Source organism: Mesorhizobium huakuii, from assembly GCF_030160235.1.
In the GTDB taxonomy this organism is placed as follows: Bacteria; Pseudomonadota; Alphaproteobacteria; order Rhizobiales; family Rhizobiaceae; genus Mesorhizobium; species Mesorhizobium huakuii.
On sequence record NZ_BSNY01000068.1, the window covers coordinates 1 to 51,056 of the forward strand.

Annotated in this window: 42 protein-coding genes and 1 pseudogene; 23 read left to right on the top strand and 20 right to left on the bottom strand. The window is 61.5% G+C overall.

What is annotated here, in order from left to right:
* Positions 1-109 precede the first annotated feature (109 nt).
* From QQK95_RS31740 to QQK95_RS31770, 7 genes are all read left to right on the top strand, one after another.
* Positions 110-592, top strand: a complete 483-nt coding sequence (locus tag QQK95_RS31740) for a Mov34/MPN/PAD-1 family protein (RefSeq protein WP_284278456.1) — start codon at positions 110-112, stop codon at positions 590-592.
* Positions 589-1,965, top strand: coding sequence for a hypothetical protein (locus tag QQK95_RS31745; protein ID WP_284278457.1), 1,377 nt, complete (start codon positions 589-591; stop codon positions 1,963-1,965). The genes QQK95_RS31740 and QQK95_RS31745 overlap by 4 nt, the downstream gene beginning before the upstream one ends.
* A 276-nt stretch (positions 1,966-2,241) precedes the next feature.
* Positions 2,242-3,501 carry a metallophosphoesterase family protein gene (locus QQK95_RS31750; RefSeq protein ID WP_284278458.1) on the top strand — a complete coding sequence of 420 codons (1,260 nt, stop codon included), beginning with the start codon at positions 2,242-2,244 and terminating at the stop codon, positions 3,499-3,501.
* On the top strand, positions 3,498-6,968 hold the full coding sequence (locus QQK95_RS31755) for an ATP-binding protein (RefSeq protein ID WP_284278459.1): 3,471 nt from the start codon (positions 3,498-3,500) through the stop codon (positions 6,966-6,968). The genes QQK95_RS31750 and QQK95_RS31755 overlap by 4 nt, the downstream gene beginning before the upstream one ends.
* Before the next feature lie 561 nt (positions 6,969-7,529).
* Positions 7,530-8,267 carry a universal stress protein gene (locus QQK95_RS31760; RefSeq protein ID WP_284278460.1) on the top strand — a complete coding sequence of 246 codons (738 nt, stop codon included), beginning with the start codon at positions 7,530-7,532 and terminating at the stop codon, positions 8,265-8,267.
* A 60-nt stretch (positions 8,268-8,327) separates the two neighbouring features.
* On the top strand, positions 8,328-10,895 hold the full coding sequence (locus tag QQK95_RS31765) for a cation-translocating P-type ATPase (protein WP_284278462.1): 2,568 nt from the start codon (positions 8,328-8,330) through the stop codon (positions 10,893-10,895).
* A gap of 92 nt (positions 10,896-10,987) precedes the next feature.
* A complete protein-coding gene (locus QQK95_RS31770; RefSeq protein WP_284278463.1) occupies positions 10,988-12,049 on the top strand; it encodes an AI-2E family transporter in 1,062 nt (353 codons plus the stop codon).
* A gap of 62 nt (positions 12,050-12,111) precedes the next feature.
* On the opposite strand, the gene QQK95_RS31775 is transcribed toward QQK95_RS31770, so the two are convergent.
* The 10 genes from QQK95_RS31775 to QQK95_RS31820 all read right to left on the bottom strand — a co-directional run bounded on the left by QQK95_RS31775 (position 12,112) and on the right by QQK95_RS31820 (position 21,436).
* Positions 12,112-12,807 (bottom strand): VIT1/CCC1 transporter family protein, encoded by a 696-nt coding sequence (locus QQK95_RS31775; RefSeq protein ID WP_284278464.1) that lies wholly within the window; start codon positions 12,805-12,807, stop codon positions 12,112-12,114.
* The gene (locus QQK95_RS31780) at positions 12,804-13,208 is read right to left on the bottom strand and encodes an OsmC family protein (protein WP_284278465.1); all 405 of its coding nucleotides are present in this window, start codon (positions 13,206-13,208) and stop codon (positions 12,804-12,806) included. Before QQK95_RS31780 ends, QQK95_RS31775 begins: the two co-directional genes overlap by 4 nt.
* 130 nt (positions 13,209-13,338) lie before the next feature.
* Positions 13,339-13,836 (bottom strand): universal stress protein, encoded by a 498-nt coding sequence (locus QQK95_RS31785; RefSeq protein WP_322791236.1) that lies wholly within the window; start codon positions 13,834-13,836, stop codon positions 13,339-13,341.
* Positions 13,833-14,027 carry an SHOCT domain-containing protein gene (locus QQK95_RS31790; RefSeq protein WP_069090557.1) on the bottom strand — a complete coding sequence of 65 codons (195 nt, stop codon included), beginning with the start codon at positions 14,025-14,027 and terminating at the stop codon, positions 13,833-13,835. The genes QQK95_RS31785 and QQK95_RS31790 overlap by 4 nt, the downstream gene beginning before the upstream one ends.
* Before the next feature lie 182 nt (positions 14,028-14,209).
* The gene (locus QQK95_RS31795; RefSeq protein ID WP_038648521.1) at positions 14,210-14,596 is read right to left on the bottom strand and encodes a DUF302 domain-containing protein; all 387 of its coding nucleotides are present in this window, start codon (positions 14,594-14,596) and stop codon (positions 14,210-14,212) included.
* A gap of 181 nt (positions 14,597-14,777) precedes the next feature.
* Positions 14,778-15,965 carry an efflux RND transporter periplasmic adaptor subunit gene (locus QQK95_RS31800; protein WP_038648523.1) on the bottom strand — a complete coding sequence of 396 codons (1,188 nt, stop codon included), beginning with the start codon at positions 15,963-15,965 and terminating at the stop codon, positions 14,778-14,780.
* Positions 15,966-15,967: 2 nt separating this feature from the next.
* Positions 15,968-18,334: an ABC transporter permease gene (locus tag QQK95_RS31805; RefSeq protein WP_284278467.1), complete on the bottom strand. Its 2,367-nt coding sequence runs from the start codon at positions 18,332-18,334 to the stop codon at positions 15,968-15,970.
* On the bottom strand, positions 18,328-19,056 hold the full coding sequence (locus QQK95_RS31810; protein ID WP_038648526.1) for an ABC transporter ATP-binding protein: 729 nt from the start codon (positions 19,054-19,056) through the stop codon (positions 18,328-18,330). Before QQK95_RS31810 ends, QQK95_RS31805 begins: the two co-directional genes overlap by 7 nt.
* 362 nt (positions 19,057-19,418) lie before the next feature.
* Positions 19,419-20,720, bottom strand: a complete 1,302-nt coding sequence (locus QQK95_RS31815; protein ID WP_240564856.1) for a sensor histidine kinase — start codon at positions 20,718-20,720, stop codon at positions 19,419-19,421.
* A gap of 56 nt (positions 20,721-20,776) precedes the next feature.
* Positions 20,777-21,436, bottom strand: a complete 660-nt coding sequence (locus QQK95_RS31820; protein WP_069090554.1) for a response regulator transcription factor — start codon at positions 21,434-21,436, stop codon at positions 20,777-20,779.
* A 146-nt stretch (positions 21,437-21,582) separates the two neighbouring features.
* On the opposite strand from QQK95_RS31820, the gene QQK95_RS31825 reads away from it, so the two are divergent.
* From QQK95_RS31825 to QQK95_RS31860, 8 genes and pseudogenes are all read left to right on the top strand, one after another.
* Positions 21,583-21,894: a PepSY domain-containing protein gene (locus QQK95_RS31825; RefSeq protein WP_284278470.1), complete on the top strand. Its 312-nt coding sequence runs from the start codon at positions 21,583-21,585 to the stop codon at positions 21,892-21,894.
* Positions 21,884-22,570: a cytochrome b/b6 domain-containing protein gene (locus tag QQK95_RS31830; protein WP_051726849.1), complete on the top strand. Its 687-nt coding sequence runs from the start codon at positions 21,884-21,886 to the stop codon at positions 22,568-22,570. Before QQK95_RS31825 ends, QQK95_RS31830 begins: the two co-directional genes overlap by 11 nt.
* A gap of 156 nt (positions 22,571-22,726) precedes the next feature.
* Complete coding sequence (locus QQK95_RS31835) at positions 22,727-23,089, top strand: hypothetical protein (RefSeq protein WP_038648533.1); 363 nt, start codon at positions 22,727-22,729, stop codon at positions 23,087-23,089.
* 40 nt (positions 23,090-23,129) lie between these two features.
* Positions 23,130-23,600 carry a DUF2271 domain-containing protein gene (locus tag QQK95_RS31840; protein ID WP_038648535.1) on the top strand — a complete coding sequence of 157 codons (471 nt, stop codon included), beginning with the start codon at positions 23,130-23,132 and terminating at the stop codon, positions 23,598-23,600.
* 12 nt (positions 23,601-23,612) lie between these two features.
* Positions 23,613-25,817, top strand: a complete 2,205-nt coding sequence (locus tag QQK95_RS31845; RefSeq protein ID WP_284278472.1) for a PepSY domain-containing protein — start codon at positions 23,613-23,615, stop codon at positions 25,815-25,817.
* Positions 25,798-26,802: an FAD:protein FMN transferase gene (locus QQK95_RS31850; RefSeq protein ID WP_284278473.1), complete on the top strand. Its 1,005-nt coding sequence runs from the start codon at positions 25,798-25,800 to the stop codon at positions 26,800-26,802. Before QQK95_RS31845 ends, QQK95_RS31850 begins: the two co-directional genes overlap by 20 nt.
* Positions 26,803-26,833: 31 nt before the next feature.
* On the top strand, positions 26,834-28,135 hold the full coding sequence (locus QQK95_RS31855) for a glucoamylase family protein (protein WP_240564854.1): 1,302 nt from the start codon (positions 26,834-26,836) through the stop codon (positions 28,133-28,135).
* A gap of 487 nt (positions 28,136-28,622) precedes the next feature.
* Positions 28,623-29,226 (top strand): annotated as a pseudogene (locus tag QQK95_RS31860) (tyrosine-type recombinase/integrase).
* Positions 29,227-29,583: 357 nt separating this feature from the next.
* Here QQK95_RS31860 and QQK95_RS31865 read toward each other — a convergent pair.
* The gene (locus QQK95_RS31865) at positions 29,584-30,858 is read right to left on the bottom strand and encodes an FAD-dependent oxidoreductase (protein WP_284278474.1); all 1,275 of its coding nucleotides are present in this window, start codon (positions 30,856-30,858) and stop codon (positions 29,584-29,586) included.
* A 567-nt stretch (positions 30,859-31,425) separates the two neighbouring features.
* On the opposite strand from QQK95_RS31865, the gene QQK95_RS31870 reads away from it, so the two are divergent.
* The 6 genes from QQK95_RS31870 to QQK95_RS31895 all read left to right on the top strand — a co-directional run bounded on the left by QQK95_RS31870 (position 31,426) and on the right by QQK95_RS31895 (position 39,120).
* A complete protein-coding gene (locus QQK95_RS31870) occupies positions 31,426-33,867 on the top strand; it encodes an ATP-binding response regulator (RefSeq protein WP_284278475.1) in 2,442 nt (813 codons plus the stop codon).
* Positions 33,868-33,872: 5 nt separating this feature from the next.
* Positions 33,873-34,259 (top strand): response regulator, encoded by a 387-nt coding sequence (locus QQK95_RS31875; RefSeq protein ID WP_284278476.1) that lies wholly within the window; start codon positions 33,873-33,875, stop codon positions 34,257-34,259.
* 130 nt (positions 34,260-34,389) lie between these two features.
* A complete protein-coding gene (locus tag QQK95_RS31880; protein WP_284278478.1) occupies positions 34,390-34,908 on the top strand; it encodes a response regulator transcription factor in 519 nt (172 codons plus the stop codon).
* Complete coding sequence (locus QQK95_RS31885; RefSeq protein ID WP_284278479.1) at positions 34,908-36,656, top strand: YaiO family outer membrane beta-barrel protein; 1,749 nt, start codon at positions 34,908-34,910, stop codon at positions 36,654-36,656. Before QQK95_RS31880 ends, QQK95_RS31885 begins: the two co-directional genes overlap by 1 nt.
* Positions 36,657-36,658: 2 nt before the next feature.
* On the top strand, positions 36,659-37,696 hold the full coding sequence (locus tag QQK95_RS31890) for a HEAT repeat domain-containing protein (RefSeq protein ID WP_284278480.1): 1,038 nt from the start codon (positions 36,659-36,661) through the stop codon (positions 37,694-37,696).
* Positions 37,693-39,120, top strand: a complete 1,428-nt coding sequence (locus QQK95_RS31895) for a glycosyltransferase family 2 protein (protein ID WP_284278481.1) — start codon at positions 37,693-37,695, stop codon at positions 39,118-39,120. The genes QQK95_RS31890 and QQK95_RS31895 overlap by 4 nt, the downstream gene beginning before the upstream one ends.
* Before the next feature lie 15 nt (positions 39,121-39,135).
* On the opposite strand, the gene QQK95_RS31900 is transcribed toward QQK95_RS31895, so the two are convergent.
* From QQK95_RS31900 to QQK95_RS31940, 9 genes are all read right to left on the bottom strand, one after another.
* Positions 39,136-39,399: an Hpt domain-containing protein gene (locus QQK95_RS31900; RefSeq protein WP_284278482.1), complete on the bottom strand. Its 264-nt coding sequence runs from the start codon at positions 39,397-39,399 to the stop codon at positions 39,136-39,138.
* Between the two features lie 283 nt (positions 39,400-39,682).
* A complete protein-coding gene (locus QQK95_RS31905; protein WP_457920540.1) occupies positions 39,683-40,291 on the bottom strand; it encodes an ATP-dependent DNA ligase in 609 nt (202 codons plus the stop codon).
* Between the two features lie 377 nt (positions 40,292-40,668).
* On the bottom strand, positions 40,669-41,007 hold the full coding sequence (locus QQK95_RS31910) for a slr1659 superfamily regulator (RefSeq protein ID WP_019860251.1): 339 nt from the start codon (positions 41,005-41,007) through the stop codon (positions 40,669-40,671).
* Between the two features lie 18 nt (positions 41,008-41,025).
* Entirely contained in the window at positions 41,026-41,586 is a 561-nt protein-coding gene (locus tag QQK95_RS31915) for a slr1658 superfamily regulator (protein WP_284278483.1), read from the bottom strand.
* 2 nt (positions 41,587-41,588) lie between these two features.
* Positions 41,589-43,955 (bottom strand): SpoIIE family protein phosphatase, encoded by a 2,367-nt coding sequence (locus QQK95_RS31920; RefSeq protein WP_284278484.1) that lies wholly within the window; start codon positions 43,953-43,955, stop codon positions 41,589-41,591.
* Positions 43,952-45,130 carry a class I SAM-dependent methyltransferase gene (locus QQK95_RS31925; protein ID WP_284278485.1) on the bottom strand — a complete coding sequence of 393 codons (1,179 nt, stop codon included), beginning with the start codon at positions 45,128-45,130 and terminating at the stop codon, positions 43,952-43,954. Before QQK95_RS31925 ends, QQK95_RS31920 begins: the two co-directional genes overlap by 4 nt.
* 2 nt (positions 45,131-45,132) lie before the next feature.
* Positions 45,133-45,648, bottom strand: coding sequence for a ubiquinone biosynthesis methyltransferase UbiE (locus QQK95_RS31930; protein WP_284278492.1), 516 nt, complete (start codon positions 45,646-45,648; stop codon positions 45,133-45,135).
* A gap of 175 nt (positions 45,649-45,823) precedes the next feature.
* Positions 45,824-47,470: a putative bifunctional diguanylate cyclase/phosphodiesterase gene (locus QQK95_RS31935; protein WP_284278486.1), complete on the bottom strand. Its 1,647-nt coding sequence runs from the start codon at positions 47,468-47,470 to the stop codon at positions 45,824-45,826.
* A gap of 376 nt (positions 47,471-47,846) precedes the next feature.
* Positions 47,847-48,989 carry a helix-turn-helix domain-containing protein gene (locus QQK95_RS31940; RefSeq protein ID WP_409371723.1) on the bottom strand — a complete coding sequence of 381 codons (1,143 nt, stop codon included), beginning with the start codon at positions 48,987-48,989 and terminating at the stop codon, positions 47,847-47,849.
* A 648-nt stretch (positions 48,990-49,637) separates the two neighbouring features.
* Between QQK95_RS31940 and QQK95_RS31945 the strand changes: the two genes are divergently transcribed.
* Positions 49,638-49,886, top strand: coding sequence for a hypothetical protein (locus tag QQK95_RS31945; protein WP_284278488.1), 249 nt, complete (start codon positions 49,638-49,640; stop codon positions 49,884-49,886).
* A 439-nt stretch (positions 49,887-50,325) separates the two neighbouring features.
* Positions 50,326-51,056, top strand: a 731-nt coding sequence (locus tag QQK95_RS31950; protein WP_284278489.1) for a hypothetical protein, incomplete at its 3' end; no start/stop codon positions are given.

Sequence of the window (51,056 nt, forward strand, 5' to 3'; positions counted from 1 at the left end):
GAATGGTGGCCGGTGTTTGATCGGAATGGCGGCCGGCTTCACGTCGGAATCCGCAACCTCGTCGCGATCCACGAGCTGCTCACCGCCGACGACTACACGGGGGTGCGCAATGGCTAACAGTAAAGTTATCGTCCCACGCCGGCTGTGGCTCGACGGCCTCGCCGAGCTTTGCCACCGTGGCGGCCTCACGCACGAAGCAGGCGCCTTCCTTCTGGGTACCAAGAGTGGCGAAGGCCGTGTCGGAACCAAGTGGGTTTTCTACGATGAGTTAGACCCCAATGCCTACTCGACCGGCATCTGCATTCTCCATGCAGATGCCTTCGACCGGCTCTGGCGCTACTGCCGCGAAACGGGCCTTATGGTCATCGCCGATATTCACACCCATCCCGGCTCACCACGCCAGAGCCCGTCGGATCGGGCAAACCCCATGATAGCGCTCCAAGGCCATCTCGCGCTCATCGTGCCGAACTATGCCAAGGGTCCACACTGGCGGCACCGCTTGGGCATCTATCGCTATGAGGGTTCGCATAAGTGGACCGACTTGAGCGGCTGGCGCGGTCGCATCATGCTTTCGACAGGAACTTTCCGATGAACCATCAGACCAATCCCGACGTCCTGCACCGGGGCGTGAAAATGGCCATGGACACAGGCGAGGCCGCCACCCTCGAAGAGGCTTATTCGCTGTTCGGCGAGTACCAGATGGCGATCCAGGTCGGCATGGTCGTTGGCTCGTCGCGAGCTCACCAGGCCGCCTTGTTGACCTTGGTGAATGGAGGCCGCCGCTCGCTCCTTGGCGGCGTGCGCGTGCTCGGGCTCGGGTTGGATGACTTCCCCCTGCTCGTTGAGCTGCCCGGCGAATACTTGTCGCTCGGCGAGGCAGTCACGGCTCTTGGAGGCACGCTGGCCGACGAGGTCGAAGCGTCCGTCCCACTGGTCATGCTGGGTGCGACCAATGCTGGGCAGAGGTCCGGCCTAAGCTTGCGGTTGACCTTTGGCGGTTGGCGCGGCGGCGTTGGACCGGGCGATGAGATCGAAGTGCTTTCGGAGGATGCAAACGACGTGATGGCCGCTACACTGGCGGCCGCTCTGGCCGTCGGCGAGATTTTCCAGAACCTGCGTGGCAATGTCCTTGCCGGGCGGCGGACGGTAGGTCTGTCGCTTTGGCGGCCCGATCTCGACTGGCGCCTGCCCGACGAAGGGCCGGAGGAGTTTGTGGTCCCCAGCAAGCTGTGGCTCGTAGGTTTAGGGCATCTCGGTCAGGCTTATCTGTGGGCCCTTGCGATGCTGCCGTTCGCCCAACCGGAGGCGATGGAGCTGACCCTGCAGGACTTCGACAAGCTGACAGCGTCCAATGACAGCACTTCGGTACTTACCCACACCGGGCTGGTCGGCAAGTTCAAGACCCGCGAGATGGCCAGATGGCTCGAAGGTCGCGGGTTTCGAGCGACTATCGTCGAACGCAGGTTCGATGGCATCATGGCCGTCGGAAAGGATGATCCGCGGATCGCCCTGTTCGGGGTCGACAACTCAGAAGCTCGGGCGCACATCGACATTGCCGGGTTCGATCTGGTGGTCGAAGCAGGGCTCGGTGCGGGGCCGCAGGAATACCTCGCGATGCGTATCCATACCTTTCCCGCGAGCGTAAGCAGCCAGCAGAAATGGGGGGGCGAAATCGATGAAAAGGAGGGGCAGACAAGTGCGGCGGCCTACGCTGACCTCCTCCAGCACGGCGAGGTCGATGAGTGCGGCTTGGTTCAGCTCGCCACCCGGACGGTCGGAGCCCCCTTCGTTGGGCTGGTGGCGGCTTGCCTTGTGTTATCTGAGGCAATCCGTCGGCTCAATGGTGGGGTGGGCGTAGAGGTTATGGACCTATCGCTGCGTGCACCGAACCTGCGTGAAGTCGTAGAGGCGGAGACTAGAAAGGCATGGAACCCCGGGTACATCAAGCTGGCCGACAGCCCCTAGAAATGGAACGTCCGCTATCGACGTCGCGGACGCCGAAAGCTTCCAGCCCATTTCGGTTATTCAATCATAAGCGTCTGCGGGGCCTGTCTGGCGCAATGCGACATTCGCAAGGTCTTTTGGCAACTCCCTCTCTAACGTGAAAAGGCCTTACCCGACACATCGCCACACACCTTGCGCAACGGCGACCTATAGCTCGAGAGCGACAACCCCGTATCTTGAAATTCTTCTATCGAGCCGCGGTCGAACGCCCGTATGTTCGTAGCCGGAGATCACTTAATGGCATTTCGATTCGTCCACACGGCCGATATTCATCTCGACTCGCCTCTGCGTTCGCTGGCGATGCGAAACCCCGCCCTTGCCGAACTCGTCGGAGACGCCAGCCGTCAGGCGTTCATCTCGATCGTGGATCTCTGCCTTGCGGAGCGTGTCGATGCGTTGGTCGTTGCCGGCGATCTTTACGATGGTGATCAGACGTCGATGAAAACGGCGCGGTTTCTGGCATCGCAAATGACACGCCTGCACCAGGCTGGTGTCCGGGTCTTCAAGATCCGAGGCAATCACGACGCCCTATCACGGATATCGAAACAACTGATGTTCCCGGAGACGGTCACAATCTTCAGCGGCCGTTCCCAATCGGTGCTGCAAACAGCCGGGGGGCTGGACGTCATGTTCCATGGCTTGAGCTTCGCGAGCCCCAAGGCGCCGGACAGTCTGCTTCCCAAGTATTCAGCTCCGAGTGAAGGCGCGGTCAATGTCGGCATCATGCACACCAGTCTGGCCGGATCGCCCGGCCACGACGTCTACGCTCCCTGCAGCGTCGCTGACCTGCATAGCCATGGCTTCGACTACTGGGCGCTTGGGCACATCCACGTCCGCCAAGTCCATCCTGGGGCGAGCACCGTGGTGATGCCAGGACTTCCGCAAGGCAGGGACATCAACGAGGCCGGAGAGAAGTCCGTGACCCTGGTGACCATACGAGACGACCGCACCATCGAGATCGAGGAAAGGCTAACCAGTATCGCGCAATTCGAGCGTGTGAACGTCGACCTGACCGGAACGGTGGAATGGTCCGAAGTCGTCGGGCGAGTCCGCTCCGCGCTCGAAGATATTCGTGCCTTCGTCAGATCCCGTCATGTTGTGGTCCGTCTCGGCCTGACCGGGGCGTCACCTTTGTCCTGGGCGCTGATCCGTGACCGCGACCTGCTGCTCGCAGAAGCTGAGCAGGTCGCGGAACAGACGGGAGACACCTGGGTGGAGAAGCTCGAGCTTAACGTTTCTCCATCCGCAGCCGAAACATCAGAGGGCGTCGCTGATCCGATTTTCGAACTCGCTCAATCCATGCACGCCGATGCCAGCTCGGACGCCTTCCGTGCTGAGGCGAGAGCGTTTGTCCAGAAGATGGTCGCCGATCTTCCGGCCGACGGGCGCGATTTCGCCGGCAACGACGAGGCTGGGCTGGAGTTGTTCCTCGACAGGGTGCTTGCCAACGGCGCCGACCTGGTCACCGCCCGCCTCAAGGCCGGTGGGTCACAATGAGGCTCAGGCGACTTAATCTCATCCGTTATGGCAAGTTCACCGACAGGACGATCGACTTCGGGCCAAAACCGGAATCCGGTCCCGACCTGCATATCGTCTTCGGCCTGAACGAAGCCGGCAAGTCGACCGCGCTTTCCGGCTATCTCGATCTGCTGTTCGGCATCGAGGAACGCAGCCGCTACAATTTCCTGCACGAGTACAGCGCGATGCGCATCGGCGGTGTGCTCGAACTTGGCGGCGCGGAGCACTCGTTCACACGCACGAAACAGCGCACCAACTCATTGCTGAACGAGACTGGCCAACCGGTCAGCGAAATGGCGATTTCAGCACATCTCGCCGGGCTGTCTCGCGACGCATACGAGACCATGTTCTCGTTGGACGACGAAACGCTGGAAGCAGGTGGAAAATCAATCCTGGAATCGCGCGGCGACCTGGGCAAGCTGCTATTCACGGCCAGCGCCGGCCTTGGGCACGCAAGCGATACATTGAGCGTGCTGGAGGCCGAAGCGGACAGGCTCTATCGCAAGCAGGCACACGGAACCGAGCTTGCGCTGCTCAAGAAGCGGCTTACGGAACTGAAGTCCGGGAGGGAGGCGATCGACACCTTGGCGTCGACGTTCGAAACTCTCGAGACAGAGCGCCTGGACGCGACAGAAAAATACGACCGCAGCATCGCCGAACGGTCGGTGCTGTCGGCTCGGCTCGATACCATCGCGAAGTATCTTCGCACGATCCCGATCCTTGCCGATATCCGACGTAAGGAAGCCCAGCTGGCCGACTTGCCTGAGAGCGCATCACCGTCGCGGACCTGGACGGGCAGTGTCGCCGACATGATCGAGACCGACGCCAGTCTGAGAACGCGGCTATCCGCGAGTGCGGACGAGCTCGAGCGGGTGACGACGAAAATCGCCTCGACAGATGTGGACGCCACGATCCTTGCGATTTCCGAACGGGTTCGCGGCTTGGCGGACCGCAAGGTGCGCCACGTGTCGGCCGGCCTGGACCTGCCAAGTCGCAGGACGGAGTTGCAAATCCTCGACAATGCCGTGGCGACCTGCCTTGCCGCCTTGGGGAAATCCTCCGAGCCAGACCCTGCCAAACTGCTTTTGCCTGCTGCAACCATTGGCGCTGTGCGCACCATGGTCGAGCAGCGATCCGGGATCGTTACCAGCGTGCGCGTTGCGCGCGAGGAGGCCGCGGCAGCTGCTGATGCGCTTCAGGCGGCACGCGAGCGCGTCGGCGAAGAACGGGCCGTGCCCGAGCCCGCCAGGGCAAGGCTTGTTTCGGCTTTGTCGGCGGCAAAGGCCAGCGGGTACATGAGGGAGACCAAGGCGGCACGCGAGACCGCGGATGCGAGTGCAGTTCGATGGGAGGCCGCGATCGCGCGCTTGCATCCCTGGTCGGGCGATGCTCAGGCACTGGCCAGGGTCGCCATTCCCAGTGCTTCGCAGCTTGGCGCATGGAAGGCGCTGGCAGCGGAGCTGGGGAAGGGCAGGGGCGTCCTTTCCGATCGTCTTGCCGAGCACCAAGGCAATCACGACTTGCTTTCGGCGCGGCTGGAAGCCCTTCGTGCCTCCGTCGATGTCACCGACGATGATACGGCCGACGTTATTCGGCGTTCCCGCGACGAGGCCTGGGCAAGGCATCGCAATGACCTGACTGGGGAAACGGCGGATGATTTCGCGGCAACGCTGGCCCGGGACGACAGTGTCGGCGCAGGCCGTTTGGCCAACGCCCGGGAACTGGTCGAGATTCGCACGACAAACCGCAACCTCGCAGAAACCGCGGCCACCATCGCGCATGCGCGCGGCCAACTTGCACGCAACGGCTCAGATCGGGAGGCAGTGCTCTTGGAAATTCGCGCTGCGGCAAGAGACCTGCTCGGACCGTGCCAGGAAACATCCCCCGAACAGCTGATCGAACTGGTCGAGGATCGCATTGCTGCCCGGATCGATGCGCTCGCGGCCTGGGATGAGATCGAGCTTTCCCGCAAGAAGGCCGAGCGGGCGGTTGATGAGGAAGGGCGAATACGCCTGGAGCTGAGCGGCGCACTGGCGAGCGTCGGCGTCGGTTCTGATCCTGGTGAAAGCCTGGAAACGGTCATGACCGTGGCAGAGCTGTTCCTTGAGAGGCAATTCAAGGTGGACGCTGAGCGCACGGAGGCGCTCAAGACCGTTGGCACAAGGCAACAGGATCTGGCCGCTAGGCGCCGAGCCATCGAAGTCGCAGAGCGGCGTGAGGATGAATGGCTGGCAGGCGTTGCCGAAGCGCTCAAGGGCACCTGGCTCGAGAGCAGCATCTCGGTGCCCGGCATCGGCGGGGTCATCGATCAATTGGCTGAACTGTCCAAATGTCTTCAAGACCGGGACGCCATGCAACTCCGTATCGAGAAGATGGAGGCTGACAGGGACAATTTCCTGGTCGAGGTAAGCGCCGTTGCAGCAGAAGCGGGCGAGGCGGCCGACGACGACGAACTGGAACAGCTGGCGATTCGGCTTGCCGAGCGCCTGGAGCGCGCCGAGCGCACGCGCGAGGCCAAGGCAAGCCTCGTCAATGACCTGCAGCGCCTGCAGGATGCGGGTGAGATCCTCAATGCTGAGATTTCGGCACATGAGCGCCGCAAGAACGAGGTCCTGAGCGTCTTTGGTGTGCCCACGCTATCCGAAGTCGTGCGACGCGACGAACTGCTGCGCGACAGGGATCGCCTGCGCACAGCCGTGGCCGAACTTGAGGAGCAGGTGTCGTCCGAGCTCGCGGTGGAAGGGTTCGAGCAGGCGCGTTCGATATTGAATGCTGTCGATCTCGACAGTCTCGCAATCGAGAAGGCTGAGGCCGAGCAACGGCTTCGCGCTTCTGACGAAGCGATACAGCACCAGCTCATTCGACAGACGCGCGCGACCGACAAGCTGGACGCCATTGGCGGCGACAGCGCTGTTGCCCGCATAGATGCCGAACGACGCACCGTCCTCCTGGAAATCGAGGAAAAGGCGATCCGCTACATCGAACTGAAACTGGGCGTCATGGCCGCCGGGAACGCTCTGCGCGTCTACCGCGAGCGCCATCGCTCCGGGATGATGGCGCGGGCATCTGACGCTTTCGCGCTTATGACGCGCGGCCAGTACTCAGGCCTTACAACCCAGCCGGTGAAGGGCGGTGAAGTGCTCATTGCATTGCAGCGCGACGGACAGTCCAAGGTCGCCGACGCGCTGTCAAAGGGCGCACGTTTTCAGCTCTACCTAGCGCTCAGGCTTGCGGGATACTACGAGTTCGCACAGTTTCGCCCCTCGGTGCCATTCATCGCCGACGACATAATGGAAACCTTCGACCATGTCCGGTCAGAGGAGGTTTTCCGATTGTTTGGCGAAATGGCAAGTGCCGGCCAGGTCATTTACCTTACGCATCACCAGCATCTATGCGAGATCGCCAAGACCGTTGTGCCGGGCGTAACGATCCACGAGCTCGGATGAGACTGGGCTTCGCTCGATACGTTACTGACACGCCGTTCAGGTCGGCGCTTACCCTTAGACTAGCCTGCATTCCAAGCGCCGGCTTTGACGTGCTTTGCGCCCAATATCAGACGTTGCTGAGAGGCTTGAGGCTTCCTGGAAGCAGTCATTCGTTAACGTTGCTAAGTTCGGTCGCTCCCACACCGAGCCATTCTCGGGCGTTATCAAGAGAGCCGGTCCCTCCGGCAAAACAAGAGAAAATCTGATCGGAAGCCGGCGCGGTATCTGAGATTCAGTTGCTTTGCGGTTTGCGATCGCCAGCAACGCGGCTTGACGCTTTGGCTAAACTCGTCGAACGCGCGGTCATAAAGGCAATGATCGGACCTCAATCCGACCATTTGCGGTGGATCAAAGCTCGGACCATCCATTGGGCTAAAAACGCTTGCGGCTATCTCGCCGCGGACGGGACGGAGGCGCAATCCTATGAAACTCATGACATGTCTCCCGCTAGTCACATATCCCGAGGCGAATACGGTGAAGGTCGGTTCGAATGCCGTGACACTTGCTAGGCAGGTGGGGGCAGTGCTTCATGCAATCGCTGTCGATGTCGACATTCCGGACGTTTCGAACGCGCTTTCGAGCTATCTACTCGATCTTCCAAGCAAGATTCGAGAAGCCGAGGCGGCCAGCCGCAGGCGAGGCAAAATCTTGCTGGAGGTGGTTGCCAAGGAGGCGGCACAAGACAAGGTGCCGCTCACGACCCATGTGATAGCGGCGCCTCCGGCTCTGATGGGCGATGTCGCCGCAGAACAGTGCCGCTATTTCGATCTGTCACTGGTCGGCCTAGCCGCGGACAATCCGACAGCGCGCATGACTGCCGAGGCTATACTCTTCGGCGCAGGCCGGCCGACGCTGCTTTTTCCCGAAGCTACGGATGTTGGTGTGCTCGACCATGTCGTCATCGCGTGGGACGGAAGCCGCGTGGCGGCACGGGCGGTCGCTGACGCGCGGCCGTTCCTGGAGCGCGCCGCCAGGATCACCGTCATCAGTGTGACCGACGAAAAGCCGCTTCCGGGAAAAGACATTGGCGAACGCCTTGCCGAGGGCCTGCGGGTGCGTGGCCTGACCGTCGAGAGCAGTTCGATCCGAGCTGGCGATCGTTCGATCGGTGCCGCTCTCCAGGAGCATGCCGTCAAGATTGGCGGCAAGCTGCTGGTCATGGGTGGATACGGTCATTCGCGGGTCAGGGACTTTGTACTCGGGGGCGCAACGGAGGGTGTTCTCGCGGATCTGCGGCTCCCCGTCCTCCTGTCGCACTGAAATAGCGTCTCGTGAGAGGCGGCCATGACATTGGCTTATAGTCCGACAGAGACAGTTGAGATGTTCCAACCAACCTCGACGGCCGATATGTTTTCCGGCCTTTCAGAGGCCGAGGCGCAAGCCAGGCTTGTCGCCGAAGGGTACAACGAACTGCCGAGGTCAAACCAGCGCACGCCGCTGCGGATTGCCTTCGAGGTCATTCGTGAGCCGATGCTGGCGCTCCTGCTTGGCGGCGGCGTTGTCTATCTCAGTTTGGGCAATCTGGAGGAAGCGCTGATCCTGCTAGCCTTTGCCACGATGTCGATCGGCATAACCATCATACAGGAGACCCGCACCGAGCGTGTTCTGGAAGCGCTGCGTGATCTCACTAGCCCTCGTGCCCAGGTCATACGCGGTGGTGAACGCAAGCGCATTGCCGGTCGCGAGGTTGTTCGGGGGGATCTCGTCGTGCTGGGCGAGGGTGACCGCGTGCCGGCCGATGCCAGGCTTCTCCAGAGCCAGGACCTTCAGAGCGACGAATCGCTCTTAACCGGCGAATCCGTGCCGGTTCGAAAGGTTGCTGTCGGCGGCATCTCGTCGGTGAGCGAACGCCGGCCAGGCGGCGACGACCTGCCTTTCATATTCTCTGGTTCGCTGATCGTTCGCGGGTCAGGCATGGGCGAAGTCCTGGCGACGGGGCGACGTAGTGAAATCGGCAAGATAGGGCACTCCCTGAGTTCAATGGAGACAGAACCGCCGCGATTGCAGGCGCAAATGCGGCGCGTCGTACGCATTTTCGCTATGGTGGGGGGTGCGGTCAGCGTCGTCGCGGTCCTGCTTTACGGGCTTCTGCGAGGCGGCTGGCTTGACGCTGTGCTCGCAGGCATCGCGCTCGGCATGTCCATGCTGCCGGAAGAGTTTCCCGTCGTGCTCACGATCTTCATGGCCATGGGTGCGTGGCGCATCTCACAAGCGCGCGTTCTGACCCGCAGGGCCGCCGCGATCGAAACGCTTGGCTCGGCGACGATCCTTTGCACCGACAAGACCGGCACGCTCACCGAGAACCGGATGACGATTGCCGAACTTCGGACGGCTGATGGAAAGTCGTTCCGGATGACGGACAGACCGGGCATCAGTCTGCCAGCGGCAGCCGCCGATCTGGTTGAGACGGGTGTGCTTGCCAGCGCCCAGATTCCCTTCGACCCCATGGAGGTCGCATTTCACAAACTCGGCAAGGAATGCCTGTCTGAGCACAGGATTCTGGACAAACCGGATTGGGAACTGGTCCACGCATATCCGCTTCGACCCGGACTGCTGGCGATGTCGAATGTCTGGCAATCGACACGTGGCGATGGCAATTCGCTGGTTGCGGCAAAAGGCGCGCCAGAGGCGATCGGGGCGTTGTGCCATCTGAACGCAAGGGACTTCAAGGCCCTGAAGAACTCGGTCGAGGCCATGGCGGCCGAGGGGCTGCGTGTGCTCGGCGTGGCACACGGGTCTCATCGCGGCACCGACTTGCCGCAGACGCAACACGATTTCAAATTCGAATTTCTCGGGCTGGTCGGCCTGACGGATCCGCTGCGCGTGGGTGTTCCCGAAGCCGTGAGCGACTGCCGTTCCGCCGGCATCAGGGTGATGATGATCACCGGCGACTACCCGGCAACCGCCAAAATGATCGCGCGCCAGGCTGGCCTCGATGTCGAAAGCGTCGTGACCGGCAGTGAGATGCAAGCGCTCGGTGACGACGAGTTGGCGCTGGGTGTGAAAACCGCAACCGTGTTCGCGCGCATCATGCCCGAGCAGAAGCTTCGCATCGTCAACGCGCTGAAGGCGAGTGGTGAAATCGTCGCCATGACCGGCGACGGGGTCAATGACGCGCCGTCGCTCAAGGCCGCCAATATCGGGATCGCCATGGGTGGCCGCGGTACCGACGTTGCGCGCGAGGCATCGTCCATCGTGCTGCTCGACGACGATTTCGGTTCAATCGTCAAAGCAATTCGGCTTGGCCGCCGCATCTTCGACAACCTGCGCAAGGCCATGGGCTTCATCTTCGCGGTCCACGTGCCGATCGCGGGCCTCTCGCTGCTGCCGCTGCTGTTTGGCCTGCCGATCCTGTTCGGGCCGATCCATATCGCCTTTCTGGAGATGGTGATCGATCCCGTGTGCTCGCTTGTCTTCGAGGCTGAAAGCGAAGAAGACGATGTCATGCGCCGTCCGCCTCGCAATCCGGACTCGCCACTCTTCTCCTGGGCGTTGATCGGATGGGGTCTGCTCCAGGGGACGCTCGCCTTCGTGCTTCTGGCGGGCATTTACCTTGTCGCCCTCGGCCAGGGCATGGCCGAGAACGAAATCCGGGCCCTGACGTTTTTCTCGCTGGTGCTGACAATCGTTGGACTGATCTTCGTCAACCGTTCCTTCAGCGCATCGCTTCTGACCGCGCTCATCAGGCCGAACCGGTCGCTGATGATCGTCGTCGTGGCTGTCGCTTCGATGCTAGGCGGGACGCTCCTGTGGCCCTTTGCCACCAGTCTGTTCCGCTTCGGACCCCTGCATCTCGACGATCTGGCGGTGACGATTGCCGCGGGATTTGCCGTGCTGGCATGCCTGGAGTTGCTGAAACTATTCTGGCGGGAGCGACTGAAGGCCTAGCCGTTCAATGAAACGATCAATGACCAGTCTTCTGTTGGGAAAGAGTTGGACGTGAAGAAAACTCCCGGACGAACCGTTTCGGTGTCGGCAAAATGAGCGCAGACAATCCACGAGTTCGTCGAAGCCAGGTTGGCACACTTGTCCTAGCGGCCGCCGCGATCGTCGGGATTGTCGTCTGCGTGCTTCTGACCGAGCCATTTTTGGGCGCGATCACATGGGCGTTGGCACTGGCAATCCTCTTTATCCCTTTCCATTCCTGGATCGAGACGAAGTTGAAACTCCCCAACCTTGCGGCGATGGTTTCGGTCTTGACGATCGTACTGCTCGTCGTTGTCCCCGCAGCTTTCCTGTTAGAGCGCTTGGTCGAGGAAGCTGCTTCTGGGGCAGCCTCGATCCGAACCCGGGTCGCTGATGGAGAGCTCCAACTTCTCCTGGACGCCCACCCCGGCATAGCACCTATTGGAAAGTGGATAGAGCAACAGATCGATCTGCCGTCGATGATGGCGAGCCTCGCAACATGGCTGAGCAACGCCGGTGCAACGTTCGTCAAGGGTTCCGTGCTGCAGGTGGCCGAAGTCCTCCTGACCTTCTACATGCTGTTCTATTTCCTGCGTGATCGGAAAGCAGTCGCGCGCCTGCTCCATGATTGGATGCCGTTGGAGAGCGCCGATACCGAGCGACTGTTCCAGCGGGTTTTCGATACCGTTCACGCCACGGTATATGGGACGCTGGCGGTCGCAGCAGTCCAGGGTTCTTTGGGCGGGTTGATGTTCTGGATCCTCGGGTTGCCGACGCCCCTTCTTTGGGGCGTGGTGATGAGTCTGCTTTCCGTCGTGCCTGTGTTGGGTTCGTTCCTCGTGTGGATACCGGCAGCAATCCTCCTCTTGCTTGACGGTGATTGGGGCAAGGCCCTGATTCTCTCGGGCTGGGGCGGTATTGTTGTAGGCGGAATCGACAACGTCCTTCGCCCGATGTTGGTCGGCAACCAGCTGAGGCTCCACACGATCCCAGCGTTCATATCGATGATAGGTGGGCTCGCCCTGTTCGGGGCTCCAGGATTCATACTGGGCCCCTTGGCAGTCACGGTGACTTTGCTGCTCATCGAGGTATGGGCTGCGCGCGACAAAATCAGCAACCGCCAGCAACAGGAATGATCTCACAACGTGATGCAAACCTGCGTAGGGGTCAAATCCCGAGCCGTCGGGCGGCCGACCTCTTAAACGGCCGTGCCCACCAGCGCGCCGATGCCGGCGGTGAGCGCCATGGCGAAGGCGCCCCAGAAGGTCACGCGCAACGTAGCGCGAAGGATGTTGGCGCCGCCCGCCTTGGCGCCTATGGCGCCCAGCAAGGCAAGGAAGAGCAGGGACGCAAGCGAGACCGCCAGCACGAGCATTGAGGCCGGCGACACCAGCACCATGAGCAACGGCATCGCCGCGCCCACGCTGAAGGTCGCCGCCGAGGTCAGCGCCGCCTGGATCGGCCGCGCCGTGGTCATTTCCGAAATGCCGAGTTCGTCGTGGGCATGCGCGGCCAGCGCATCCTTGGCCATGAGCTGGTCGGCGACCTGGTGGGCCAGGTCCGTCTCCAGCCCACGCTTGACGTAGATCTGCGCCAACTCCTCGCGCTCGAATTCGGGCTGGGTCGCGAGTTCCTGGCGTTCGCGGGCGAGGTCGGCATTCTCGGTGTCCGACTGGGAGCTGACCGAGACATATTCGCCGGCCGCCATCGACATGGCGCCTGCCACCAGGCCGGCTATGCCGGCGACCAGAACCTGCGAAGCCGGCGCTGCGGCCGACGCCACGCCGACGATCAGGCTCGCGGTCGAGACGATGCTGTCATTGGCCCCCAGGACGGCGGCGCGCAGCCAGCCGATGCGCGACACCTGGTGGTTCTCGACATGCAGCCGGCTCATGCTTTTCTCCTGATCTTGCCTTCGAGTTTCGTGGCCGCCGCAACTGTATTGGAAATCGTGCCGTACTTGCGGACATTCTTGTGCAGCAGCTCCAGTCGCTGGTCGGTTTCATCGGTGTCGACAACAAGCTCGTAGTCGATCGAGGCAATCCCCGGCGGGCTGTCGCGCCGAACGGCATGCAACGCAACCTTGACGCCGCGCAGCTTGAAATCGAGCATCGACGTGACGCGCTCGATGCCCTTGATCATGCAGGCTGCAATCGCCGCCAGAAGCAGTTCGGCTGGATTGAAGGCATCGGTCCGGCCCTCGAGGCTGGTGTCGAGAACAAGCGCGGCGTTCTTGGTCGTGGCCACGCTGCCTCGTGCATCGGTCCGTCTGGCTTCAATGCTGTATTCGAACATGGTGCACCTGCTTGGACGCCCGCCTGGGAGGCATGCTATTGGCGCTTCTAGCCGGTGTTGGGGAGTTGGAGGTTGATCCAGGTCAGAAATCGCGGACAACTTGGAATGTCGATTGCTTCTGTCACCGTTCCTATCGGACGATCAACACAGGGACCGTGCTGAAGGAAAGCACCTCTGTCGCCTGACTGCCCAGTAGCAGTCTGGCGAGGCCCCGGCGTCCGTGCGCGGCCATAACTACCAGATCGCAGCCCCGGGTCTTGGACAGCTCAACGATTGCCTCCGCCGGCTTCCTATTTTCAAGATGGACGGCCTCGGCTTGCACACCGAGCCGGTCAGCCGCTGCATTGCATTGATCTAGTATTTGCCCCGCGAAACGGCGCCCCTCTTCCTCGTATGAGACGAATTTTGCGCCGGCTGAATAGCCCGACATTGGACTTCCCCAATCAAACATTGGGAATGGCTCGGTGACATGCAAAAAGATAACCTTGGCCTTGAGGCGATTGGCGAGGGACAGTCCATGCGTAACGCCACTCCAAGCGAAGTCAGAACCATCCGTTGCAATAAGGAAGTGCGTGTAAATCGCATTCGTACCTGAGCGAGCGATTGCGTCTGAACTGCGAAAATTCAGTGCCTTTTCAGGTCACCTTTCATCTGCTCATACTGCTCTCTCGTGATCTCGCCGGAGGCGTAGCGGCGATCCAGAATATCTAGCGAGGCCGCTTCACGTGAACGGTCGCGCGTGGGTTGATGCCAAAAATAGTAGACAACACCAGCCGCGATCAGGATCAGCAGCAACGGGCCAAAGCCGAAGAATGGCATGCCCCAAGCTCCGCCGCAGCAATTGCTCCACCCCCACGACATCGTAGCGAGTACTCCATCCTCGTGACACCAAACAATCGGACGGCGCGCGTCGCATTGCGTTGGATCAAATCGCTTGGAGAATCCTCAGATGCGCGGGCCAAGTCACAAGCGCTTTGGGCTCCAGAATTGTCATACGATGCCTAAAGTTGAGCTACCACGCGCTCAAGCTTCGAACGCACAACTTGTGCAGCTTGTTTGAGCGCCGGATTATCGATCGCTTGCATCGAGGCGACCGGATCGATCGCAGCGACCTCAGTTTGTCCGTTTCCCGAATCCCGCACGACGACGTTGCACGGCAGCATCGTCCCCACCTTGTTTTCCAGCAGGAGAGCTTCGTGGGCCAGCGCGGGGTTACATGCACCGAGGATAATGTATTTCGGGAACTCTACACCGATCTTGGTCTTCAGCGTTTCCTGCACATTGATCTCAGTCAGCACGCCAAAACCTTCGGCCTTTAGAGCTGCTTTCGTTCGCGCGACGGCCTCGTCGAAGGCCGTCGGCAACATCCGACCTATGTAATACGTCATTGATTTACGCCTCCAAACAGACAAAAGCTCGCCAGGAGCACGCCCTGACTGCGTATCGCGCGAGCCGCAAGCGGACCATTCACACATCGTCGACGGCATCGACTATCGCCGAAATACGAACGGAAGTTTCGACTTACATAGAACATAGCATCAACATCGATTGCACCGTCAAATAGCAAGTTTACTGGAGCATGACCTTGCTGCCTTCGGCAAGGCTGGCAGGTGGATAGATGACCACAATCTCGCCAGGTCGAACGCCCTGCGCCACGGCGGCAGTGCGAGCCGATAGGCGCGCCACCTGGATCTCTCGCAGGTGAACGCGGCCCGCCTCGACAACGAAGACGCTCCAGGCATCGCCGCGCCGGAACAGGGCTCCGATCGGCACGACGATTGCCTGGTCGTTCTCGTCAACCACGATCTTGACCTCGACGCGATAGCCATCCCCCAGGCTGGTCCACGTCTCCCGTGGCGAGGTTATGTCGACAACGACCCAGACGCGCTGCTCCTCGACGCCGAGCGCGGAGATCTTGGTGAAGCCGGAGGGCTCGACGCGCCGCACGGCCCCAAGCAAATCGGTGGGGCCGCCCCAACGCTCGATGATCACCTTGTCGCCCTCCCTTATCCGGGCGGCATCGGTCGTCAAAACGTCGACGGCGATTTCGAGATCGCCAGGATCACCCAGTTCGAGCAACGGCGCTGCCTGCGCGACAACGGTCTCGCTCTCCTGCATGACCCTGAGAACGCGGCCGTCTACGGGCGAGGATACCGGGAAACTCTCGCTGGTTTCGGAATTGTTGGCGGAGTTCAGTGCCGCGCGCGCCTGTTCCAGAAGATGCGTGGCGGCGTGCCAGCGCCGCTCGGCGGCATCGGTTTGTCGCTGCGTTGAGCGGAACAGGAATTCCTCACGCTCCAGTTGAGCCGCGGCCGCCACGTTGCGCTTGACGAGCTCCCTGGTGCGTTCGAGATCCGCACTGGCCTGAGCCAGCAGCACCTTGGCCTGCTCGTGAAGCGATGCCGTCTCCTCGACCGCCGCCTCAGCGGCACCGACCTGGGCCTCGAGCTCTAGCCGCACGCGGGGGTCGAGAAGCGGCGAAACTGGCGGCGTAATGGTCGCCAGCTTCTCTCCCGTCCGCACGGTATCGCCGGCCTTGAGTGTCAACCTCTGGATACGCCCGGACAAGGGCGCCGACACCAGATAGCGATCCCGCACGCGCGTGCGGCCGTCCTCTTCAACCGTGTCCTGGAAGCGCGAGGTCACCACCTCGGCGGTTTCGACAAGGGTCGGCTGCGGCATCAGGAGCCAGTAGAAGCCCAGTGCCGCAAGCGCCAGCACCAGTGCACCGGCGATCGAAGTTGTTCGACGCTTCATGTTCAGTCCCTCGTCTTCAGGACAGCCACGAGATCGAGCTTGTCGACCCTGCGGCGGATTGTGATGAAACTGGCAATGGCCGCGCCGATGACCAGGAGCGCGGCGATGGCATAACTGCTGCGATCGATCACGGCGGGGATCTGAAACGACTCGCTCGCGCGCGCCGACGCGATCAATTCGATCAGGTACCGTCCGATCAGGAGCCCGGCGGGGATGGCCACAATCAGCTCCAAGGCAAGCTCGCTGACAATGACGGCACATACCTCGCGCCGCGTCAGTCCGACTATGCGCAGGCTGGCCAATTCCCAGGCGCGCTCCTGCAGGGCGATGCGGGCACTGTTGTAGACCACGCCTATGGCGATCAGCATTCCAAACCCCAAGAGGACCAGCGCGCCGATAACCACCATTCCGCCGATCGTTTCGTTGAACAGCGCAAACCACAGGGCCTTGACCGAGCTTGCCTCGATCTTCGGCATTGACCTTATCCTGGACCAGAGCCGATCAGATTGACCCGGATCGATCCTGAGTGCCGCGACATTCGCAACGGAACCCTCCCGCATCAGGCGATTGAGTGCGGTGCGCTCCATCGTCACGGACGCCCCCAGAATATCGTCCGAAATCCTGCGGACGGTGACTTCCCTGACGGCCCGGCTGCCTTCGAGCACCTCGATCGTGACACTGTCGCCGACGTTGAGGTCTAGCTGCCTCGCGATCGTCCGGCTGAGCATGATGCCATCGGAGGGTACGGCAATCGGCCGTAGCGCGCTGTCTCTCAGCACCTTGAGCTCGGAACCCGAATCCAGACCAGTAGCCGAGGTGCGATAGGAGCGATGGCCAGCTCGCAATGTGACCGGCACGACTCGCTGCACTTCAGCCTCAAGCACGCCAGGTATCGCCCGCAGCTCGTAGAGTGCATCCGCCGAGACCGGTTCCGTGAAGGTGACAAACGCGTCACCGCGCTCGATGCGTCCAAAACTCACATCGATCATGTAGTCGATGGCGTCGAACCAGTAGAGCCCGAACAGAATGAGCGGAATGGCCAGCGCGATTCCGACGGTCGTCAACAGCGTCCGCACGGGCCGTCCGAGGATCGTGCGCGCAGCTATCACGTACTGAAGCGGAATTCGCTGGCTTCCAATCGCCTGCAGCCAGCTGAATGTGTGCAACGCGGGCGGCGTCTCGGGGCGCATGGCTTCGGCGGGAGCAAGCATGGCAATCCGGTATACCGCCGATGCCGCGGCAAGGTTCGCCGCGCCGACGCTGACAAGGGTCGCCGCGACGAGCAGCCATGGCTCCAGTTGCGCCTCCAGCGATGGAAACCGGAAGAAAGCGCCATAGCTCCCGACAACCCCAATCGCGAACCAGCGCCCCACGACCAGACCTATCGCCGATCCCAGCAATGCGATGGCGGTGACCAGCTTGAAGTAGTGGAAGGCGATGGTCCGATTCGCAAACCCCAACGCCTTCAGCGAAGCGATCTGCCCCCGTTGTGCTTCCACCATCCTGCCGATAACGACGTTGAGCAGGAACGCCGCGATGCCGAAGAAGACCGACGGCATGACGATGCTCAGTGTCTCCTGCTCCGCCAATTCATCCTTGAGAAAGCGGTGCGACGGCTGATCGCTCCGGCCATAGGCTCCGGTGCCGCCGTATGGCGCCAGCAAGCGATCGACCTCTTCCAGGACATGCTGCGGCCCTGCGCCGGGCGCCAGGGTCATCAGCGCGTCGTTGAAGGCGCCTCTCATGTCGAAGGCGCTTGCCACCGCATCCTCGCTTGCCCACACCACCACGAAATTCCGATCGTCCGGAAGCGGCACCGCGGCGCGGGTGGCAAAGATGAATTCGGGTGACAGGGCGGTGCCCACGACGCGGAAGCCTTGCAGCCGGCCATTGAGCACCACCTCCATGGTTTCTCCGCTCCGCACGGCGCGCGCCTCGGCATACGCCGCGTTGATGATGACTTCTTCCGGATGCAGCGGATCGGGCCAGCGTCCCTGCACGAGATGCAGGCGGTTGAGCAACGGCTGGCCCGCGGCCGGGAGCGAGATGACGCGCCCCGAGATCGGAAGGTTGGTGTCCTCGCGGATCACGCGTACCGGCTCGGCGACGCGCGGCTCCACAATGCCAATGCCGTTGATTTCGCGCAGCCGATCGACGATCGAGAGCGGCGCGCGCGTCATGCCCACGAAGATGTCGGCGAAACGTTCGTTGCGGTAGTGCGCCTCCATGGCGCCGATCAGCGCCTGGTAGTTCGACACCGACATCACGAAGACGGCCACGCCGGCCGCGACGAGCAGCGCGATGCTGAGGACCTGAAGCCGCATCGACCAGAGGTCGCGCGCCACCTTGATGTCCAGGACGTTCACCATGTCACATCCTCGGCCCGGATGCGCCGCGGATTCGGTTCTTCCTTGACGATGCGCCCGCCGCTCAGCCGCAACACGCGATGAGCCATCCCCGCGATTGCCGAGTTGTGAGTGATCACGGCGGTCGTCGTGTTCAGCTCCGCATTGACCTTGGCGATTGCCGCCAGAACCAGCCTGCCGGTGTCGACGTCGAGCGCGCCGGTCGGCTCGTCGCAGAGCAGGATATCCGGCCGCTTCACGATTGCGCGTGCCACCGCGACGCGCTGCTGTTCTCCACCGGACAGTTGTGAAGGAAAGTGACCGGCGCGATGCGACAGTCCAACGAGTTCGAGCGCCTCGGCCGGTGTCATCGGATTGCTGGCGATCTGCGCGACCAGCCGCACGTTCTCCTCGACAGTGAGGCTCGGTATCAGGTTGTAGAATTGAAATACGAAGCCGACATGCTCGCGCCTGTATGTCGTGAGCTGCTCGTCGCTGGCTCCGGTCAGTTCGTGATCTCGCCAGGTCGCAGTGCCTGACGTCGGAGCGTCCAATCCGCCGAGGATGTTGAGCAGGGTCGATTTTCCCGAACCCGAGGGGCCAAGAAGAATGATGAATTCGCCTTGTCGGATATCGAGGTCGACGTCCTTCAGCGCCACGACACGTGAATCGCCCGCGCCATAGACCTTGGTCAATCCCCGGGCCACGAATACCGGGGCGAAGGGTTGCTTTGCTGAACTCTCCATGTCTTGTCCTTGGACTGGCATGCGGACTCCGGTTCCAGCCCACGCCGGAAAGGTGCTACAGTCTGGACGGCTCGATCACCTTGACTCTCGTCAAGTCGGAACGTTGGTAAGCAAACCGGGGTCCAGTAGGAAGGGCCCAGCCCGGGTGCACCGCATGCTCATGACAGTGCAACTATTGGATCGGCATCACGCGCATCCATAATCCGCACGGGTGAACCCAGACACGGACGACTGCTTCGCGCCTCATCTTTGCCATAGGGGGTCAGCTTCTGCGATTCCTGAAAGCCACGTCTTCTGGGCCACCTAGCGTCGTGGTCGCGCCAACGAAGGATCTTCGGTCCTTTCCGAACTGAGCGACCGGATCAGGATGAAGCTGTCTGCTTGGGCTCGCTTGCGATTGGGAGCTTAACACTTGCTTCGAAACCGGACCGCGTCCCGGGTCTCGGCGATCTGAGGGCGACAGAGCTGCCTATGCGGTCGGCAATCGTCGAAACGATTGATAACCCTATTCCGCTGCCGCGGGCCGAAGCTCCGCCTCGCTCGAAACGGTCAGCCAGTTTCGCCAGTGCCTCGGGCGCCACGACGGGTCCATCGTTTGAAACCGTGAGCAACCCATCTGGCTCGAGCGTCACTTCGACTGGGCAGGAGTCGCTGCCATAGCGCAAGGCATTCTCGACGAGGTTGCGGCACACGATTCCAACGGCATCGGGATCGATGTCGGACATTACAGAGGTTTCCGGCAGGCGAAGGACGACCCTATCCTCCCGTGGCATGCCTCTGCGCAAGTCATCGACCACGACACGCAGGGCAGCGCGCAGGTCGGATGTACGTTCTAATCGGAGCCGGCTGCCCTCCGCCCGGGCGAACTGCATGAGCCGCTCGGCCCGCACCGTCAATCGCTTGAGGGTCGCCTCGATGTCCGCTGCCCGCTGTTCGATTTGCGGTTCGCTGGTTTCCTTCCGGATGCGCTGCGCCTGGGCAATCGCGCCGGCGAGCGGGGTCCTGAGTTCATGCGCGGTGTTGGCGGCGAGGCTGCGTTCGGCCTCGAAGGCGGCCCTGAGCCGCCTGAGCAGCGCGTTCAAGGTGTCGGCCAACGGGTCGAGCTCGCTGGGCAGTTCATCGGACACGAGAGGCCCAAGGTCCTTCTCGCTTCGGGTTTCGAGCTGTTCGCGGAACGCCCGCAGCGGTTTTGTGCTTCTCCGGACCGCCAGCAGCACGGCGGCAAGCGCGGCCGGAATCACCAGGAGGATCGGCAATCCGAGGCCAATCTGGACATCCCTCACCACCTGAGCCCGGTGGGCGAGCGGTTCGGCCATCGTGATACGCACCGTCCCCTGCAGGGCCTCCTCGCTGTATAGGCGATGCGTCGCAGTCCGGCCGAAGCCGGGCGCTTCATAAGGCGGGAACACGGCGAGGTCGGCAGCATGGGACTGAAGCAAAATCTTGCCCTTGTCGTCGCGGATCACGTAGGTGAGAAGTTCGTCATGGGCGCGGATCGCGCCAAGGCGCTGGCTGGCGACGTCTTCGTCCTCGCGGCCCACGATGTCCAGGACCGCCAAGGGAAGCAGGCGCTGCGCGGTCTCCTGGAGGGAGGAATCGAAGACATCCTCGATGCCGTGCCGCAGCAGGACAGCGGTCGCCCACGCCGCGCCGGCCCAGATCATGAGCAGAACCCCTCCAAGCGTCAGGAGGAGCCTGCCCTGTAGGCTTCGGGGGCGCCTCACGCCTGAGCCAACCTGTAGCCGAGGCCCCGCTCGGTCTCGATGAGGTCGGTGCCGAGCTTCTTGCGCAGCCTGCTGACATGAACCTCGATCGTGTTGCTTTCCACCTCGGCATCGAAATCATAGAGCTTTTCCTCGAGCTGCGCCTTGGAGAGCAACTGGCCGGGCCGCGTCAGGAACGCCTCCAGCAGTGCCCATTCGCGGGCTGTCAGCTGAACGGCCTTGCCGTCCCGACGCACATTTCGGCGGGCGATGTCGATGTCGAGCGAACGAAGCCGGATGATGGGGTTGGGATTGCCTGAATATCGGCGCGCGACCGAGCCGATGCGCGCCGACAGCTCGTCGAGATCGAACGGCTTGACCATGTAGTCGTCCGCCCCTGCGGTCAGCCCTTCGATCCTGTCCGACACCTGGTCGAGCGCTGTGAGCACGATGACGGGCGTGACATCTCCGGCGGCCCGCAATGCACGAAGGAACACGATGCCCCTTCCGTCGGGCAGCATCAGGTCAAGCAGGATCAGGTCGTAGGCCGCACCCGCCATCGCGTCCCTGGCCGCGTCGATCCGCGAGACCCAGTCCACCGAATGGCCGTCACCGACGATCTGGTCGCGTACGGCCGCGCCCAGCACGCTATCGTCCTCTATGAGCAGGATTCGCATTTTCGTTCGCCCTTCGCGGTCACAGCCTTCCTTGCCGGACGTTCCTGACGCCCGGCTGAAGCGGATTGCGCGTAAACTTCAGGATAGCGTCAGCTTGGCCGTGCACTTTGCGCTGGCGCAAATCGGTTCGAACGGAGTCCTGGCCCATGCGGCTTGCCCTGATAATTCTTGCGTGTGTCGCGTCCCTCTCCGCAGGGCCGGTGCGCGCCGATGACGAATGCTTCGTGCCGATGGCGGACTGGAAGCCGAGGGAGGCCGTTGCCACTCTGGCGGCCCAGCATGGCTGGACCGTGCGTCGGATCAAAATCCACGACGGCTGCTATGAAATCGACGGCATCGACGCCCAAGGCCGTCGGATCGAGGTGACAGTCCAGCCATCCACCCTCGAAATCATCCAGATTGAACCCAGGGGTGACGCCAATCGGCACCAGGACGAAGAAGACCGCGATGACAATTGATGACATTGCCCCGACCGAGTCCGAGTCCCGCAACGCGGCTGCGCGGCCGGTTCCTGTCTGGGACCCGATGGTCCGTCTCTTCCACTGGAGCCTCGTCGTCGTGTTCGCCACGGCTTGGCTTACGGCGGAAGATCTCCAGCCCGTTCATCAGCTTGCTGGATACGCGATCGCCGGTCTGGTCGGCTTCAGGATCGTATGGGGTGTCGTCGGCAGCCGCTACGCCCGCTTCACACAATTCGTCCGTGGACCGGCCCGGACGATCTCCTACATCGCTGACATGGCAGGAAGCCGGGAACGGCGCTACCTTGGCCACAACCCGGCTGGTGCGGCGATGGTCGTGGCGATCCTGGTGACCCTGTCCGGGACCGCCTTCACCGGATGGCTTATGGAAGCGCCGGACCGCGCCGCTGCGGCTGTCGCACAGATGCGGATCGTCGCCCCCGCATTCGCAGACAATGATGGCAACGACACTGAGGGCGGGATTGGAGCCGCCGTGGAAGGGCGGGCCGTGGGTCCGCTCAAGGAAGTCCACGAGGCCCTTGCCAACCTGATGCTACTGCTGGTCGCGCTGCATGTCGGCGGAGTGGTTTTGGCGTCGTTCCGCCATCGCGAGAACCTGGTTCTGGCGATGCTCACGGGCCGCAAGAGGCCTCCCGCTCCCGACGACGTCGCCTGAATAGGGACATTTCGCAATAGGTTGCCAATCCGGCCCCGCCGTTTCGGCGGGGCCTTTCGATTCCTGACGGCAAGCTGAAGCAGAAAACCCATTCCCTTCAGGAGAGGATCAGGTCTGGCCGTCAGAACAGTGGCAGCAGAAAAAGGAGATCCTGCCATGAAAAAGACCCTTGTCATCTTGCTCGCGTCGACGGCGTTGATCGCCGGGATCGGCCTTCCCGCGTGGAGCGCGATGCACGGCGCTGGCCTGTTCGAAGGACCGCGCGATGTGGCCCTGACTGCCTTCCGCAACGCAAGTGCTTCCCCAATGCTGGTCAGCGATGATGACAGCGCTGACCTTAAACACAGTCGCAGCCTGCAACGCGGAGGCGATGATGACGAACATGGCGCAAGCGACGAAGAGGATGACGACGACTCCGATGGCGGCAACGCCTCCGGCCCGGCTCCGGCCGGGAGCGTGGCTCCCCCGAGCAACGGCCTCTTTGGCACCGGCGCGACGCCCAAGGTCCAGGTGAACTGAGCCAACGGCCCGCATCACGGCAGATCAAGGAAACAGTCCAATGAAGACCATATTCGCCACCCTGGCTCTGACCACGGCGCTGACACTCCCCGGCATCGCCATGGCGCGGCCGGTAACCCTCACAACCACGCTGAAGGACTATGGCGGCAACGGGGCCTTCCTCGCCATCTACGTCACAGACCCCAAGGGCACCTACGCCGGCAGCCTGTGGATGGCCGGAACCAAGTCCAAGTACTACGAGCACCTGTCCGACTGGTATCGCGCGACGGGCGGCAACACGGCCGAGATCAATGGCATCACCGGAGCGAGCGTGGGCGCCGGCCGCCGGCTGGAGATCACGCTCGACCTTGCCGACGCGCTCTTTGACGCGGGCTATACCGTTCACATCGACGCGGCCGCCGAGGACATGCGCGACAGCCCCAACGAGATCGCCGTGCCGCTGACCGCGCAAGGAGCGGGACAATCCGTCCCCGGCCGCCGCTACATCGCGAACTTCAGCTACGGCTTGTAAGGGGTCGCAACGATGATCCGTGCCCTTCACCGCTGGCTGGGCTTGCCGGCCCTGGTTCTTCTGACGCTGCTCGCTGTCAGCGGTGCGGTGCTGTCCATCTTTCCGGCGGCCGAGCGGATTTCCGCACCTCAGGCGAAACAGTCGATGAGCGTTGCAGACCTTGCCGCGCGCATCCAGGCCGCCTTCCCGGGAGTCGAGCAGATCCGGCGTTCGCCCTCCGGTCGCTTCACCGCCTACTGGTTCGATGGCGGCACGCCGGTGTCCGCCGTCATCGATCCGGCGACCGGAACCGCTACAGCATCGGCCGATCCGAATCCGATGCAGCGCTGGCTCACCAACCTGCACCGCTCGCTGTTCCTTGACGACGCCGGCCGCATCGCCATGGCGGCGGGAGCGGCGGCTATGCTCGCCCTCGCTGTCTCCGGTTCCATGCTCGTCGCGCGACGCGCCGGCGGGTGGAGACGCTGGTTTGGCCCGCTTCGGGGACCTGTGGCAGGACGCGTCCATGTCGAGCTTGCGCGGCTCGCAGTACCCGGCCTCCTGCTGTCGGCAGCAACTGCGCTTTGGATGACGGCCTCGACCTTCGGGCTCCTTCCCGACAAGGCGGCCCTTGCGGAATTGCCTGCGGCAAGCGGCACAATTGGCGCGCAGCTGACATCGATGCCGCTGCTCGCGGCGACGCCAGTCTCGAGCCTGCGCGAGCTGAACTTCCCCTATCAGGGAGACGCCACCGACGTCTTTACGCTCAAGACCGACACCGGTACCGGCTACCTCGACCAGGGAACCGGAGCAACGCTAGGCTGGTCCGGCCTGAGTGGCTGGACGCGTGTCTCCGAAACCATCTACATGATCCACACCGGACAGGGTGCCGCTCTTCTCGGCCTGCTTCTAGGGCTTTCGGCGCTTGCCGTCCCTGTCATGGGCGCCACCGGGCTCCTCATCTGGTTGGCGAACCTCAAGGGTCGCCCCACAATCCGCGACAATGCCGCACCGGCCCGCGCTGAGACGGTCATCCTGGTCGGAAGCGAGGGTGGCAGCACCTGGGGTTTTGCGGGGACACTTCACGCGGCGCTGACCAGCGCCGGGCAGCGCGTCCACACCGCGCCGATGTCGGCGTTCGACCCGGTCCGCTTTTCCAGCGCGCAACAGTACCTCATACTTGCCGCGACCTATGGCAATGGCGATCCGCCGGCGTCGGCGAAGGGGTTCCTCGATCGAGTGGCCGGACTTTCCGCCGCGCCACAGGCAAGACTGGCGGTGCTGGGCTTCGGCGATCGGAGCTTCCCGGGCTTCTGCGCCTACGCCAGGGCGGTTGCCGCTGCGGCGGAAGGCAAGAGCTGGCCGCTTCTGCTGCCTTTCGAAACGGTGGACCGCCAGTCGCCGCAGGGGTTCACCCGCTGGGGCCGTGCGCTCGGTGCTGCGCTCGGCGTCGACCTTGAACTGAATCACCAGCCGATCCTGCCCGAGACCAAGACGCTGACGCTGGTTTCGCGACGCGACTATGGCCATGAAGTCCAGGCTCCGACCGCGATCCTACGCTTTGCCCTGCCGCCCTTGGCCGTTTGGCAACGCCTGACGAGATACGGGTTCGCACGCTTCGAACCTGGAGATCTGCTCGGCATCGTGCCGGAGGGATCGCCCGTGCCGCGCTTCTATTCGCTGTCATCAGGCAGCCGGGACGGGTTCGTCGAGATCGTGGTGCGCAAGCATGTGGGAGGTATCTGCTCGGGCGAACTCATGGCACTCGAACCGGGCGGGACCGTCGCCTCCTTCATGCGCCGCAATCCCACGTTCCGTGTCAGACGCGACAGCGCTCCCCTGATCCTGATTGGAGCGGGCACCGGAATAGGACCGCTTGCCGGCTTCATCCGCGCCAATACCGCGCGGCGACCGATTCACCTGTTCTTCGGGATGCGACTTCCCGAAAGCGATTTCCTCTATCGCGAGGAACTCGAAGCCTGGGCGGCCGCTGGCAGGCTATCCAGCCTGTCCACGGCGGTCTCCCGCGGCGCGCGGCCACGATACGTTCAGGACGCACTGGCCGCTGAGCAGCTCGAAGTCGTCCGCGCAATACGCAAGGGGGCACGCGTCATGGTGTGCGGCGGGCGGCAGATGGCGGCCGGAGTGGCAGAGGCGATGGCGCGGATACTTGAACCGCTTGGCCTGTCCCCCGCAGTCTTGAAGGCACAGGGGCGCTATGTCGAAGATGTCTACTGATCTTGAGCGCCACGCCCTCAACGGGCCGACGATGGGCACGCGCTGGTCTGCGCTATTCCACGCTCCCTCCGGCTTCGACGTGAAAGCTCTCCGTGCGGCCCTGCAGGCCGGGGTCGATGAGGTCGATGCGCAGATGTCGACATGGAAACCCGACAGCGATCTGATGCGCCTCAACCGGGCGCCCGCGGAAGAGTGGGAGACGGTTCCGGGACGCCTTATGGACGTGATCCGGCTGGGACTGAGGATCGGCCGGGAAACGGGTGGTGCCTTCGACATCGGCATGGGCGACGCGGTGACCGCGTGGGGCTTCGGCCCATTTGAAGCCAGTTCGGATCGAATCCGTAGCGCGATGCAGGCAAGGCGTTTGCCTGCCCCCGACGCGCTGGAGATCGATGGAGCCAGGGTGAGAAAGCGCGTACCAATTGCGCTCGACCTGAACGGCATTGCTAAGGGTTACGGCGTGGACCGTCTTGCCGAGATCCTCGGCAGCTTCGGAGTCCGCGACGGGCTCGTGGGCATCGATGGCGAGTTGCGGGCCATGGGCCTCAGGCCCGACGGTGAGGCCTGGACGGTCGCATTGGAGAAACCGGACCCGCAACGCCGCGCGCCGCATTCAATCCTCGCCTTGCAGGATTGCGCGGTAGCCACGTCCGGCGACTACCGCCACTGGGTCGAGGTACAAGGCCGACGTCTCTCACACACCATGGATCCGACACGCGGCGCACCACTTACCAAACCTCCGGCGTCGGTCACAGTCCTTGCGCCCACCTGCGCCGAGGCCGATGCTTGGGCGACCGCGCTCATGGTACTGGGCCCGGACAAGGGCGGTGATATTGCCCGACGACTGGGGATTGATGCCCTGTTCCTGCTTCGGGGTGAAGCAGATAGCATCGGCTCCTGCCGGATAGACTGTAGCAGCAAGGTGGTGATCAACTTGGAGGCATCGCGACGTGGGAGACGCTGTAGTAGGTTTCCGAATATATGATGCTGAGTTAGATGAGGGCGAGGCGATTGCCATGAACGACGACCTCGAGACTCTGCAGCGGGAGACATTCGACTACTTCGCCCATGAGGCAAACCCAGCCAACGGTCTCGTTCGTGACAAGACCGAAGCCGACTGGCCCGCAAGCATCGCCGCCACCGGCCTTGCGCTGGGATGCTATCCAGTCGGGGTCAAGCGTGGCTTCATGAGCCGGAAGGCCGCGGTGGAGCGGACGCTAGCCACGCTACGCTTCTTCTGGAACAGCCCTCACGGTCCTGAGCCGGACGCCACCGGCTATCGCGGCTTCTATTATCATTTTCTCGACATGCAAACCGGCCGGCGGGCTTGGCGCTGCGAGCTGTCGACCATCGATAGCACCCTGCTGCTGGCGGGTGCATTGGCGGCTGCCACTTTCTTCGACCGGGACACAAAGGCCGAAACAGAAATCCGGACCTTGGCTGATGCGCTTTACCGTCGGGTCGACTGGCGCTGGGCGCTAAACAAAGGAAAGACCGTCACCCACGGTTGGACTCCCGAGGCTGGTTTCCTGAAGTATCGCTGGGAAGGTTACGATGAGGCGCTTCTGCTGTATGTCTTGGGCCTCGGCTCGCCGACCCACCCTCTGCCTTCCAGCAGTTATACGGCATGGACCGCTACATTCCGATGGCTGAATGTCTACGGTCACGACTATGTCTATGCGGGACCGTTGTTCATCCATCAACTTTCGCATGTGTGGATTGATCTTCGCGGTCTGCAGGACACTTACATGCGCGGCAAGGGAAGCGACTATTTCGAAAACAGCCGACGCGCCACTCTTGTCCAGCACCGCTACGCCTTGGAAAATCCACGCGGCTTCGACGGCTACGGAGAATACTGCTGGGGCATTACCGCTAGTGATGGCCCCGGGCCCTCCACGATCAAACTGAAAGGCATCGAACGCCGGTTCCTTGACTATGCCGCGCGTGGCGTTCCGTTTGGCCCCGACGATGGAACGCTCGCGCCCTGGGCAGCCGTCACCTCGTTGCCGTTTGCTCCGGAGATCGTGTTGCCGACAATCGCCTTCTGGATCCATAAGGCCAAGCTCAAGTCCAGCAGAACGTACGGTTTCGCGTCGTCCTTTAATCCGACGCACCCGCAGGGCAAAGCCAAAGGGGCGTTCGGCTGGTGGGTCTCACCTTGGCATTTCGGCCTCGACGAAGGCCCCATCGTATTGATGATTGAGAACGTGCGCACCGGACTATTATGGCGGTTGATGCGCTTGTGTCCGTACATTCGTGACGGCCTGCAACGGGCAGGTTTCGAGGGTGGTTGGTTGGATCAACTTCCCCACACCTGATGCAAACCTCAAGGGACTTGGTTGAACTTCAGCCATCCGCCGCGTCGAAAATCCAGCTATTGCACACAGCTGTGGCCCGCATTTTCGCACTCATGCGCCAATCCTCATTAGCCAACAACCGCGGCCACTCCGGCCCTTTTTGTCGATATCTCGCCGGAAAACTCTCAGGCGAGAGGGCGGCCATCGAGTATAGCATCGTGCGAAGGATTGCAGAGCGTCGAGTGCTATTTCGGTACTCCACCGGATAATCGAGGGTGCACCCGACCCGAGTGTCCCGATCAGTTGCACGGTCACGTTTCGCCGTCCTGATGACGGCAAAAGCCCCTGGGGCAGACCAACGATGTCCTTCCTGGCCATTCAACAAGAGACTATGAGCAAAGAGCCTGCTTACGACAGATTCACCCCGACAGCCGACGGGCAGTTTTCGGCCCCGCAACCGTCTAATGGCGTTTCTCCGGTGGCCAATCATGGCCGAAGGAGAAACGAAATGGGACACTCGTGCTACGACCTTGCCACCTCCGATCGCCGCGCATGGAATGCAGGCAAGAAGGTTGGAACGAAACGCCCTCTGAAACCTCGACAGATATGGGCGATACGCTTCTTTCTCGATCGGGAACGGCGTCTGCGAGACAGAGCGCTCTTCGATTTGGCGATCGACAGCAAGTTGCGCGGCTGCGATCTGGTCAAGATCAAAATCGGCCATCTTGTTGTAGGACCGGAGATCCGAACTCGCGCGATGGTCATCCAACAGAAGACCAGCCGACCTGTTCAGTTCGAGTTGATGAGCGACGCACGCTCCAGCCTTCTCGCATGGTTGGAGCGACGCGGCGGGGATCGATCCAACGGCTCACATGAGCACAAGGCAGTATGCTCGCCTCGTCGACGAATGGGTCGAGGCGATCGGCCTTCGGCCAGAGGAATACGGCACTCATTCCCTGCGTCGCACCAAGGCTTCGATCATCTACAAAGCGACGGGAAATCTGCGAGCCATCCAGATCTTGCTCGGTCATACGAAGATCGAGAACACGGTCCGCTATCTGGGAGTCGATATAGAGGATGCTCTCGAACTTGCCGAGGCAACTGAGGTTTGATCAGGAGCGGCTCCACTTCACGAGTGGAGCCGTGACCAATTTGCGCCTCATGTCGGTCAAGGAGGCAAACTTTGCCTCTGCCCGGAAGCGGACATCGCGGGTGTCCATGCTGGTGGTCGCGATAGTGTCCTTGCGGTCATTGTTGGGATCGTCTTGCCGATCATCGTAGCCAGAGCACCCCGCTCATCGATTTGACGGTCGCCCCTAGTGGCCGCTGTTCCAATATCCGCGACCTGCGGCCCGGCATCTGGACCCGTTCGTCATTTTCGGGTGTCGGCATCCGGACCGGCATCCACTGTCTGAGGGGTGCCCTGCAGGAAATTGCTCTTTCGGGTGAACTCACTGAACAACGACACTTCATATCTCGCCGAAATAGCGAGCGCGGGCATGTTCGTCCGAGGGAGCCTCCGGCCCCAGCCCTATCGCATCCGGTACACGCGTCGGATCGCGAGCAAACAGTGCAAACGCATGCTCACGTCGTCGATCGGCCGCTGCTCCGCGTTCGAACAGCAGGTCCGTCTGCATGGCCTCAAGTCGTCGCATCCGTCCGCAGAAATCGTCATGGTCTTTAGCATAAGCCTCCGCCGCCGATCGCCAATCTGAGCTCTCCAGCAATCGGTCCCTCAACAGGCGGACGTCCCGCAGTGTCCTGGACAGGCCACGGCCCCAGGCCGGGTCAGTGGCGGCCGCAGCATCGCCCACCAGAACAACGCCGTCGCGGTAGGGCTTGTCGACCCACCGATGCGATCCGTCGAAGCTGGCGAAGGGGCCAGCCTGCCGTGTGCGGTCGAACCAATGGCTCGGAGCGCCCACGTCTTTAAGCTGCCGTATCATTTCCTCTACCGAATGGCGGCCTGACAGCCGCTTTCCCACCGCATCGTTTCGGTAGATGAGATAAATGCGGTTACGCTGAGGAGCGATACGCATGGCAATCACCATGCGCCCACCCGCTGGATCAAAGAAGAGATTGATCGTGTTCGCCGACGGTCGGGCCTCGCCGGTAAGGAACTCCGAAAAATTGACATCTCCCTGAAGAACCATTCCCGCTGTAAAGAGTTGGTCTGCTCCACGCTGCACCTCAAAGCCTAGAGCCGAGCGCAGCCGGGAATCCCGACCGTCCGCCAGAACTACTAAACGGGCAGATAGACCCTTGGCATCGCCGCTGACATGAACCCGCGGCAAATCTCCAAAAGTCACAGCAGAAACTACTTTCCCACGCATGACTTCGGCACCAAGCGCTTCTGCATTTTTCAACAGAACTGCTTGCATCTCTGGATGCGGAAACGTCAGGCAGCAAGTCGCAGCCGGGGTCGTAGCCGGCAAATCACGTACCGTTGGCCGCAAGCCGTTGGTGAAATTGGAAAAGTAGGCAACTTCGATAGCGCATTTTTTTAGCAGCAACTGGTATACGCCCAACCGGTCCGCCTCGAGACTTCCCCAAGGCATGAGAAGTTCGCCGCGGATGCGGTCCCTGAACTCCTCCTGCTGTTCAACAATAAGAACTCTGGCCCCGCAACCGGCTAAGGCGATTGCCAGCGACGAACCCGCCAGCCCGCCACCGACTATGATCAAATCGTAGTCGGAGCGGATTCCGTCGGACAGCGGAGTCTCGCCATTTGCACCCTCTGGCATGGCCCCCATCTGCTGAATATTGCAATTTGCTAATATAGTGAACTCGGGTCAGCACTGAGTCAAACCTCTCCGGCGAGCCGGGGCCGTCAACTTCGAGTGCGCGCGTTCAATCGGGACCTGAGCCGCGCGAATGGTATTATGGCCAGCGGCATAGAAAGAACGCAGCCTGCAGGCCGGACACCTGCCGGCACCAACTAGCAAAGACAAAGCCCAGAACTCCTTGCTAAGGGAGGCGTCCATAAACGACCCAAACCTGCTGGTCAGCTTTGCGCCTCGATGTCGGCCAAAGAAGCATCATTTGCCCCCACCTGGAAGCAGACGTTGTGAAACGCGATGCTGGAGGTCGCGGTGAACCCGTGAGGGGTCAGTCGTCAACGTCCGCTTCGTGACTTTGACGGACATGGCAACTGAAGGGAGCGACGGTACAACCTGGTTCCGGTCCCGAGATCTGAGACGCTCGTGCAGAGGAGCCCTCTTGGCATCCCGGCCCTGCGGACTGATGCGCAGCTTCTTTAGATATAGGATAGGATTAGCCGATATTCATCGGAAAAAAGGAGCCGGAAAGTCATGACCGAGATCTGGCAATCACTCCTCGCCAATCTTGCTCTGGTCTCCGTCCTGGTCGTCGCCTGGGACCTTGTGGCCGATTCCACCGGGCGTCTCTCGCCGCGGATACAGTCGCTGCTTCTCGGCGCGGTCATGTGCGTGGGGGCGGTCTTTTCAATGGCGACCGCCTTGTCTGTCTCTGGCTTCGTGGTCGATCTGCGCGCCGCCTTCATCGGCGCCGCGGCGTTCTTCGGCGGATGGCCGGCAATGTTCGTTGCCACGACCGGCTCCATTGCCTATCGCCTCTATCTTGGCGGGCAGGGGGCCAATGTCGGCGTCATGGGTATCCTGATCACCGCCGTCGTCGGCTTGGCATGGCACCACATTGTCGCGGCCCGGTCGCGCACGATGCTCGACATATTCGGCTTCGGCGTGTCAGTTGCACTGGCCGGGCTGATCACGCTCCTGGTTATACCCCCGCAAGTCGTCACAGGCCTGATCCAGCAAAGCACGTTCCCGTCCCTCCTGTTCCGCTTCCTCAGTACCATGGTGATCGGCATCCTGCTCGACCGGCAACAGCGGCGGCGCGATCTCTCCATGTCCAACATGATCTATCGGGCCATGGTTCGTGAACTGCCGGACTGCCTGAACATAAAGGATGTGGACGGCCGCTTCATCGCAGCCAATCCCGCCACCGCCGAAATGCTGGGGGCCGCTTCAGTCGAGGAGCTCATCGGCAAGACCGATTTCGATTTCTATTCGAAGGACGTGGCCGAGCGCTTCAGGCAGGACGAGGTGGGCGCACTGAAGGCCGGGCAGACATTGCGCATCGAACAGCCGGCGGTCTTTCCGGATGGCAGACAGGGTTGGCTTTACACGCTCAAGGCGCCGTTCCGCGACGAGACCGGCAAGATCACCGGTGTCATCACCTACAATCGCGAGATTACCGAGCAGAAGCGAAACGCACAGCTCAAGAACGATTTCATTTCGACGGTCAGTCATGAGCTGCGCACCCCTCTGACATCCATCCGCGGCTCGCTGGGCCTGATCGCGGCGGGCGTGGCGGGCGAATTGCCGCCGAAGGCCGCCAACCTCGTCAATATCGCCCACACCAATAGCGAGAGACTGGTTCTTCTCATCAACGACATCCTCGACATGGAGAAGATCGAGTCAGGTGTGATCGCCTTCAAGATCAAGCAGATGCCTGTGCGCCCGATCATGGAGCAGGCCATTGCCGCTAGTTCCAATTACATGGCCGAGAGCCGGATACGCATCGTCCTTGTCGACGATGCCCCGCGCGCCGAAGCCAACATCGATCCGGACCGCCTGCACCAGGTGATGGCCAACCTTCTGTCGAACGCGATCAAGTTCTCGCACGCCGACGGCACCGTGATGGTGAAGCTGCAGCGTCGCGATCGCGACATGTTGCGCATCTCGGTGATCGATCAGGGGGCAGGTATCCCCGAGGCGTTTCGCAGCCGCATATTCGGCAAGTTCGAACAGGCTGACGCGTCCAGCACCCGCAAGAAAGGCGGCACCGGCCTCGGTCTCAGCATCGTCAAGACCATCGTGGAAAAGCTGGGCGGCGCCGTTTCCTTCGAAACCGAGGAAGAGAAAGGAACCTCGTTCCACGTCGACCTTGCCGAAGCCCGCAGGCTCCACCCAAGGCCGTATCCGCCACCGCGCCCGCCGCGGGAGCCCGATGGCCGCCTACGGGTTCTGATCTGCGAAGACGAGACCGACGTCGCCACGGTGATTGCGGCACTCCTGGACGCGGAAGGCTTTTCCAGCGACGTGGCCCCGGACATCGCCACCGCGAAGGCGCTTCTGCAGTCCCGCGATTATGTGGCACTGACACTCGACATCAAGCTGGCAGAAGAATCGGGTATCAAGCTCTTCCATGACATCAGGGCGTCACCGGTGAATTCCGACATTGCGGTCATCGTCATCTCCGCCGTCGCCGATGAGGCCAGGCGCTCGCTGAACGGAACCGCCGTCGGCATCGTCGACTGGCTGGAGAAGCCTGTGGATTCGGGGCGGCTTCACGCCGCTCTCGCCAAGATCGTCGCCAGCAGGAATGAGCAGAGGCCGAAGATCCTCCATGTCGAGGACGACGAGGGTGTGCTAGCCGTGATGTCGGCGGGGCTGGGCTCCGACGTCTCGATCATCTCGGCCAAAACGCTGCAGGAGGCACGGCGGGCGGTTGCGAAGCGTCGCTTCGACCTGGTCATCCTGGACATAGCGCTTCCAGACGGATCGGGACTGGACCTGCTCACCGATCTGCCGCTGGAGACCGGAGTCATCGTGTTCTCGGCGGCGGAACCGGACCAGAAACTCGGCGATCGGGTGCAGGCGATGATGACCAAGACCAGGGCATCGGAGATCGATGTCGCAAAGCTGGTCAGAGCCATGTTGGTCTCATCGCGCGATGGCACCAGACCCGCCGCCCGCGCCAAGGAGTGACGATCATGCCGGCAAGAATCCTCTACGTGGATGACGAGGACGATATCCGCGAAATCGCTCAGATGTCGCTGGAGCTTGAGCCGGAATTCGAGGTGCGGTCCTGCTCTTCGGGCGCCGAGGCGCTGACCGATGCCGCTGCATGGCATCCCGACCTCATCTTGCTCGACGTGATGATGCCGGACATGGACGGGCCGGAGACGCTAAAGCGCCTGGCTGCTTCACCGCTGACGGCGTCGATACCCGTGGCCTTTATCACCGCGCGCACCCAGACGCATCAGGTCGAGCGCTATCTCACCATGGGAGCGGTCGGGGTCATTGCCAAACCTTTCGATCCGCTGGCGCTCGCCGGCGAAGTCAGGAAGCTGCTTTCGGAGCGTCCCGGGCAGGCATAGCCGCCGGGTCGAAGGCAGCGGCAAGAAGCCTGTCGGCAAGCTCCGTTTGCCGTTTACGGCACCTATACCATACCCCAATATTCATCTACTGATTGTATCGAAATGCGGCCGTCGCGAATCGGTTTTATCTATGATCGTGCGCATTGCGCGGCGCGATGGCTCGCGCGGGTTTTGTTTGCATGGACCGCGTTGGCGGACGTCGGTTCATGGGTTGATCACTCCGGGGGGCAACGAGGCGTGTACCGGAGCCGGACAGGTGAATGGAGCGAAAGCAAGAGTTCTGATCTGCGATGACGATCCCTTGTTGCTCGAACTGATGGAATTCAGGCTGAGAGCCAAGGGATACGAGGTCATCACGGCGGTGGACGGGGCCGAAGCACTCGTAAAGGCGGAGCAGGACGGGCCCGACATCGTTGTGCTCGACGCGATGATGCCCAAGGCTGATGGCCTTGAAGTGCTGGCTCGCATCAAGGCCAGCCCGGTCCTGTCTGAAATCCCAGTGATCATGCTGACTGCCCGCAAGGCCGAAAGGGACATTGTCTCGGCGCTTGAAAAGGGGGCTGACGACTATCTTGTGAAGCCGTTCATTCCCGAGGAGCTTCTGGCTCGGCTCGCACGTCTGATCGCGCGCAGGAACGGGAAACGCTGATGAGGCGCGACCGGCGCGCCATCCTTGCCGCATGCCTGTTCCTGGGAGTTACCGCAACGCCCGGCGCGACGCTGGCCCAGACGGTTGACGAGCTCTACGCTTCCGGCGTCAAGGCCAGGCAAGTCCAGCATTTCGACGAGGCGGCGGACCTGTTTCGGCGCGCGCTTGCACTCAAGCCAGACAATGCCGACGCCCTGGTACAGCTTGGCTTCTCCGAGCTCGGCCGCAACAATCTGCCGGCGGCGCGTGATGCCTTTTCAAGGGCGCTATCACTCGCCCCGATCTATCTGGACGCCAGCTTCGGCATGGCCGAGGTCGAGTTCCGCTCCGGCAATCTTGATGCCGCGCTGCCGCTGGCGGAGAAGGTTGCGCAAGCCGAACCCGGCAACGCCGACGCTGCGACGCTTGTCGAGAACATACGCAAGGCCAGGCAGGCCGCGGGCGGTAAGGCGAAGCCGGCTCCCGCGGCGACTTCGAAGGCATCGCCCCGGCGGAGGCCGGATCCCGTCGCCGGCTTGATGGAGCAGGGCAAACGGTTGCGGGCGGCGGGGAACCTGCCCGAGGCGGAGATGGCCTATCGCCGCGCCCTCAAGCTGGCGCCGAAAAACAGTGACATCCTGGTCGCCCTTGGGATGATTGTGGGCTCCGGCCAGAGATACGACGAGGCCGGGCATTTCTTCGACCAGGCGCTTGCCGTAGAGCCCGGACTTCTCGACGCTCGCCTCGGCAGGATTCGCCTGGCAATCTGGCAGGGCGACGTGCCGCGCGCCCGAGTCCTGGTCGACGACGTACTGGCAACGGCCCCGAACAATGTCGAGGCGCTCAACCTTGACGCGAGGATCTCCCTGCTCGAGGCGGATCACGCGCGGGCCGAGCAGTCGTTCGAGCGCGTCCTCGCGATCGATCCTCGCAATGCCGAGGCACTGGCGGGAATTGGCGATGTGCGCCGCGCCCGTGGCGATGACGACGGCGCGCGGCAGGCCTACAGGCAGGCACTCGCCATCGAGCCCGGCTCCACCGATATCGAGCAAAGGCTGGCCGTGCCACCGCCGCGCAAATGGCGGCTCGATCTCGGCAGCGAAGTGAGCGATCTCACCAACGGACTTGGCGATTGGACGGACAGCTCGGTCGGCCTTGCCTATCGCCTGACCCCACGCACGACGATTTCGGGACACACCCGGGTTGCGACCCGATATGGTCATACCGACGTCCAGATCGAAGGCCGCATCGATCAGGCGTTCTCGCCCTCGCTCTCCTTCTATGTCCTGGCCGCGGCTACACCGGATGCCGACTTCCTGGCGCGATATTCGGTCGGCGCCGGCGCTTCCTGGCAGGCTGTGGCACGGGCAAAAGCTTTCGGTCCGTTGTCGCTCAACATCGATACCCGCTACGACGATTTCGCCAATGCCGGCATCACCAGCATTTCGCCATGGGTGCAGGCCTATATTCTCGACGGCCGGCTGGGGCTTTCGGCCCGCTGGGTGCACGCGGCCGACGATATCGGCACGCGCGCGGATGGCTATGTGCTGCGCGCCGATCTTGCGGTGGCGGCGCGCTTCAACCTGTTCGGCGGCTATGCGGACGCCCCCGAAATCTCCGACGGCACGCTGGTGCCGACGCGCACCGTTTTCGGCGGCATCTCCTGGAACGTCAACGATCCGCTGACGCTCCGCGTCAGTATCGCACATGAGCAACGCCCGACATTCGACCGAAGCACATTCGGGCTCGGCTTGACCACGCGGTTCTGATCATGTGGTACATCTGGGACCTTTCCATTGTGCTCAGCGCCCTTTCCCTGGTGATCATGCTGGTCCTAATCGCTCGGCGGGTGCTGCAGGAACGCCGAGGCAGGGCGCAGATCGATCAGCGGCGCCAGCTTCACACGGCACTGATCGCCTTCACGGAAAACCGGGACCGCGAGGCCTTGAAGCTGGTGGTGCTCGCGGTGCCGGCGGGCGTGGCGATCAATGCCGGCTTCGAGTTCATTTCGCTGCTTCGCGGCGAGGAGTATGACGACGTCCTTGCCGCCTTCGACGAATGCGGCCTGCCGGCGCTTGTCGGCAAGCAGCTGGAAAAAGGCAACAGCGCCGAGCGCATGCACGCGGCCGAGATGCTTGCGGCGCTGCGTTCGGAAAACGCGGTGGCGAGCCTGCTTTCGGCGCTCGACCGTGACCGTTCGCGCGAGGTGAGGATCGCCGCCGCCATCGCGCTCTGCGATCTCGGCAGCCTGCCGCCGCTCGGTATCGCGCTGGGCAAGGTCGGCGTGGCGGGACAGCGCTCGCGGCGCCTGATCGAGCTGTTCAGGCGCTTTCCGCCGGCGCGCTTCGAGGAGCTCAGGGATCATGCCGCGCGCACCGACGCGGTGCCTTTCATCCGGGCGGCCGCTATCGACGCGCTGGCTCGTGCCGCCGGGTTCCATTTCGCCGATTTCTTCGCCCGCGCCGCCGGTGATCAATCGCCCGAGGTTGCCGCTGCGGCGCTGCGCGCGCTGGGCCTCACCGGGCACGCCGAGGCGCCTGCCATCCTGGCGAGCGCGATGGCCAACGGCGACTGGGACGTACGCGCCGCCGCCGCCGATGCCGCCGGGCGCCTCGGGCTCGCCGGGCTCGCCACGCCGCTCTCTGCGCTGATGGACGATGAGGCATGGACAGTGCGCTATGCCGCCGCCAACGCGCTGCGCTCGTTTGGCCAGCCGGGAGAACGGCTGCTGCGCGACATCGCTGCGAGCGAGGTCTCGCGCAGCCAGCGCACCGCCTCGCTCATCCTTGCCGAGGGGCCAGCTGCATGATGTCCGACTGGAGCCACGAGATCGTTCTGGCCGCCTCCATCCTGTCCTGGTTCATCATCGGGGCGGGGCTGGCGCAGACGACGATCTATCTGTTGCAGCTCATTGTTGCCGCCTATGCGCTTTCCAGGCGCCCGCCGGTCGCGCGCTCGGCGCTGCTGTGGCACCGCTATGGCGATGTCGCGCCGCCGATCGCGCTCCTCGTACCCGCCTATAATGAGGAAGTGAACGTGGTCGAGAGCGTCCATTCGATGCTGGCGCTCGAGTATCCGAATTTCGAGGTGATCGTCATCAACGACGGCTCCAAGGATCAAACGCTGCAGCGCCTGATCGAGGCCTTCAAGCTGGTGAAATTCCGCCGGCCTTATGAGGAGGCGCTGGCGCACGAGCCGATCCGCGGCCTCTATTCCTCGCCAATGACCGAGCGGCTGTTCGTGGTCGACAAGGAAAACGGCGGCAAGGCCGATGCCCAGAATGCCGGCATCAATGTCTGCCGCGCGCCGCTTTTCTGCGTGATCGACGGCGATTCCATCCTCGAGCCCGATGCGCTGATGCGCGCCGCCCAGCCCTTCATCGACGACCCCGAGCGCACCATCGCCGTCGGCGGCACGATCCGCATCGCCAACGGATCGAGGATCGAAGCCGGCAGGGTGCGCGAGATCCACCTGCCCAACCGCTTGCTGCCGTTGCTCCAGGTCGTCGAATATCTAAGGGCCTTTCTCATGGCCCGGCTGGCCTGGAGCCGCATCAACACGCTGATGCTGGTGTCCGGCGCCTTCGGCATGTTCCGCCGCACGGAGGTGGTGGCGGTGAGGGGCTTCACCAAGGGCTCGATGGGCGAGGACCTCGACCTCGTCATCAAGCTGCACCGCCACATGAGAGATGCCGGGCGCAAATACCGCATCCAGTTCATTCCGGAGCCGGTGTGCTGGACCGAGGCGCCGGAGACGCTGAGCGTGCTTGCCAGGCAGCGAACGCGCTGGCAGCGCGGCGCGCTCGAATGCTTCTTCCGTTACCGCTCCATGCTGTTCAATCCGCGCTATGGCCGAGTCGGCTTCCTGGGCTTCGGTCACATATTGGTTGTCGACGTGCTAGGGCCGGTAGCGGAGGTGCTGGGCTACATCCTGATCCCGGCATTCTGGCTGCTCGGCATCCTGTCGGCCGAATATCTGCTGGCTTTCACCTCGCTCATCTTCACCTACGGCGTCTGCGTCAGCGTGTGTTCCCTGGTTCTCGAAGAGGCCGAATTGCAGCGTTTTCCACGCGCCAGGGACCTCGCCGTGCTGACGGCCGTCGCCGTGATCGAGAATTTCGGCTACCGCCAGCTCAACAATTTCTGGCGCGTGAAGGGCTGGTGGCAATATTTGCGCGGCAACCAGGGGTGGGGCGAGATGACTAGAACCGGCCTGACCGGCGCCAAGAAATGAGCCCGGCCGGCCGCGTCATTTCAGAGTGCGCTCGATCTCCGCGATAAGCGTGTCGAGCGCGGCCCGGGCGGCGTGCGGCTGCTCGATCAGCAGCGTCTCCAGCTCGGACGCTCGTGCGCTGATACCCGGAAAGCCGAACGTTCCGGCCGCACCCGCCAGCGAGTGCGCTATCCAGACCAGCGGATCGCCCGCCCCCAGGGGCAAAGGGCCGCCCTCACATGCGATGGCCTTCAGCTGCCCGAGCTGATCGGCGCACCGGGTAAGGAAGCGTTGCCGCAAGGGGGCGAAAGGATCGTTTGAGATGGGTGGTGCTCCAATGGGATGTCGAAAGTATTCAAGCAGAAAGCGGCGTAGGTTTGAACTGGCTGCGTGTCGCGCACGACCTCCTGCCCGAGGACGACCGCGATAGGCTGCTTTTGAGCCAAATGCGATTTCCGCCGGACCGGCAATGGACGGCCGCTTCGCGCCGCATGTCGGTCATGCCAGCTTGATCGCCTGGCAAAAGCGAACATTGCTGGTGCTGGCGCTGAGGCCGCGGTTGCGCCAGAAGCGTCGTCGATGCTCAGAAATCGGCTTCCTCGAAGTATTTGGCCTTCAACCATGTGTTCGACAGTCCGCTCGTGTAGCTGCTGTCGGCGCGCTTCGAGATGATGCTCTTGAGCCCCACCTTCTCGATGGCGCGAAAGATCGCTGGCGCAGTGCTCTCGAAATGCTCGCTGTACTGGATCTTGCCGAGGCCGTGCTCAACCAGTTGCCATAGCGCCTGCTTGCGCTGCAGGAGGGGCAAGGAGACTAGATTGCGACCGTCGAGATGGAGGATGTCGAACGCGACGAACGCGAGCCGGCTCGGTTCGTTCCAGATCGCGGCTTCCAGCGAAGGGCAATCGTGGGCACCCTCCTCGTCTGGCACAATGACATCGCCGTCGATAATGGCGGCCCGGCATGGCAGCTCGACAGCCAGCGCGATGGGCCAATATTTGGTGGTCCAGTCACGGCCGTTCTTGCTGTAAAGGCGCACGCCGCTTTTATCGATGATGATCTGCGTTCGGTAGCCGTCAAGATTGACCTCGTGAACCCACCCCTCATCTCCGGGCGGCTCCTCGACGCGAGTCGGAATCTGCGGCGGAATGAACTCCAGCCGGCCGCCGGTCGCCTTGGCACGCTTACTCAATGACGCCACCTTTGATCGCGCAACGGCGGCTAATCGGCACAGGCAGCCCGACATCCCCCCAACCTGGACGCCTGCCGCCTGTGCCGAGCCCCCGCCGAGCCATTGCCAGCATCTGCGCGCCAGGCCGAATTGTCGTTACCGTCGCATCCAAATACTTGTCATGGAGTACATATCTCACTCGGTGCGTCACTCTAGTAGTACGCAGTCCGTAGGCTCATTTCGGGCGACCTGGTTAAGGTCCGTTGAGGTTCAGGCCGGGCCGAGCCGAGAATGGCGGGTTCCGAGAACCGGAACGGAGCGTACGTTTAGCTACTTGAGTACAGGAAGCGCAGGAAGTCGCCGTTCGCAGGCCGGCCTCACCTGAATGTCAACAGACCTTAGTCCATCAAAAGCACCAGGGCGGGATGCAGCTTCTTCAGATTCGGCAAGGATTTCGATTGCCAGGGTATGTCGGGCGTTCCACGCACGACGAACCGAACATCGGGATGCTTGCGCACCTCGATGGTAAATTTCGCCAGCAGGTTGATGCCAGAAGAGTTGAGAAAGTGAAGGTCCTTTAAGTTGAGCGTCATGGAAGAGGGATTTGAGGCAAGAACACTGGTCGCCAGGGCCATGATAGGCGCGCCGGCTTCGGAACTGGCAAGCCGCATGACGCCGTCGAAAAAAATATCGCTTCCTTCAAGCCACACGCGGTAGTCGTCTGTTTTGATTTCCATAGCCTGGCTTCGCCTCATCTAGTTGTGAGTTTGCGAGATTGGAATGGAGGCATATGTCTCCAGGCAAATCCGATCTCTTTCGTCGGCGGTGCTGAATATCCAAGCCATGCGTGCGCCATAGTCACTCATCAACGTCAGCAATCCGAGTCCGGAGCCTGCCATGTCGGGGTTCGCGGCATTCGCTTCAATTCGCTGTATCAGCAGGTCCTTGGGGTCGCCAACCGTGATGTTCGCCAGGAGACTTTGGAACTCGGACACGTCATCACCATCGACGTCATTCAACACCTTGAGCTTGAAGTGCTCCGAATCCATCGATGCCTCGATCACGATCTCACCTTGTGCGCGAAACTTGACGGCATTTTCGATGAGTTCGTTGACCAGATATCCGATGCTATGGTGCACTTCCCTGTAGTCATTGCGGGACGACTGAAAGCGCAACGCGAAAAGATCGGCGAAGAAGTCCGAGGTCGTGGCACAATGACGCCAACTCAAGTCGAGTGGTCCGTCGAACAGCCGCACACGACTGACACCTTCCATCGTCCCGATAGCAAGCTCAGGGGTGCCGAACAGCGTGGTCATGCCTATGTGTGCCTTATGATCACGAGGGTGATGTCGTCGTGGATCTTCTGGATTCCGATATGGGCCATCAGATCCTCGACGATCCCGGTTTTGATTTCCTCTGCGCTCCTGCCTTGACGTTTTCGTGCGCTCTGGCAAAGGCGCTCGAACCCGAACAGCCTTCTGTCCTGGTCTTCAGCCTCGGTCACACCGTCGGTGTGCAGCACGATCACGTCGCCGCTCCCGAACTTGATGTCATACGTGTCGATGAACGGCGAGATGTCACTCTCCAGACCAACCGGCAGACCCAGATCAAGCGTGTCGATACGTTCGACTTCCCCGCCCGCACGGACGACAAGAACGTCCTCATGTTGGCCGGATAGCGTTACCCGTCCATCCTCAAAGTCAAGGAAGGCCAGCGAGAGATGCTTGTCGGTGTTCGTCCGCTCAATGTTCTTGTAGATCGCTCTGTTCAACCGATCCAGAAACTGGTGCGGATCCGCTTCGTTGGTCTCCTGCAGCGCGCGTGCGACGGATTGGACCATCAGCATCAGCACGCCGCTTTCGAGACCATGACCGGTCACGTCGCCAATGCCGACCTTGACCCGTGAACCGTTCTGCAGAACGTCGTAGTAGTCCCCGCCGACCTCGTCTGCCGGCCGCATATACGCTGCGATCTCCAGCCCCGGAATCGCTTCGAGTTCGATTGGCTTCGGCAGGACCATCATCTGGATGTGTCTGGCAACCGCGAGTTCGGCACCGAGGCGGACGTTCTCGTCCCGCAACTTTTCGTTGAGTGCGGAAATCTCCTGATTGGCGTCCCCGAGCTCCTTGGTTCGTTCGTCGACGAGTTGCTCGAGGTTTTCAGTGTGAAAGCTGATCTCTTCAGCCATCCGGTTGAAGGCAATCCCTGCCGCTCCAACCTCGTCGCGCGTTGGAATGCTCACGCGCACTGAATAATCTTTGGACTGGAGCTTCTGGGCGGCACTGGCAAGCGCCCTGAGGCCCGCCGTGATCCGCTTCGAAATTCCGAGCACGGCCGCAAAGACAATCAGAAGCGAAACGATGATCGCACCGACCTGAAACAGCAGGATGCGATTGGTTGCGCGCGAAATACTCTCCTGCGCGGCGAACAGGGACGCATAGATCTCCCGTTCGGGAACGACGATCCCGACCGACATCGTTTCGGACTTAATCGGTCCCGAACTCCACAGATTGGTCGGCTTCAATCTCTTGAGGACAACGATGTAGGGAACGTGTTCGCCCTTGTTGTCGAGCATGATGTGCTGGATGACACCGTCATTGTTCTGGTCGAGAGGCAGCGACGCGATAGCCGGCTGCGTACTTCCCCGCAGAGACCTTTCCAAGCCGGTGACGCCCTGCGTTCCGGCGTCGCTCGATGAAGTCAGGCCGATGATCGCCTGGCCAGACGGATTGATCGCCACCACATTGCCGGTCGACATCGTGAGGAAGCCGAATCCGGTTTGAGCGATCTTCACCCTTTCGACGACTTCCGCCAGCTGATCGAGCGTAATGTCTGCTCCCGCCGTGCCGGCGATACTGGTGCGATCAAGCGTCCACAGCGGGTGGAAAAAGCTGACGATCAGCTTTCCCGTGATCGCATCAGTGTAAGGCGCTGTCTGGGTAATGTCGTCAGGAACCGGACGGGAGGCAGGATCCTTGGCCCATTGCTGCCATGAACCATAGATACCCGGAAAGAAGAATTCCCAGAACTCCGCCTTGTTGTGGCCTGGATAGAGCTTGTCGAAGGTCTGCGCTTGGTCCGTATACGGAACCGTTCTGAAGATCGGCCGTTCTTTTGGACCAATATAGTACATCTGCAATTTGGATGACCCGCTGGCCATGAGGGTCGGCGCGACGAGATCGATCACGGTACTGTCTTCTATTTCCTTCTGAACGCCCGGTAGCGGGGTATGGTCGGCACCCAGCAGGTAGCCCCAGACGCTCACCACGGAAGGCGCGCCCGGCAGATTCTGCGCCCAGTTGCCCTGCGCGTCGTAGACGATCTTCACGGAGCCGGGCGCCTGATGCGAAAGCGTCGCTCCGACCTGTTGCTGCCTACTCGGATCGTCGATCTGGGCCTGCAGCACGCCGGCCAGCGCCTTGACGTCGCCATGAACTCGGTCGAGCAACAGGTCGACGCTCAACGCCGTCGATTGCGCATAGGAACGAATGTATTCCTGGTTTGCGGTCGTCAGGCCCTCACCGACTTCAGATGTGGCATCGCGCGACAGCTTTTGAACGTTCCAAAGCGCAAGACCGCCGCTCAGCAGGAGGTCGAACAGGACGGCGCCGCCAACGACCAATACGAATTTCGCTCGAAAGGAGCGCAGGCCGAAGCGCGGTGTGGGCTCATTGTCGGCTTTCATTGTGGCCGTTGCCCCGATGCGACCCAGATCGGCCAACCCGCGTAACCCTTGGGGTGGAGTGCAGCGAAAATGTGGTCCTGGAAGCCCTGCCGGAACCGTGCGATGAACTCCGGCCCGTCGCCGCGTCGGGTCGCCATCTCGCCCGCATAGACATCCGCCCAGGCCATAATGACATCGGCGAAGTCCTGCGGATCGCCGTCAAGGTTAGTGACCATGAAGGACTCCACATGTATATCTTCGAACCCGGCTTCGACCAGATATCGCCGACTCTTGGGCCCGAGCTCGACGTCCATCTCGAAATGCCTGAACAGCTTCGCCACCTCGTTGTAGGTCCAACGAATGCTTTCGGCGCGCGGCTCGCCGAGGCAATGCGAATTCTTCTCGTTGGTAATGTAGACCCGCCCGCCCGGCTTGCATATGCGGTAGAGCTCCTTGAGGATGAGTTCAGGCCGATTGAAGATTTGAAGGGAATGTCGGCAGGTGACCAGGTCGAACTGCGCCTCGTCGAGCAGCATCTCCGATGCATCGCCATAGGTATACTCGATGCCCCGGATATCGAACTCCTTCATCACGCGTCGAGCATAGCTGAGGCTTGACATGGAGTGGTCGAGGGCGACGATCCGCGACGGCTGGAACTCCTTCTGCACGAGCACGGCGAAATCGCCGATCCCGCAACAGATGTCGGCCATGACGATCCCGGGCCTCATGCCGTGTCGCGGCAAGATTGCGCGCTCGTGGCGCCAGGTCATCTTTGTTTGAGTGCGCAGGATCGGAACGAACGCGCCTTCCTCAAGGAAGCCCTGCCCCGGATAGAATTGACTGTCATACTCTTCGACCGTGATGTTCGGTTCGATCCCGCTCAAGCGACCGAATTTTCGCGAGGTCCATCCGACCACGCTTGACGTGATGACGACGAATTTGAGATCAGGTCGAGCGCGGCAGGCATCGATGATGATCCTCGAAAAGGCGTGAAACGCAGCGCTGTTCATCTGCGTCAGGCGTCTGACATTGACATAGAGAACGCCGCGCACACGCCCGATCGCATCGCGAAGCAATGCTATGCTCGGGCCAAGTTCATCGATCGCCTGAGGCCGGACCACCCCCGATAAGGAGAACTCCTGGTTGTTCGCGTCGTATTGCGCCTTGAAGCGCGGGAGAAGGTCGTAGGGGCCCAATTTTACAGGCCCTCAAGCGGAAGATCCACGACAAGCTTGATTGCATCGCCATCGGCTTCCTCGACCCAGAGTGTCGCGTTATAGTCGACAGCCAGTTCCAGGAGTACGATCTCCCGACTGGGCGCAAGATCCCCAGACACCGAGTTAAGGTATCGCTCCTTGGCCTCGAATCCGGCGACTTGCGACAGGGCCTCTTGGTAGAATTGGCGCTCCCCTGGCAGGCAAGGGAATGTCAGCTCGATCCTATCCGTGGCGCCATGGCGAGACACCCTGCATGCCAATTCGCCGTCGGCAAGGCGCGTACGAAAGGCGACTTCCAGCAGTTCGTTAAAGGCAGAGGAAAAGAGATTTGAATGCCGGACCGAGTCTGATCTATTTTGACCGATCATCCGCGCCATGTATGTCGAGACATAATCGCAGTGTTTCCAAGCGGAGACGAAAGCCTTGATTTCCATGTCGACCTGGATCATGGGCTCAAACGTCGGCTCGCCACGCAGGTCATATTGAACAGGTCCCATCGGCATATTCCCTTGTTCCGTCGATATGAGCCCTGGTGGAGCCATGACCTCCGAGATGGAAAATTTCACCGCGCCCATCATGAGTCAGTCTCGCACCGACTGGAAGAATTGTGCGGTATCTGCCTCGATCGTTTCTACAAATCTCCATTTCACCGTTAACAAAGGGTGCAAGGCGCTAGACCGCCCGATTTGCCTCCATCGCGCGTACCACCCTCAGCGGGGACCGCCTGATGAAATCGCTGGTCGCCTCGGCTCCGAGCGGCCGACCCAGGAAATTGCCCTGCAGGCAATCGCAGTTCTCCTTGATCAGCCACAGTGCCTGTACCGACGTCTCGACCCCCTCGGCGGTGACGCTTATTCCCAGGCCGTGCGCCAGACTTATGATCGATCGCACGATCGTCTGGCTCTTGAGATCGGTGTCTAGGTCTGCAATGAAGTATTGGTCTATCTTCAATGTGTCGAATGGAAAGTTCTTGAGGTAACTCAACGACGAATAGTATGTTCCGAAATCGTCGAGCGAAATTCGTATTCCTAAGACATTCAGAGTATTTAACGTGTCGATATTGTCGATCGTCTTCTCAAGAAGAACCGTCTCAGTTATCTCAAGTTCAAGTCTGTCTGCCCGGATTCCAACTGCGTCGATGATCTGAGCGACCGTGTCTGTCAGTGTGCCGCTAAGGAACTGAGCTGGCGAGAGGTTGACTGCGACTGTCAGCGACGAAGGCCAGGTCAATGCCTGGCGACAGGCTTCCTCGAGCACCCATCGTCCAATCTGGTCCATCAGACCGTCGGCTTCGGCGATCGGTATGAACACGCTGGGAGGAATGATTCCGACCTCAGGGTGCCGCCACCGCAACAGCGCTTCGAAACCGATCACCGACGCGGGAGGGCGAATGAGCGGCTGATACTCCAGATAAAGCTCGCCCCGCTCCAGCGCGGTTCGAAGGCTGCGCCTCAGATTCTCGCGTTGCTCGAGTAGGAGCAGCATCGAGCGGTTGAATGTTCGAGCGCAGCCGCGTCCATCTGTCTTGGCTGCGTAAAGAGCAATGTCAGCGGCTTTCATCAACTGCTCGCCATCGGTCCCGTGTTCCGGCCCGAAAGCAATTCCGATGCTCGAGCCGACGAAGACGGGGATGCCGTTGATGACGAAGGGGGTCTTGAAGGCGTCGACCAACGATCCGGCGAGGCGCTCAGCCTCTGCTGGCTGCTCCCTTCCCAATTGGATGACAGCGAACTCATCGCCGGCATACCGGTACGCGGATTCGCCGTCCTGCAGCGCGTCGCGGATACGACCCGCCGCCAGCTGCAGAAGCGTATCGCCCGCTCCATGGCCGAGCGTATCGTTGACCGATTTGAAATCGTCAAGGTCGATCTGGAGCAGGGCGGCTTTCGGCTTTGGTTCACCGAGGGCCGCCAGTGCCTGCTGCAACTGCTCGCCGAATCGCCGCCGATTCTGCAGTCCAGTCAGCACGTCGTGCGTCGCCAGATGGAGCAGAATTCCACGCTCCTGCTCCTCCGCCGCGCTTCGCCCGCCATGCTTCCTTGATTCGATGATCCCCACACCATCTGCGGTGCCGAAGACGAAAACGGACCGGGGCCCTTCGCCCGATGATGGCGGCAAGTCGATGCTTGCCGGAGAGCCGCCCTGGAACACCCGAAGAAATTCGTCGCGGCACCTCGCATCGAGGAAGCTCGGGTAGATCGCCCAGATGGCGGCGCCCGTCGCCACCACGCCTCCGTATACGCCTTTGAGCTTGGTTGCGTAGTGCGTCAGACAGAAGTCGCGGTCATAGAACGACAAAAGTTCGGTCGTGTTCGCCAAAAGGTCAGCGAGAAGCGCTTCGCCGGGACGCCGAGCATCGCTTGAGGAAGGCCCCTCACTCTCCGAGCCGACGCCTGATGCCTCTGGGTGCAAGAACCACCTCGGTGCGAATCCACGTCCCCCAATGTAGAAATAGCATAACTGCCAGACTTGGCAAACTTTCCACTTGTAGTCTTAACAAGTGCCGACGCGGCGTAGTTGGAATGTATGCTCCGCTGCGGTTGGCGCGACAACGATGAACAGTCCCAGTTGGTTACTAAATCGAAAATTGGCGGGAATTGGCTATATGATTGACGGCGTGGTGAACGGGGCACGAAATATTCTGGCCCATGACGCGGCGTGGCCCGCCCCGTATCGATCATCGCCGGTCCTGCGCTCAGCTTCCGAGCGCTTTGAGCCAACCTTCAAAGGAAGAGGTCTTCTCGCGTTCATCAAGCGAAACAGAGTGGGCGGGGCGCGGCAACATCATGGTACTGCGGCCTTCCCGGGGGCTGTAACCGAATTCCTTGCTGAATGCCCGGCTGAAATTAGCCGCTGAACTAAACCCAAAAGTCTCAGCAATATCAACAATTCGCCGGCTGTCCGCCGGGTCGCTGAGCGCAACATGGGCTGCCAGAAGTCGGCGACTTTGTATGTAGTGGAGAACACCCCCGCTCGGTTCGAACAATTGATAGAGACGGGAGCGTGATACGCCGAGAGCCCGGCACATCAAATCCGGCGTCAAATGAGCCGCATCCAGATTGTTTTGGACGTATCGACGCGCTCGCTCCATCAGCCCGACACTCGCCAATTGTTCGGCGGCCGCAGTATGTTCCGCCGGAGGCGCGAGGCAGGCAATGATCATGCTGCGGGTTGCGTGTACAATGCGGGGCAGATCTTCAGCCGTGAGACTGCGCAGTCTTGCTTCGACGCCATTGACGTAGTCGGCCAAGAGGTCGGCAAAGTTGCCGGACAGAATTGAATTGTTCTTTGCGTCGAGGGTTGACGCCGCATCAGAGAACAAATCGCGCGGCAGATAGAGGAAGAGACTTTCCGAGTCCGTTACCCTCCCCCGAAACGGGTAGCCAAGCGATCTGATCTCCAATTTGCCTGACGGGGTCTCCGCAACGCGGCGATCGACCTCCGTCCACGACCGGCCACTGCGTGACAAGACGATATACCAATGATCGATCGAACTAGATCGGAGCTTGGCGGCGGAACGGATGTAGCTATGTGCCGGCGCGCGCTGCTGAACGATCAGCATCCCACCGAGATTCCAAGCCGTGTGGGAGGCGGGAAAGCCATCGTCTGGCGATTTGTCATCCGGCAATCTGACATCGACAACCGGCGCCATATGCACTTGCCAAGCGGCGAATTGATCGCGTGGCGCCAGTTCGAGCGTTGAAAAGGACAGAGGTTCGAGCACTGGCACGAGCGTTGGAGCGGCCTCATCGTGGGGTTGACCTTCGCGCGGCCAACGACGCCTGTCACGGTCCCGCGGTTGCCTCGCTGGGGCCTCGTCTTGCCTCTTAGTGTCCATCGCGTGGTGCCATATCCGAATCGGGTATGCCCATGCCCCTCTCAATCATGTGGTGTACTTCAGCCATCTGGCAAGACTGGCGGAACTCGAGTCGACCAAAGCGGCGATCACCCCGGGTCACACCAAGAAATGCATTCCGAGATAAGTTTATGGATGCGAAGATAACGACACTCTTCAACCCGATGCGTATAGAATCTGACATCGTGAACTAGTAGTTGAGGAGGCCGCAGGAATGAACACAAAACTCAACAGCGAGGCCCGGCGCAAGATAATTCTTGATGGATACAGAAAAAACGAGCCGTTGAAGGTTATTGCAGAGAGGATTGGGTGCTCATTGGCTAGTTTGAAAGTCACCGCCAGTAAACTCGGATGCACTCGAACTCCGAAGGAAGCGGCGGAATTTCGGCGGGGATTTCACGTCCCGGAAAATAAACGGCGAGATTACTACCAACTTATGGTTGATGGGCAGTATAGAGCTCGCGAGTGTGCGGTGATTTTGGGACTCTTAACAGAGGAATCATCAGGCAACAGGTAACTGATTCCAATACACTGTGGACGATATTTTCGCTTGAGAATTGCATCGCGTCAGCGGTTCATCAGCAAAAGCCCGCCGCAAGCAAAGGGGCGGGCCATGAAAGGTTCGCATAGATGCTGCGTCGACGTTTCAATCGCACCTGCCTGAGCCCGCACGATCTGGCCATTTGCGAACGCGTCTTCGAACAGGTCTGCTCGGATGAGAATCTCGACCCTTTGGACCCTGACGCCGAGACCTTGGCGGTGATGGTTGTGTCCATTTTTCGAAATGCTCACACCAGCGAGCGCGAACTGCTGGAGGCAGTCAGAAGGTCTCGCCGGCAAAAGGCTCCGGCCACCAGGGCAATTCCAGGAAAAGTGTGAAGCGGTTTTACGTCCGGAATTGCGTCAAAACAAAGGGTTAGAGTGGTTTCGGCGATTCCACGAAACGATGAACCTTAACCAAGGCATCGGACTTGAAGACCAGCGTGGGCGCGAGATCAATCTCATTCCCTTCACTGGCTGAGATCTGTTTCGGAAGACCGGTTTTGGTCCAGGCGGACCTGTCAGCCGTGAAGTCGATTGTCGTATTTTGGTCAGTTGGAGACTTCAGTCCCACCTGCTTGAATGTCTGCCATCGCTTTTTGGATGCTCAAAGCTGCCTGTCCGCTTTCGGCCCCAAGGCTGCCGGACCGCAATGCGCCGCATTGTCGTCATTCCGGTAGAGCGAAGATTGGCGAGAGCAGAGTGGCGACAGTGCTTTTCACGGCCCGCCGAAGCTCCCATGATGCTGGCCACCTGCATCGACGCTTCGAGGCATATAATGACTGATACGACCGAAACCCCAAGCGATGACTTCGAACCGATCGCCGATGTGCCTATCCAGTCGGTCAACATTTACGCCCGGCTCTGGCAGCTCGAGACCTGGCTGCGCACCATGGTCTATGTCGAACTCCGGGCGCTGCTTGGCGACGATTGGGGGCTGGAGCTCAATGACAATTCCAGCTCGCTGCAGGCGGACAAGGCGCTGACCCATATGCCGACCCCGGAAATGAATGCGCTCAGCTACAGCCAGCTCTCCAAGCTGCTCAAGCTCGTCGAGGGGCACTGGGACTGCTTCGCCAGCTATCTCCCGCCACAGGTGCTCTGGACGGCGAAGCTGCACGAAATCGCCCAGATCCGGCACCGCGCGGCACATTTCCGCGTCGGCCATGCCGACGACCTCGCACGTCTGAAGCAGTTCCTGCGCGATATCGACAAGGGATTCTGGCGGTTTTGCACCAGCTACAATGATGCCGATCCCATCCTACCGCAGTCGAGCGACCCGGTCGCCGCGCATTTCATGCCGCTCGATCCGCTGCCCTGGGTCGAGTTCGAGGAGAAGAAATGGGCGCAGATCGGCGTGCGCGACAAATCGCTCCCGGTCGGGCTCAGCGTTCGGGCGGGGCGCCGGCCTTGGGGGGCGGGGCCGCTCATCGCCGGCGCGCCTGGCCATCTGCGTATTCCGACGAAGCCGGCCATCGATTCCGATTTGAAGCCGGCCAGTCATTCCGA

What these genes read in the sequence shown, in the direction of transcription:
- QQK95_RS31740 (WP_284278456.1), top strand. Translation starts at nt 110, where the DNA reads ATGGCTAACAGTAAAGTTATCGTCCCACGCCGGCTGTGGCTCGACGGC.
- QQK95_RS31745 (WP_284278457.1), top strand. Translation starts at nt 589, where the DNA reads ATGAACCATCAGACCAATCCCGACGTCCTGCACCGGGGCGTGAAAATG.
- QQK95_RS31750 (WP_284278458.1), top strand. Translation starts at nt 2,242, where the DNA reads ATGGCATTTCGATTCGTCCACACGGCCGATATTCATCTCGACTCGCCT.
- QQK95_RS31755 (WP_284278459.1), top strand. Translation starts at nt 3,498, where the DNA reads ATGAGGCTCAGGCGACTTAATCTCATCCGTTATGGCAAGTTCACCGAC.
- QQK95_RS31765 (WP_284278462.1), top strand. Translation starts at nt 8,328, where the DNA reads ATGTTCCAACCAACCTCGACGGCCGATATGTTTTCCGGCCTTTCAGAG.
- QQK95_RS31770 (WP_284278463.1), top strand. Translation starts at nt 10,988, where the DNA reads ATGAGCGCAGACAATCCACGAGTTCGTCGAAGCCAGGTTGGCACACTT.
- QQK95_RS31775 (WP_284278464.1), bottom strand. Translation starts at nt 12,807, where the DNA reads ATGAGCCGGCTGCATGTCGAGAACCACCAGGTGTCGCGCATCGGCTGG.
- QQK95_RS31780 (WP_284278465.1), bottom strand. Translation starts at nt 13,208, where the DNA reads ATGTTCGAATACAGCATTGAAGCCAGACGGACCGATGCACGAGGCAGC.
- QQK95_RS31790 (WP_069090557.1), bottom strand. Translation starts at nt 14,027, where the DNA reads ATGCCATTCTTCGGCTTTGGCCCGTTGCTGCTGATCCTGATCGCGGCT.
- QQK95_RS31795 (WP_038648521.1), bottom strand. Translation starts at nt 14,596, where the DNA reads ATGACGTATTACATAGGTCGGATGTTGCCGACGGCCTTCGACGAGGCC.
- QQK95_RS31800 (WP_038648523.1), bottom strand. Translation starts at nt 15,965, where the DNA reads ATGAAGCGTCGAACAACTTCGATCGCCGGTGCACTGGTGCTGGCGCTT.
- QQK95_RS31805 (WP_284278467.1), bottom strand. Translation starts at nt 18,334, where the DNA reads ATGGTGAACGTCCTGGACATCAAGGTGGCGCGCGACCTCTGGTCGATG.
- QQK95_RS31810 (WP_038648526.1), bottom strand. Translation starts at nt 19,056, where the DNA reads ATGGAGAGTTCAGCAAAGCAACCCTTCGCCCCGGTATTCGTGGCCCGG.
- QQK95_RS31815 (WP_240564856.1), bottom strand. Translation starts at nt 20,720, where the DNA reads ATGATCTGGGCCGGCGCGGCGTGGGCGACCGCTGTCCTGCTGCGGCAC.
- QQK95_RS31820 (WP_069090554.1), bottom strand. Translation starts at nt 21,436, where the DNA reads ATGCGAATCCTGCTCATAGAGGACGATAGCGTGCTGGGCGCGGCCGTA.
- QQK95_RS31825 (WP_284278470.1), top strand. Translation starts at nt 21,583, where the DNA reads ATGCGGCTTGCCCTGATAATTCTTGCGTGTGTCGCGTCCCTCTCCGCA.
- QQK95_RS31830 (WP_051726849.1), top strand. Translation starts at nt 21,884, where the DNA reads ATGACAATTGATGACATTGCCCCGACCGAGTCCGAGTCCCGCAACGCG.
- QQK95_RS31835 (WP_038648533.1), top strand. Translation starts at nt 22,727, where the DNA reads ATGAAAAAGACCCTTGTCATCTTGCTCGCGTCGACGGCGTTGATCGCC.
- QQK95_RS31840 (WP_038648535.1), top strand. Translation starts at nt 23,130, where the DNA reads ATGAAGACCATATTCGCCACCCTGGCTCTGACCACGGCGCTGACACTC.
- QQK95_RS31845 (WP_284278472.1), top strand. Translation starts at nt 23,613, where the DNA reads ATGATCCGTGCCCTTCACCGCTGGCTGGGCTTGCCGGCCCTGGTTCTT.
- QQK95_RS31850 (WP_284278473.1), top strand. Translation starts at nt 25,798, where the DNA reads ATGTCGAAGATGTCTACTGATCTTGAGCGCCACGCCCTCAACGGGCCG.
- QQK95_RS31855 (WP_240564854.1), top strand. Translation starts at nt 26,834, where the DNA reads ATGAACGACGACCTCGAGACTCTGCAGCGGGAGACATTCGACTACTTC.
- QQK95_RS31865 (WP_284278474.1), bottom strand. Translation starts at nt 30,858, where the DNA reads ATGCCAGAGGGTGCAAATGGCGAGACTCCGCTGTCCGACGGAATCCGC.
- QQK95_RS31870 (WP_284278475.1), top strand. Translation starts at nt 31,426, where the DNA reads ATGACCGAGATCTGGCAATCACTCCTCGCCAATCTTGCTCTGGTCTCC.
- QQK95_RS31875 (WP_284278476.1), top strand. Translation starts at nt 33,873, where the DNA reads ATGCCGGCAAGAATCCTCTACGTGGATGACGAGGACGATATCCGCGAA.
- QQK95_RS31880 (WP_284278478.1), top strand. Translation starts at nt 34,390, where the DNA reads ATGATCGTGCGCATTGCGCGGCGCGATGGCTCGCGCGGGTTTTGTTTG.
- QQK95_RS31885 (WP_284278479.1), top strand. Translation starts at nt 34,908, where the DNA reads ATGAGGCGCGACCGGCGCGCCATCCTTGCCGCATGCCTGTTCCTGGGA.
- QQK95_RS31890 (WP_284278480.1), top strand. Translation starts at nt 36,659, where the DNA reads ATGTGGTACATCTGGGACCTTTCCATTGTGCTCAGCGCCCTTTCCCTG.
- QQK95_RS31895 (WP_284278481.1), top strand. Translation starts at nt 37,693, where the DNA reads ATGATGTCCGACTGGAGCCACGAGATCGTTCTGGCCGCCTCCATCCTG.
- QQK95_RS31910 (WP_019860251.1), bottom strand. Translation starts at nt 41,007, where the DNA reads ATGGAAATCAAAACAGACGACTACCGCGTGTGGCTTGAAGGAAGCGAT.
- QQK95_RS31915 (WP_284278483.1), bottom strand. Translation starts at nt 41,586, where the DNA reads ATGACCACGCTGTTCGGCACCCCTGAGCTTGCTATCGGGACGATGGAA.
- QQK95_RS31920 (WP_284278484.1), bottom strand. Translation starts at nt 43,955, where the DNA reads ATGAAAGCCGACAATGAGCCCACACCGCGCTTCGGCCTGCGCTCCTTT.
- QQK95_RS31930 (WP_284278492.1), bottom strand. Translation starts at nt 45,648, where the DNA reads ATGGGACCTGTTCAATATGACCTGCGTGGCGAGCCGACGTTTGAGCCC.
- QQK95_RS31940 (WP_409371723.1), bottom strand. Translation starts at nt 48,989, where the DNA reads ATGGACACTAAGAGGCAAGACGAGGCCCCAGCGAGGCAACCGCGGGAC.
- QQK95_RS31945 (WP_284278488.1), top strand. Translation starts at nt 49,638, where the DNA reads ATGCTGCGTCGACGTTTCAATCGCACCTGCCTGAGCCCGCACGATCTG.